This window comes from Acidibrevibacterium sp. (genome assembly GCF_049965395.1).
GTDB lineage: Bacteria > Pseudomonadota > Alphaproteobacteria > Acetobacterales > Acetobacteraceae > Acidibrevibacterium > Acidibrevibacterium fodinaquatile.
This window is the reverse complement of the sequence record NZ_JBMFWJ010000006.1, coordinates 1-56,683: the sequence shown is the minus strand read 5'-3', so window position 1 is coordinate 56,683 and position 56,683 is coordinate 1. Positions and strand designations below refer to the sequence as shown.

General features: G+C 65.4%; 51 protein-coding genes (1 of these 51 cut by a window edge). 26 read left to right on the top strand and 25 right to left on the bottom strand.

Going from position 1 to position 56,683, the window contains the following annotated elements; genetic code table 11:
• A protein-coding gene (locus ACP5M5_RS03525) for a MarR family winged helix-turn-helix transcriptional regulator (RefSeq protein WP_427935583.1) crosses the window boundary here: on the top strand, window positions 1-325 show its 3' portion. 206 nt of this gene lie to the left of the window's left edge; the window shows 325 of its 531 coding nt (coding positions 207-531); its start codon lies off the left edge, out of view; its stop codon occupies window positions 323-325.
• Here the strand turns inward: ACP5M5_RS03525 and ACP5M5_RS03520 are convergent.
• The 6 genes from ACP5M5_RS03520 to ACP5M5_RS03495 all read right to left on the bottom strand — a co-directional run bounded on the left by ACP5M5_RS03520 (window position 282) and on the right by ACP5M5_RS03495 (window position 7,218).
• A complete protein-coding gene (locus ACP5M5_RS03520; RefSeq protein WP_427935582.1) occupies window positions 282-707 on the bottom strand; it encodes an acyl-CoA thioesterase in 426 nt (141 codons plus the stop codon). The two genes, ACP5M5_RS03525 and ACP5M5_RS03520, sit on opposite strands and share 44 nt — an antisense overlap.
• Window positions 708-713: 6 nt before the next feature.
• A complete protein-coding gene (locus tag ACP5M5_RS03515) occupies window positions 714-1,937 on the bottom strand; it encodes a thiolase family protein (RefSeq protein ID WP_427935581.1) in 1,224 nt (407 codons plus the stop codon).
• Window positions 1,934-3,745: a feruloyl-CoA synthase gene (locus ACP5M5_RS03510; protein WP_427935580.1), complete on the bottom strand. Its 1,812-nt coding sequence runs from the start codon at window positions 3,743-3,745 to the stop codon at window positions 1,934-1,936. The genes ACP5M5_RS03515 and ACP5M5_RS03510 overlap by 4 nt, the downstream gene beginning before the upstream one ends.
• A 69-nt stretch (window positions 3,746-3,814) precedes the next feature.
• On the bottom strand, window positions 3,815-4,606 hold the full coding sequence (locus ACP5M5_RS03505; protein ID WP_427935579.1) for a crotonase/enoyl-CoA hydratase family protein: 792 nt from the start codon (window positions 4,604-4,606) through the stop codon (window positions 3,815-3,817).
• Window positions 4,607-4,696: 90 nt separating this feature from the next.
• On the bottom strand, window positions 4,697-5,935 hold the full coding sequence (locus ACP5M5_RS03500; protein ID WP_427935578.1) for an ATP-binding protein: 1,239 nt from the start codon (window positions 5,933-5,935) through the stop codon (window positions 4,697-4,699).
• Window positions 5,936-5,961: 26 nt separating this feature from the next.
• Window positions 5,962-7,218, bottom strand: coding sequence for a penicillin-binding protein activator (locus ACP5M5_RS03495; RefSeq protein WP_427935577.1), 1,257 nt, complete (start codon window positions 7,216-7,218; stop codon window positions 5,962-5,964).
• Between ACP5M5_RS03495 and rsmI the strand changes: the two genes are divergently transcribed.
• Window positions 7,203-8,111 carry a 16S rRNA (cytidine(1402)-2'-O)-methyltransferase gene (gene rsmI, locus ACP5M5_RS03490; protein ID WP_427935576.1) on the top strand — a complete coding sequence of 303 codons (909 nt, stop codon included), beginning with the start codon at window positions 7,203-7,205 and terminating at the stop codon, window positions 8,109-8,111. The genes ACP5M5_RS03495 and rsmI overlap by 16 nt on opposite strands.
• The gene (locus ACP5M5_RS03485) at window positions 8,108-8,944 is read left to right on the top strand and encodes an N-acyl homoserine lactonase family protein (RefSeq protein ID WP_427935575.1); all 837 of its coding nucleotides are present in this window, start codon (window positions 8,108-8,110) and stop codon (window positions 8,942-8,944) included. The genes rsmI and ACP5M5_RS03485 overlap by 4 nt, the downstream gene beginning before the upstream one ends.
• A gap of 41 nt (window positions 8,945-8,985) precedes the next feature.
• Here the strand turns inward: ACP5M5_RS03485 and ACP5M5_RS03480 are convergent, their stop codons facing one another.
• The 3 genes from ACP5M5_RS03480 to ACP5M5_RS03470 are packed head-to-tail and all read right to left on the bottom strand — an operon-like array spanning window position 8,986 to window position 13,567.
• On the bottom strand, window positions 8,986-12,195 hold the full coding sequence (locus tag ACP5M5_RS03480) for an efflux RND transporter permease subunit (RefSeq protein WP_427935574.1): 3,210 nt from the start codon (window positions 12,193-12,195) through the stop codon (window positions 8,986-8,988).
• On the bottom strand, window positions 12,192-13,181 hold the full coding sequence (locus tag ACP5M5_RS03475; RefSeq protein ID WP_427935573.1) for an efflux RND transporter periplasmic adaptor subunit: 990 nt from the start codon (window positions 13,179-13,181) through the stop codon (window positions 12,192-12,194). Before ACP5M5_RS03475 ends, ACP5M5_RS03480 begins: the two co-directional genes overlap by 4 nt.
• Window positions 13,182-13,219: 38 nt before the next feature.
• Window positions 13,220-13,567 carry an ArsR/SmtB family transcription factor gene (locus tag ACP5M5_RS03470; RefSeq protein ID WP_427935572.1) on the bottom strand — a complete coding sequence of 116 codons (348 nt, stop codon included), beginning with the start codon at window positions 13,565-13,567 and terminating at the stop codon, window positions 13,220-13,222.
• Window positions 13,568-13,662: 95 nt separating this feature from the next.
• On the opposite strand from ACP5M5_RS03470, the gene ACP5M5_RS03465 reads away from it, so the two are divergent.
• The 19 genes from ACP5M5_RS03465 to ACP5M5_RS03375 all read left to right on the top strand — a co-directional run bounded on the left by ACP5M5_RS03465 (window position 13,663) and on the right by ACP5M5_RS03375 (window position 34,356).
• The gene (locus ACP5M5_RS03465) at window positions 13,663-14,940 is read left to right on the top strand and encodes an NAD(P)/FAD-dependent oxidoreductase (protein ID WP_427935571.1); all 1,278 of its coding nucleotides are present in this window, start codon (window positions 13,663-13,665) and stop codon (window positions 14,938-14,940) included.
• A 28-nt stretch (window positions 14,941-14,968) separates the two neighbouring features.
• On the top strand, window positions 14,969-15,172 hold the full coding sequence (locus ACP5M5_RS03460; RefSeq protein ID WP_427935570.1) for a YgaP family membrane protein: 204 nt from the start codon (window positions 14,969-14,971) through the stop codon (window positions 15,170-15,172).
• Window positions 15,173-15,279: 107 nt separating this feature from the next.
• The gene (locus ACP5M5_RS03455) at window positions 15,280-15,990 is read left to right on the top strand and encodes a pentapeptide repeat-containing protein (RefSeq protein WP_427935568.1); all 711 of its coding nucleotides are present in this window, start codon (window positions 15,280-15,282) and stop codon (window positions 15,988-15,990) included.
• Between the two features lie 125 nt (window positions 15,991-16,115).
• Window positions 16,116-18,050 carry a phospholipase C gene (locus ACP5M5_RS03450; RefSeq protein WP_427935567.1) on the top strand — a complete coding sequence of 645 codons (1,935 nt, stop codon included), beginning with the start codon at window positions 16,116-16,118 and terminating at the stop codon, window positions 18,048-18,050.
• 28 nt (window positions 18,051-18,078) lie between these two features.
• Window positions 18,079-18,756 (top strand): SDR family oxidoreductase, encoded by a 678-nt coding sequence (locus tag ACP5M5_RS03445; RefSeq protein ID WP_427935566.1) that lies wholly within the window; start codon window positions 18,079-18,081, stop codon window positions 18,754-18,756.
• 20 nt (window positions 18,757-18,776) lie between these two features.
• Window positions 18,777-20,321 carry a sensor histidine kinase gene (locus ACP5M5_RS03440; RefSeq protein ID WP_427935564.1) on the top strand — a complete coding sequence of 515 codons (1,545 nt, stop codon included), beginning with the start codon at window positions 18,777-18,779 and terminating at the stop codon, window positions 20,319-20,321.
• Window positions 20,306-21,685 carry a sigma-54-dependent transcriptional regulator gene (locus ACP5M5_RS03435; RefSeq protein ID WP_427935563.1) on the top strand — a complete coding sequence of 460 codons (1,380 nt, stop codon included), beginning with the start codon at window positions 20,306-20,308 and terminating at the stop codon, window positions 21,683-21,685. The genes ACP5M5_RS03440 and ACP5M5_RS03435 overlap by 16 nt, the downstream gene beginning before the upstream one ends.
• 131 nt (window positions 21,686-21,816) lie before the next feature.
• Window positions 21,817-22,464: a hypothetical protein gene (locus ACP5M5_RS03430; protein ID WP_427935562.1), complete on the top strand. Its 648-nt coding sequence runs from the start codon at window positions 21,817-21,819 to the stop codon at window positions 22,462-22,464.
• On the top strand, window positions 22,461-23,753 hold the full coding sequence (locus tag ACP5M5_RS03425; RefSeq protein WP_427935561.1) for an MFS transporter: 1,293 nt from the start codon (window positions 22,461-22,463) through the stop codon (window positions 23,751-23,753). Before ACP5M5_RS03430 ends, ACP5M5_RS03425 begins: the two co-directional genes overlap by 4 nt.
• A gap of 42 nt (window positions 23,754-23,795) precedes the next feature.
• Window positions 23,796-25,115 carry an MFS transporter gene (locus ACP5M5_RS03420; RefSeq protein ID WP_427935559.1) on the top strand — a complete coding sequence of 440 codons (1,320 nt, stop codon included), beginning with the start codon at window positions 23,796-23,798 and terminating at the stop codon, window positions 25,113-25,115.
• Window positions 25,112-25,600, top strand: a complete 489-nt coding sequence (locus tag ACP5M5_RS03415) for a cupin domain-containing protein (RefSeq protein WP_427935558.1) — start codon at window positions 25,112-25,114, stop codon at window positions 25,598-25,600. The genes ACP5M5_RS03420 and ACP5M5_RS03415 overlap by 4 nt, the downstream gene beginning before the upstream one ends.
• A 70-nt stretch (window positions 25,601-25,670) precedes the next feature.
• Window positions 25,671-26,912, top strand: a complete 1,242-nt coding sequence (locus ACP5M5_RS03410) for a cytochrome P450 (RefSeq protein ID WP_427935556.1) — start codon at window positions 25,671-25,673, stop codon at window positions 26,910-26,912.
• The gene (locus ACP5M5_RS03405; RefSeq protein ID WP_427935555.1) at window positions 26,909-28,111 is read left to right on the top strand and encodes an ABC transporter substrate-binding protein; all 1,203 of its coding nucleotides are present in this window, start codon (window positions 26,909-26,911) and stop codon (window positions 28,109-28,111) included. Before ACP5M5_RS03410 ends, ACP5M5_RS03405 begins: the two co-directional genes overlap by 4 nt.
• Before the next feature lie 16 nt (window positions 28,112-28,127).
• Entirely contained in the window at window positions 28,128-29,327 is a 1,200-nt protein-coding gene (locus ACP5M5_RS03400) for a substrate-binding domain-containing protein (protein ID WP_427935553.1), read from the top strand.
• 1 nt (window position 29,328) lies between these two features.
• Window positions 29,329-30,099, top strand: a complete 771-nt coding sequence (locus ACP5M5_RS03395; protein ID WP_427935552.1) for an ABC transporter ATP-binding protein — start codon at window positions 29,329-29,331, stop codon at window positions 30,097-30,099.
• Window positions 30,100-30,102: 3 nt separating this feature from the next.
• Entirely contained in the window at window positions 30,103-30,834 is a 732-nt protein-coding gene (locus ACP5M5_RS03390) for an ABC transporter ATP-binding protein (protein ID WP_427935550.1), read from the top strand.
• Window positions 30,831-31,814, top strand: coding sequence for a branched-chain amino acid ABC transporter permease (locus ACP5M5_RS03385; protein ID WP_427935549.1), 984 nt, complete (start codon window positions 30,831-30,833; stop codon window positions 31,812-31,814). The genes ACP5M5_RS03390 and ACP5M5_RS03385 overlap by 4 nt, the downstream gene beginning before the upstream one ends.
• Window positions 31,814-32,890: a branched-chain amino acid ABC transporter permease gene (locus tag ACP5M5_RS03380; protein WP_427935548.1), complete on the top strand. Its 1,077-nt coding sequence runs from the start codon at window positions 31,814-31,816 to the stop codon at window positions 32,888-32,890. Before ACP5M5_RS03385 ends, ACP5M5_RS03380 begins: the two co-directional genes overlap by 1 nt.
• 29 nt (window positions 32,891-32,919) lie before the next feature.
• The gene (locus ACP5M5_RS03375; protein ID WP_427935547.1) at window positions 32,920-34,356 is read left to right on the top strand and encodes an NAD-dependent succinate-semialdehyde dehydrogenase; all 1,437 of its coding nucleotides are present in this window, start codon (window positions 32,920-32,922) and stop codon (window positions 34,354-34,356) included.
• A gap of 226 nt (window positions 34,357-34,582) precedes the next feature.
• On the opposite strand, the gene ACP5M5_RS03370 is transcribed toward ACP5M5_RS03375, so the two are convergent.
• From ACP5M5_RS03370 to bchF, 16 genes are all read right to left on the bottom strand, one after another.
• Entirely contained in the window at window positions 34,583-34,852 is a 270-nt protein-coding gene (locus ACP5M5_RS03370; RefSeq protein WP_427935546.1) for a hypothetical protein, read from the bottom strand.
• Between the two features lie 70 nt (window positions 34,853-34,922).
• Window positions 34,923-35,957, bottom strand: coding sequence for a hydroxymethylbilane synthase (hemC, locus tag ACP5M5_RS03365; protein ID WP_427935545.1), 1,035 nt, complete (start codon window positions 35,955-35,957; stop codon window positions 34,923-34,925).
• Between the two features lie 14 nt (window positions 35,958-35,971).
• Window positions 35,972-37,183, bottom strand: a complete 1,212-nt coding sequence (gene hemA / locus ACP5M5_RS03360) for a 5-aminolevulinate synthase (protein WP_427935543.1) — start codon at window positions 37,181-37,183, stop codon at window positions 35,972-35,974.
• A gap of 17 nt (window positions 37,184-37,200) precedes the next feature.
• Complete coding sequence (gene puhE / locus ACP5M5_RS03355) at window positions 37,201-38,511, bottom strand: putative photosynthetic complex assembly protein PuhE (protein ID WP_427935541.1); 1,311 nt, start codon at window positions 38,509-38,511, stop codon at window positions 37,201-37,203.
• Window positions 38,512-38,524: 13 nt separating this feature from the next.
• Window positions 38,525-39,592, bottom strand: a complete 1,068-nt coding sequence (gene acsF, locus ACP5M5_RS03350) for a magnesium-protoporphyrin IX monomethyl ester (oxidative) cyclase (RefSeq protein WP_427935540.1) — start codon at window positions 39,590-39,592, stop codon at window positions 38,525-38,527.
• Entirely contained in the window at window positions 39,589-39,876 is a 288-nt protein-coding gene (locus ACP5M5_RS03345) for a hypothetical protein (RefSeq protein WP_427935539.1), read from the bottom strand. The genes acsF and ACP5M5_RS03345 overlap by 4 nt, the downstream gene beginning before the upstream one ends.
• Window positions 39,876-40,322: a photosynthetic complex assembly protein PuhC gene (gene puhC, locus ACP5M5_RS03340; protein ID WP_427935538.1), complete on the bottom strand. Its 447-nt coding sequence runs from the start codon at window positions 40,320-40,322 to the stop codon at window positions 39,876-39,878. Before puhC ends, ACP5M5_RS03345 begins: the two co-directional genes overlap by 1 nt.
• Window positions 40,323-40,324: 2 nt before the next feature.
• A complete protein-coding gene (gene puhB / locus ACP5M5_RS03335; protein ID WP_427935537.1) occupies window positions 40,325-40,993 on the bottom strand; it encodes a photosynthetic complex putative assembly protein PuhB in 669 nt (222 codons plus the stop codon).
• Entirely contained in the window at window positions 40,990-41,796 is an 807-nt protein-coding gene (gene puhA, locus ACP5M5_RS03330; RefSeq protein WP_427935535.1) for a photosynthetic reaction center subunit H, read from the bottom strand. Before puhA ends, puhB begins: the two co-directional genes overlap by 4 nt.
• Before the next feature lie 4 nt (window positions 41,797-41,800).
• On the bottom strand, window positions 41,801-43,222 hold the full coding sequence (locus tag ACP5M5_RS03325; protein ID WP_427935534.1) for an MFS transporter: 1,422 nt from the start codon (window positions 43,220-43,222) through the stop codon (window positions 41,801-41,803).
• Complete coding sequence (gene bchM, locus ACP5M5_RS03320) at window positions 43,219-43,932, bottom strand: magnesium protoporphyrin IX methyltransferase (protein ID WP_427935533.1); 714 nt, start codon at window positions 43,930-43,932, stop codon at window positions 43,219-43,221. Before bchM ends, ACP5M5_RS03325 begins: the two co-directional genes overlap by 4 nt.
• A complete protein-coding gene (gene bchL, locus ACP5M5_RS03315) occupies window positions 43,932-44,768 on the bottom strand; it encodes a ferredoxin:protochlorophyllide reductase (ATP-dependent) iron-sulfur ATP-binding protein (RefSeq protein ID WP_427935531.1) in 837 nt (278 codons plus the stop codon). The genes bchM and bchL overlap by 1 nt, the downstream gene beginning before the upstream one ends.
• 77 nt (window positions 44,769-44,845) lie before the next feature.
• On the bottom strand, window positions 44,846-48,454 hold the full coding sequence (locus ACP5M5_RS03310) for a magnesium chelatase subunit H (RefSeq protein ID WP_427935529.1): 3,609 nt from the start codon (window positions 48,452-48,454) through the stop codon (window positions 44,846-44,848).
• Window positions 48,429-49,985: a ferredoxin:protochlorophyllide reductase (ATP-dependent) subunit B gene (gene bchB / locus ACP5M5_RS03305; protein WP_427935528.1), complete on the bottom strand. Its 1,557-nt coding sequence runs from the start codon at window positions 49,983-49,985 to the stop codon at window positions 48,429-48,431. The genes ACP5M5_RS03310 and bchB overlap by 26 nt, the downstream gene beginning before the upstream one ends.
• 4 nt (window positions 49,986-49,989) lie before the next feature.
• A complete protein-coding gene (locus ACP5M5_RS03300; protein WP_427935527.1) occupies window positions 49,990-51,216 on the bottom strand; it encodes a ferredoxin:protochlorophyllide reductase (ATP-dependent) subunit N in 1,227 nt (408 codons plus the stop codon).
• Window positions 51,217-51,299: 83 nt separating this feature from the next.
• Window positions 51,300-51,899: a 2-vinyl bacteriochlorophyllide hydratase gene (bchF, locus tag ACP5M5_RS03295; RefSeq protein WP_427935526.1), complete on the bottom strand. Its 600-nt coding sequence runs from the start codon at window positions 51,897-51,899 to the stop codon at window positions 51,300-51,302.
• A gap of 383 nt (window positions 51,900-52,282) precedes the next feature.
• Between bchF and ACP5M5_RS03290 the strand changes: the two genes are divergently transcribed.
• The 4 genes from ACP5M5_RS03290 to ACP5M5_RS03275 form a co-directional block, all read left to right on the top strand.
• Window positions 52,283-53,116, top strand: coding sequence for a cobalamin-dependent protein (locus ACP5M5_RS03290; RefSeq protein ID WP_427935524.1), 834 nt, complete (start codon window positions 52,283-52,285; stop codon window positions 53,114-53,116).
• 138 nt (window positions 53,117-53,254) lie between these two features.
• On the top strand, window positions 53,255-54,712 hold the full coding sequence (gene ppsR, locus ACP5M5_RS03285) for a transcriptional regulator PpsR (RefSeq protein ID WP_427935523.1): 1,458 nt from the start codon (window positions 53,255-53,257) through the stop codon (window positions 54,710-54,712).
• A complete protein-coding gene (gene chlG, locus ACP5M5_RS03280) occupies window positions 54,712-55,614 on the top strand; it encodes a chlorophyll synthase ChlG (RefSeq protein ID WP_427935522.1) in 903 nt (300 codons plus the stop codon). Before ppsR ends, chlG begins: the two co-directional genes overlap by 1 nt.
• Window positions 55,615-55,619: 5 nt before the next feature.
• A partial coding sequence (locus tag ACP5M5_RS03275) for a geranylgeranyl diphosphate reductase (protein WP_427935521.1) occupies window positions 55,620-56,683 on the top strand: 1,064 nt, incomplete at its 3' end.

The window sequence follows — 56,683 nt, the reverse complement described above, 5'->3', positions numbered from 1 at the left end:
GATGCTGCGGGAAAATCCCGGCATCCGCGCGAGCCAGGTGGCCGAGGCGCTCGGGATCAAGCGCACCAATTTCGTCCCCCTGCTCGACGGGCTGGAAGCGCGCGGCCTCGTCACCCGCGACCGGATGGAGAGCGATCGGCGCGCCTTCGCCCTCTTCCTGACCGCAAACGGCACGACCCTGCTCGCGCGCGCCGAGGCGGCGATCGCGCACCACGAACAGCGGCTTGCCCTCGCGCTCGGCGAGGCCGGCAAGCCGACCCTGCTCGCGCTTCTGGCGCAGCTCACCGCGACCGCGCGAGGCACGCCCTCACCTCATCAGGAATAGGCGCGGCCCGGAGGGGCTTCGGTCCCGCGGGATCGCGTCGGGTCCAGACCCGCGTCTCCTCGCCTTCGACGGCACACGTCTCCCCATCGAACAGCGCGTGCCGAATGCCGAAACTCGAGCGGCCGAGGGCGGTGACGGACGATTCGATACGAACGGTGGCGCCGAAACTAAGTGCGGTAAGAAACCGCGCGCGCGTGTCGACCATCGGGAAACCAGCGATGCCAAAGCGCGCCAGCATCGCCGCCTTGTCGATCCCTAGCGCCGCCTGAAACAACAAGGCGGTCGCGGTATCGAACATCGCGAAATAGCGCGGGTAGAACACGATGCCGGCCGGGTCGCAATCGCCCCATTCGATGAGACGGGTCATGGTATTGACGAACATGCCGTCTCAAACCTCGATATTTTCGACCAAAAGGGCGATGCCTTGGCCGCCGCCGATGCAGGCCGAGGCGATGCCGAAGCGCACCCCCGCGCGCTGCATTTCGCGCGCCAGCGTCAGCGTCAGGCGCAGCCCGGTCGCGGCCAGCGGATGGCCGATCGCGATCGCGCCACCATTGACGTTGAGCCGCGCTTCATCGAGTTCGAGCGCGCGGGCGCAAGCGAGCACCTGCGCGCCGAACGCCTCATTGATCTCAACGCGGCCGATCGCATCGAGCGAAAGCCCCGTGCGCGCAAGCAGCGTCTCGATCGCCGGCACCGGGCCGATCCCCATGATCTCGGGCGCACAGCCGATCGCAACCCCGGCGACCAGGCGCGCAAGCGGCCGTCGCACGGCGAGCGATTTCCGCCCGATCACCGCTGCCGCTGCGCCATCGACGATCGCCGAACTATTGCCGCCGGTCTGCACACCCCCGAACGCCGGCGGCAATTTTTCGAGCACGGCAAGTGGCGATGGTCGCACATGGGTGTCGAGGCTCACCTCGGCAACCCCACGCGCGAGCCGGATGCCACGATCATGAAGACCGTCGCGGGCAAAACTCTCGCTCATCACGGGAACGATCTCGCCGGCGCGAAATTCCGCAGCCGCGATCGCGCGTTCAAAACTTTGCGCGGCGAACCGATCAACCTCGGCACGCGGAATGTCATAGCGCCGCGCCAGGGCCTCGGCGGTTTCACCCATGGTCTTGCCCGGCGCCGGATCGAGCAGTGCCTCCCAAAGAAAATCCTTGAATTCGACTTGCCCCATGCGAAACCCGCCACGATGGGTATAGGCGGCAATGGGGTTGCGGCTCATGCTTTCAGAGCCGACGCAAAGCGCCGCATCCAGGCCGCGATGGGTGATGGCGTCCGCCCCTTGTATCAGCGCCTCGATCCCGGTGCCGCAGACACGCTGGACGAGATGCGCCGGGGTTGCCTGCGGCAAGCCGGCATAGAGCCCGATATGACGGGGCAGCATATAGGCATCGAAACTCGCCTGCGCGACCGAACCCGCGACCACGCTGCCGATCGCCTCTGGCGCAATCCCGGCGCGCGCGATCGCCTCGCGCGCCACCTTGATCCCGAGATCGGTCGGTGAGACCAAAGCGAGCGCGCCATTGTAATCGACGAAGGGCGTGCGCACGCCATCGAACAGCCAGACATCCGGCCAGGATGCGAAAAGACCTTGGCTCATTGGGCGAACTCCGCAACAGTGATGATGTCCGGGGCCGGGGGCTCGGCATAGAGGCGATCGATCAGCGCCAGGCGGTTGCGCAGGATCGCGCGCTGATTGAGCGAGCCTTTGTCGGTGATCTCGCCGAGATCGACGGAGAGCGGATCAGTGAGAAACGCAAGCCGCGCGACCCGCATCGAGCTTCCCGGATAGTCGCGCGCAAACGCCGCAAGCCGACGCGCGATCTCGGCGCGGATGGCCGCGTCGTCTGCGTATTCGGCGCGTTCGGGAAGTGCGAGCACCGCGATCGCATCACGATCGGGGGCGGCGATCACGACATCGCGGACATGCGGCGCGAGACGTTCGAGCAACAGCGCCCTGAGCCGCCCGACATGCACCCAGGTGCCGCTCGAGAGCTTGAAATCCTCGGCGATCCGGCCATCGAAACGAAACCCGTACGCGGGCGTTTCGGGATCGATCCAGTCGAGCGCATCGCCGGTGCGATAAAATCCCTCCTCATCGAACGCCGCTCGGGTTTTCGCCGCATCCCGCCAATAGCCCGGCGCGATGCTCGGCCCGCGCAGGCGCGCTTCCCATTTTCCTTCGACCTTGGCGAGCTTCAATTCGACACCCGGCGCCGGCACGCCGACCATCCCCGAGCGTGCGTGCGAGGGATGACAGCACAGCGCGAAGGGCGCGGTTTCGGTCGCGCCAAGCCCGGTCAGCATGGTGACACGCCGGCCAATCGTCGCGATCGCAAGATCGTCGAGCAAATCCCAGACATGCTGCGCGAGTGACGCCCCGGCATAGAAAAACAACGCTGCCCGGCTGAAGAATCGCGCCCGCAGCGCCGCATCGTCGCGGCAGGCGAGCGCGATTTCCTCCCAGCCCTTGGGGACGTTGAAATAAACGCTGGGGGCGATCTCACGGAGATTGCGCAACGTCGCGGCGATCCCGCCGGCCACCGGCCGCCCGTCATCGATGTAAAGCGAGCCGCCATTATAAAGCGCGATCCCGAAATTATGGTTGCCGCCGAAGGTGTGGTTCCACGGCAGCCAGTCGAGCAGCACCGGCGGTTCATCGCCCAGAAAGCGCATCACCGAGAGGATCATCGCCTGATTGCTGCATAGCATGCGCTGGGTGTTGATGACCCCTTTGGGAAGATCGGTCGAGCCCGAGGTGAACAGGAATTTCGCGATCGTCTCGGGCCCGACGCGTTCGGCCGCCGCCGCGACCGCGGCGCCGGGGCGGGTTGCGAGGAGATTGGCAAAGAGCGAAATCGCCCGCCCGGACGGCGGGTTGCGCGAGACGACGATCTCGCTGCCCGCCGCCGCGAGCGCCAAGGCTGGGGCAAAGCGGGCGCCGTCCTCAGCAAACACGAGCCCCGGGGTGAGCAGCGCGAGGATGTGGCGAAGCCGGGCGAAATCCCCACCAGAGGTCGAATAGGCAACCGAAATCGGCGCGTACGGCACGCCGACATGCTGCGCTGCAAGGCCAAGAAGCGCGTGATCGATGCCGTTGCCAGAAAGAATGGCGATCGGGCGATCGGGCGAGAGATCGCGATCGAGCAGCGCCTGGCCGAGCGCCGTGACCGCCGCCAGTGTCTCGGCATAGGTGATGCGCCGCCAGCCGGCGCCGTCTTGTGTGCGCTCGGCAAGAAAGACGCGATCAGGCGCGAGCCCCGCCCAGTGTTCGAGCCGCCCCGTCAGCCGCGCCGGATAAGCGCCGAGCGGCGTTTTCGCCCGCGCCCGGATGGTGCCATCGGCGTCCCGCGTGATCGCCATCTCAGGCACCGCGAGCCGGACCGGGACCACCTCATCTGTCGTCATGTTCCCTCCTCGCCCCGGCGTGTCGCCGCGGGGATATTGCCCCTTGCGGCCGCGACCGCCGGCGTTTGCCTAAGGCGCGATCTTCGCCGCCCGTCCCTCAAGAAACGCGCGCAAGCGCGCTTTGGCCTCCTGATCGGCGACCGAGATCCCCGCCATCAGGGTCTCGGCGAGGAAGCCGCCTTCGCGGTCGGCTTCGGCGATGCGCGGCAGCGCGTGCAGCACCGCGAAATTGGTGAGCGGCGCGTTCGCCGCCACCTTCGCCGCGAGATCGAGGGCGAGCGCGAGCCCTGCGCCGTTATCGACGAGATAATTGCTAAGGCCGATCGCCTGGCCTTCCTCCGCGCTGAACACGCGGCCGGTCAGCATCATGTCGGTCATGCGGGAGAGCCCGATCAGACGCGGCAGCCGCACCGAGCCGCCGCCACCGACGAAAATCCCTCTCTGCCCCTCAGGCAGCGCGTAATAGGCAGAGCGTTCGGCGACCCGCACATGGCAGGCGCTGGCGAGTTCGAGCCCGCCGCCGATCACTGCGCCATGCAGCACCGCGATGGCGGGGATTTTGCCCTCGGCGATGTGACGGAAAGCCTGATGCCAGAGGCGGCTGTGGAACATCCCGGCGGTCGCATCCTTTTCCGTGACGTCGGCGAGATCGAGCCCGGCGGAGAAATGCGCGCCGCGCCCGGCCACAATCGCGACACGCACGCCCTCGGGCGGTGAGGCGAAGAAGGCGCCGAGCGCGGTGATGAGCGCATCATTGAGGGCGTTCCGTTTTTCCGGCCGCGCGAGATGGAGCAGCGCAACGGCGCCGCGCCGTTCGACGCTGAGGAGAGCGGATGACGATGTTTCGGCCTCTGGCGGCATCGGGCTGCCCCTGACTTCCGGGTTCTTGATCGGTGGCTTGGACGTTCTTCGCGGGTTTAGCCGGGGCGGCGAACAGCGTCAACGAAATAGTTATTTTTTATCACCATCTGGCGATCCCGGCTCGCCGGCCGGCAGCCAGACGGTGAAGCGGGCGAAGTGGCCCTCCTCGCTCTCGATGGTCAGCTGGCCGCGATGGCGGTTGACCACGTGCTTGACGATGGCAAGACCGAGCCCGGTGCCGCCGGCGGCGCGTGAGCGGCCCTTGTCGACGCGGTAAAAGCGCTCGGTGAGGCGCGGCAGATGGTCGCGCGGTATTCCCGGCCCGTCATCCTCGACGATGATCGCGACACCGGGGCGACCCGGCGCCCCTGTCGCCTGCGCGGCCAGCCGCACGATGCCGCCGTCGCGGCCATATTTGAGGGCGTTGTCGAGCAAATTCTGCCCGACCTGGACGATCTGGTCGTGATCACCAGGGATCTCGGGCAGCGTCTCCGCAAGCGCGAGATCGAGCCGCATGCCTCGTTCGGCGAGCCGCACCTCGAAGGCGGCGGCGAGGCGCAGCAGCAACGCGCGGAGATCGACCCGGCTGGTTGGCGGCAAATGCTCATCGACCTCGATCCGCGAGAGGCGCAGGAGATCGTCGATTAGCCGGTTCATCCGCGCCGCCTGCTCGGCCATGATGCCGAGGAAGCGGGCCTGTGCCGCCGGGTCATCGGCGGCAGGCCCGCGCAGGGTGTCGATGAAGCCGATCAGGCTCGCGAGCGGGGTGCGCAGTTCGTGGCTGGCATTGGCGACGAAATCGGCCCGCATCCGCTCCACCGCCTGCTCGCGCGAACGGTCGGCGAGCACCACGATCGCCGCACCACCATCGGGCAGTTCCTGCAGCAGATGCACGACGCTCGCGCGGACCTCGCGCTGCACCGGCACCGGCAGCGAGAAAGCGACCGACTGCGTCGCGCGCTCGGTATAGGCACGATCGATCGCGGCGCGCAGCGTCGGATGGCGCAAGACCGCGGCGATATCCTCGCCAAACGCCGCGCGCGCCGCGCCATTGGCCTGGCGGACGCTGCGATCGGCGCCGAGTACGATCAACGGGTCGGGCAGACGCTCGACGATCAACGCCCCGGCTTGGGCAAGACGCGCCCGGGTTGCCGCTTGTTCGCTCCGCCCACGGGCCAGGCGCTCGATGTCATCGGCGAGGCGGCGAAACCAGGGCCACCATGGCCACGGCGGCCGCTCGCCTTCGCCCAACGCCGCGCCGAGCGCCGCTTCGAGCCGCTTGACATCACGCCAGAGCGATAGCCAGACGAGCCCGAAAAGGCCCGCCAAGGCCAGCAGCAGGGCGCTGACCGGTGTCAGCTGCCAGCCTCGCCGACACGGGTCGGTGCCGGCGCGACGATCTTGCCGTCGAGGCTGAACACGGCGAGGCCACGGCGCACCCGGCCATCGGGTTGCAAGACCAAAAGCCCGTCCGCGCCGAAAAATCCCGAGCTGGCGGTGAGCGCGCCGCCGCGTGCCCCGCCCTCATGGGCGACGACCCGGGCGAGGGAAGCGGCATCGTAGGCGAGATCGGCGAGCGGCGGCGGCGCGTTGCCATATTTCGCGCTATATGCGGCGACGAAGGCGGCGCGCGCGGCGGGATCGGGCGCGGCATACCAGGCGCCCTTGAGAGCGGCGCCGGCCCGCGCCGCCGGCTGCGCCCAGAGGGCGGGGCCGAGCAGGCGGACGGCGGGCGCATCGACATCATAATAAGGCAGCAGAGAGGAGAGTTCCGCGAGTTGTTCCCCGGTATCGGCGAGCAGCACGGCATCGAAGGGCGGTGGCGGGATCGGCTGCTTTGCGAGGTCGTTTGCGGTTTTGCGATCGCCCTTGGCGCGGGCCTCGCGGATCTGTTTCTCGATCGGGCCGCGGCGATTGGCGTAATCGGAGACCTCGCGCACCAGGGCGTTCATCGAGGCCATGCTGGTGCCGTGGAAATAGATCCCCGGCGTCGCAAGACCGGCCTCAGCGCAGGCCCGCTCCAGCGCCTGCGCCATGAGATGGCCATAGCCGCTTTCGGGCAAGAGGGCGACGAAGCGTGACCGCCCCTCGGCGCGGGCAGCGGCGACGAGGCGGCGTACCTGCGCCTCCGGGGTCAGGCCAAGCGTCCAGACGCCGGGTTGCGCCGCCTTGGGATCGGAGGTGAAAGCGAGCACCGGCACCCGGGCGGCGCGCGCCGGCGTTGCGACCGCGAGGGTTTCGCCGGCGGTGAGCGGGCCGAGGATCATGGCATCGCCGGCGGCGATCGCCTGCGCCGCCGCGCGCGCCGCGTCCGCCGGGGCGCCGGCGGTGTCGCGGACGTCGAGTTCGGGGGAGCCTGCCGGGGCCAGTGCGAGGGCCGCGGCATCGCGCATCGCGCCGCCAAGCCCAGCATCGGCGCCGCTCAGCGGCAAAAGCAGAGCGACCGTGCCGGCCCTGCCGCCGGCGCCACCCGCCGCCGGCGCGCTGCCCGCCAACACCTGGGGCTTGCCTCCGCCCAGGGCAGAGGAATATCCCCCATTGGCGCAGCCCGCCAGGCCCAGGCTCACGGTCACCAGACCGCTGATCAGGAGAGCGAATGTCTGAAGCCGCATGCGACCCATCTCCCCGCGACAACGCGCCGGCCTTATCCCCGGCGCCGGAGGGATTAGTGCTGGTTTCCACGCCACTCGGCAACCTTGGCGATATCAGCGCCCGCGCGCTTGCGGTCTTGCGCGCCGCCGACCTCATTTTATGCGAGGATACCAGGGTCACCGCCGGGCTCTGCCGCGCCTTCGCGATCCATCGACCGCTGTCGCCGCTGCACGAACATAACGAAGAGGCGCGCGTGCCGGAACTGCTCGCTCGCCTCGGCCGGGGGGAGCGAATCGCCCTGGTCGCGGATGCCGGCACGCCCTTGGTCTCCGATCCCGGCTACCGGCTGGTGCGCGCAGCGATCGCGGCGGGGCTGCCGGTTGCGGCGATTCCCGGCGCGAATGCGGCGCTGCTCGCGCTCATCCTCTCGGGCCTGCCGCCGCAGCCCTTTCTTTTCCTCGGCTTTCCGCCACCCCGCGCAACCGCTCGGAAACGCGCCTTCGCGACCTTGCGCGGCGCCGAACATGCCGGGCTGCGGGCGACGCTGATCTGGCATGAAGCGCCGCATCGCCTGGCCGCGACCCTGGCCGACCTCGCCGACGTTTTCGGCCCGCGCGCGGCGGCGGTCGGGCGCGAATTGACCAAGCATTTCGAGGAAATGCAACGCGGCCCGCTCCCGGCGCTCGCCGCGCATTACGCCGCTCATCCGGCACGTGGTGAAATCACCCTCGTCGTCGCCCCGGCCGAGGACGCGCCGCCATCTGACGCCGCCGCCCTCGATGCGATTCTGCGAGCAGCCCTGGCGGAAGGCACGCTTAAGGCGGCGGTGGCGCGGGCGAGCGCGCTGACCGGCCGGCCGCGCGGCGAGGTCTATGCGCGGGCACTCGCCTTGCAGGCGGAGGAGAGAGCATGATCCGCGTGCATGCTTTGCGCACTGGCTCGGTCTTCGTGCGCCCAAGCCAGATCATCGGGCGCGCGCCGTTCCGCCGCCTACGTCCATTCCTCGAACGCGGCTGGAGCGCGGCGTTGCCGATCCTCGCTTTTCTGATCGAGCATCCGGAAGGGCTGTTCCTGGTCGATAGCGGCGAGAGCCCGCGCGCCATGACGCGCAGCTATTTCCCGCCCTGGCACCCTTATTTCCGCCTTGCCGTGCGTTTCGCGATCGCGGACGAGCAGGCGATCGATGTCCAACTTCGAACCCTCGGCGTCGCGCCGTCCGATCTTCGTGCGGTTGTGCTCACGCATTTCCACACCGATCACGCCGGCGGCCTTGCGCATCTGCCGCCGCTCCGCACACTCGTCACCCGCATCGAATGGCAACTCGCGCAGGGCACCGCGGGGCAAGTGCGTGGCTATTTCCTCGACCATTTGCCCCAAGGCTTCCGCCCCGAATTCATCCGCTTCGATGCCGACCCGCCCGCGCCCTTCCCGCGCGCGATGTCGCTGACGTCGGATGGCGCGGTGATGATCGTGCCGACCCCAGGCCATACCTCGGGCCATGTTTCGGTTCTGGTGACGACACCGGCGCAGCGCTTTCTGATCGCCGGCGATGTCTCCTACACCGAAGCGGCGCTGGCTGCGCGCGCCATCGACGGCGTCAGCCCCAACCCGCGCTCGGCGCGCAAAACCCTTGCCACCATCGCCGCTTTCGCCGAGGCGTCAGCCGCCGCGGCGCGCCCCTTCATTTATCTGCCCACGCACGATCCCGACAGCGAAGCCCGCCTCGACGCCGCCATCTCAAGATAAACGTTTTTTGGTTCTTTTTTCCAAAAAAGAACGGCTTTCTTTTACCGCCCGAGCGGATCGCGCAGCACGACATAGATCGCCGGAATCACGAGGACGGTAAGGAGCGTCGAGGAGGCGAGGCCGAACAAGAGCGAGATCGCGAGTCCCTGGAAGATCGGGTCGGGGAGGATGGTCGCAGCGCCGATCATCGCCGAAAGCGCGGTAAGCAGGATCGGCTTGAAGCGAATGGCGCCGGCATCGACCAAGACCTCGTGCAGCGGCTTTTCACCGCGACCATGGCGAATGAAATCGACGAGCAGGATGGAATTGCGCACGATGATGCCGGCGAGCGCGATGAAGCCGATCATCGAGGTCGCGGTGAAGGGCGCCGCGAGCAGCCAGTGGCCGAGCATGATGCCGATCAAGGTCAGCGGGATCGGCGTTAGGATCATCAGCGGTATCTTGAAGCTCTGGAACTGCGCGACGACGAGGATGTAGATCCCGAGGATCGCAACCATGAAAGCGGCACCCATGTCACGGAACGTGACATAGGTGATCTCCCACTCGCCATCCCAGAGCAGGGTCGGCGTTGCCTCGTTTTGCGGCTGGCCGCGAAAGCTCACGGTCGGTTTCGGAATTTTTCCCCAATCATGCGCCGCGATCAGCTTATCGACCGCGAGCATGCCGTAGATCGGCGCCTCGAAACTGCCGGCGAGTTCGCCGGTCACCATATCGGCGGCGTGCCCGTCGCGGCGGAAAATCGTTCGCGAGCCGCGTTCGCGCGTCACGCTCACCAATTGGCCGAGTTCGACGACGCCGCGCGCGCCAGGCAGGGTGTTGGCGGGCACCGGCGTTGCGGCCAGCCGCTCATTCCAACTCAAGTCGCGTTTGGGCAGCCCGATCGCGATCTCGATCGGCAGACGCTCGGCGCCGCGATAGGAATAGCCCACCGGAAGGCCACCGAACAACGCCTGGATCGTATCGTAAACATCGCTCTGGTTGACGCGGAAATAATCGATTTCCGGCTGATTTATGGCGATGTGCAGGCGCGGCGCGCGATGGCCATAGGAATCATCGACGTCGACGATGAACGGCACCGATTTGAAAATCTTTTTGACCTCTTCGGCGACATCGCGGCGCGTCGCGGCGTCGGGGCCGTAGATTTCAGCGAGCAGGGTCGCGAGCACCGGCGGCCCGGGTGGCATTTCGACCACTTTCAAGACCGCGCCTGGCGGCAACGCTAATTGCGCGAGCCGGCGCCGCAGATCGAGCGCGATGGTATGGCTCGGTCGCTTGCGGTCGGCTTTCGGCGCGAGAACGATGTGCAAATCACCGAGCCACGGTGTCTCACGCGCATAATAGTGGCGGACAAGACCATTGAAATCGAACGGCTCCGGCGTTCCGGCGTAGAGCTGGATCGAGCGCACTTCCGGCAGGGTCTCGACGATACGAGCGGCGGCGGACAGGCGCTGCTCGGTCTCTTCGAGGCTCGCGCCAGCGGGAAGATCGAGCAGCACCGAAAGCTCGGATTTATTGTCGAACGGCAAAAGTTTTACCGTCACGTTCTCCGTGTAAAAAAGAACGCAGACCGCGAGCGTCGCGACGCCGACCAGCACCAGAAAGACGAGTGAAAGCCGGCGCGAGCGGATCAGCGGCCCGGCAACGCGGCGATAGAGTCTGCCGAGCCGGTCCTGGCCATGCCCGTGGGTCTCATGGCCCGTGGCCTTCCGCCCTTTGCGCTCCGGCGACAGCTTGAGCATCAGCCACGGCGCGATCACCATGGCGATGAAGAAGGAGAACAGCATCGCCGCCGACGCATTGGCCGGGATCGGCGCCATGTAGGGCCCCATCAGGCCAGAGACGAACAGCATCGGCAACAAGGCGGTGATCACCGTCAAGGTCGCGACGATGGTCGGGTTGCCAACCTCGGCGACGCCTTCGATCGCCGCCTGGATACGTGGCCGGCCATCGTCCATCGCCCAATGGCGAGCAATGTTTTCGACCACGACGATGGCATCATCGACGAGAATGCCGATCGAGAAAATCAGCGCGAACAGCGAGACGCGATTGATCGTGTAGCCCATCATCTCGGCAGCGAACAAGGTCAGCAAAATTGTCGTCGGAATGACAACGAGCGTCACCACCCCTTCGCGCCAGCCGATCGCGAAGGCGATCAGGACCACGATCGAAACCGTCGCGAGGCCAAGATGAAACAAAAGCTCATTGGCCTTTTCATTTGCAGTGTCGCCGTAATTGCGTGTCACCTCGACCTTGATGTCGGACGGGATGAGTTGCCCTTCGAGGGATTTGACGCGCGCGACGATGGCGTTTGCCACGACAACGGCATTGGCGCCGGAGCGCTTGGCGAGCGCGAGACTGACCGCCGGCGTCTCGCGCCAGCCCTCATGCGCGACAGGGGCGAGGTTGAAAACATGATTTTCGACCACTGCGCCGCCAACCACGATCCGCGCGAGATCGCGCACATAGACAGGGCGACCGTCGCGCGTGGTGATGAGCAGAAGGCCGATATCGGGGACGCCAAACAATGTCTGCCCGGCCGTCACGGTATTCATTTGGCCACCCTCGCGCACTATCCCCGCGACGAACGAACGGTTGGCATCGCGCACCTTCGCCAGAAGCTGCTGCAAGGTCACGCCATAAAGCGAGAGTTTCTCGGGATCGGGCTCGACGCGGATTTCCTCGGGATCGCTGCCGGCGATGTAGCTGAGTCCGATATCATCGACCTTGATCAGCTCTGATTGCAGTTTGCTCGCGAGCTGCGACAGATCGGCTTGCGACCAGCGCGCGGCGGCTTGCGGCGTTGGCGAGAGCGTCAAGACGACGATGCCGACATCGTTGATCCCGCGTCCGACGATCATCGGCTGCGGAATGCCGATCGGAATCCGATCGAGATTGGCGCGGATCTTGTCATTGACCCGGAGCACCGCGTCATCCTCACCCGTGCCGACGACGAAGCGCGCCGTCACCACGGCGCGATCATCAAGACTCTGGCTATAGACATGCTCGACCCCGGGAATCGCCTTGACGATGGTCTCGAGCGGCTTGGTCACCAATTCGACGACATCGGCGGCAGCCAGGCCGTTGGCGGTGACCATGATATCGACCATCGGCACATGGATTTGCGGATCCTCCTCGCGCGGGATGGTAAGCAGCGCGATCAGCCCGGCGGCAAGGGCCGCGAGAAGAAAGAGCGGGGTCAGCGGCGAGCGGATCGTCGCCTGCGCGAGTCGCCCGGAAAGACCGAGACTCATGGTCTCACCAGCACGTCTCCGGCGCTAAGGCCGGAAAGAACCTCGATCCCATCGGGCATGTCGGGTGTCGGAAAATCGCGCCCGCGCTGAATGGGAATGGCGTCGATCGTGCCATCGGACGCGCGACGACGGACGTAATCGATCCCAAAACGGGTTTCGATCAGGTGGCTCGGGATGACGAAGCTGTCGCGTTCGCCGGCTGGGATCCAAACCTCGATACGCTGGCCGACGAAATAATCGCCAAGCCCCTTGATATCGGCATCGGCGACGACGTTGCCATCATCGATGCGCGGGTAGACCAGGGTGACGGTGCCGAATTTCGCGCCCTCGACGCCGAGATCACGGCCATCGACCCGCACCGTCTCGCCGGCCTTGAGAAAGCCGGTGGCGCGCTCGGGCACGCGCAGTCGCAAGACATAATTCTTAGCGGCAACGGTCGCGACGGCATCGCCCGGCATCACCACCGAGCCGATGGTGAGCGGCACCGCGAGCACGCGGCCACTGGTCGGGGCCTGGATCTGCCCTTCATCAAGCTGCTGCTCGGCGAGCGCGCGTTCGGCCTGACGCGCCTTCAGCGAGCTTGCCGCGACCTGCGCCGCGGTCGCCGCCTGATCGAGAGTCTGACGTGATACCGCACCACCCTTGGCGAGCGCCTGGGCGCGCCCGAGATCGACCTCGGCCTGGGCGAGCTGGGATTTGAGACCATTGATCTCGGCATCGAGCGCCTGGATGCGCAAGCCGAGTTTCTGGTCGGCGACAACGCCGATCACCTGGCCCTCATGCACTTCGTCGCCCTCACGCACGGTCAGCGTCGCGATGGTGCCGCCGATGCGCGTCCTCGCCGGCACCACGTCGCGGCTTTCGACGGTCGCGAACACCGCTTTCTCATCGGTCAGGTTCGTGGATTGAACGGTGAAGCTCTCTGCCGCCAGAACCGGCGTGATGAGCCCAGGAAGTCCTATGGCGAGCAGGAAAGGGATGCGCATGGCAGTGCCTTCGGGTTCACGAAAAACAGGGAAACAAGTCAATAGCGTGTTTGCAGCGCCTTGGCGCGCGGCTTTGGCGTCGCATCGCGGGGACAGTAAATCGCAAACAAGGTGTTGAGAACGTCGCGCGCCGGGCCGCTCGCGAGCGAGTACCAGACCGTCTGCCCGTCACGCTCGGCAGCGACGAGACCGTCGCGGCGCAGCAAGGCGAGGTGCTGCGAGACGGTCGAGTCCCGGAGATCGAGCGCGCTCGCGAGCTCGCCGACCGAACATTTGCTTTCCGCGAGATGGCAGAGAATGAGCAGGCGATGGCGGCTCGCCAGGGCTTTCAACAGCTCGCTCGCTTGGTCCGCCGCCCGGTGCATGGCTTCTAGGCTCGCCGTCATCGCGTGTTTTTTCCGTCACCACATATTTTCGCTCTTGCGTATATACGATGATGCGAATATATTGTCAAATCATCGATTGGAAAAAGGGGAACGTCATGGCGGAGATCGTGGTTCTGGGTGCGGGGCTCGGCGGGACCTTGATGGCCTTCGAATTGCTGGCGCAGATGCGCAAGGAAGACCGCCTTACCCTGATCGGGCAAGGGCGGAACTACCATTTCGTGCCCTCCAACCCTTGGGTCGCGGTCGGCTGGCGCGGGCGGCGCGACATCGAAATCGACCTCGCGCCGGTCATGGCACGCAAAAAAATCCGCTTGCTCGAGCAAGGGGCTAAGCGCGTCGATCCGGCAGAAAACCGGATAGAACTCTCTGACGGCAGCAGCGTCTCCTACGATTATCTGGTGATCGCAACCGGCCCCGATCTCGCCTTCGATGAAATTCCCGGCTTCGGCCCCGAAGGGTTCACGCAATCGATCTGCCATGTCGATCATGCCGAGCGCGCGCATACCGCCTTCGAGGCGTTTTGTAAAAACCCCGGGCCGATCGTGGTCGGCGCGGTGCAAGGGGCGTCCTGCTACGGCCCGGCCTATGAATTCGCGCTTATCCTCGACACCGAACTCCGCAAACGCAAGATCCGCGATCGGGTGCCGATGACCTATGTCACCGCCGAGCCTTATGTCGGTCATCTCGGGCTCGATGGGGTCGGCGATACCAAGGGACTTTTGGAAAGCGAATTCCGCGACCGGCACATCAAATGGATCACCAACGCCAAACTCAATGCGGCGGAGGCGGGGATCTTGCATGTCGAGGAATTGGCCGATGATGGCAGTCTCAAAAAGACCCATGATTTGCCCTATAAATATGCCATGATGCTGCCGGCGTTCCGCGGTGTGGCGGCGTTGCGCGGCGTCGAAAAGCTGGTCAATCCGCGCGGCTTCGTGCTGATCGACGAGCATCAACGCAATCCCCATTTCCGCAATGTTTTCGGCATCGGCGTCTGTGTCGCGATTCCGCCAACCGGGCCGACGCCGGTGGCGGTGGGCGTGCCGAAAACCGGGTTCATGATCGAATCGATGGTGACGGCGACGGCAGAAAATATCGGCGCCCTGCTGCGTGGGCGTGAGCCGACGGCGCGTGCGACGTGGAATGCGATTTGTCTCGCCGATTTCGGTGATGGCGGTGTCGCCTTCGTTGCCAAACCGCAGATTCCGCCGCGCAACACCAACTGGGCGGCCAAGGGGGTTTGGGTGCATCTCGCCAAAGTCGGGTTCGAAAAATACTTCCTGCGCAAGATACGCGGCGGCACCAGCGAACCGTTCTATGAGCGCTTCCTCATGAAGCAGCTCGATCTTCACAAGCTGAAAGAGACTGTCTGAAGTTTTCGCGTTATAAGGAGAGGGTATCATGTCGATCGATCAAGCCGTGTTCCGCTTTGCGGGCATCATGGTTCTGCTCAGTGTTGCGCTGACCTATTACGTCAGCCAGTATTTCTTGCTGTTTACGGCCTTCATCGGCCTCAATCTGCTGCAATCGAGCTTCACGGGTTTCTGCCCGGCGGCGATGTTTTTTCGCCTGCTCGGGGTCAAGGCGGGGTGTGCCTTCAAATGATTGAACGCGCGTTCGGGCGCGGCGCCATAACGAAAGCGCCGCGCCTGGGCGCGGCCTTGATTTTGATCCTACTTGCCGCGCCGGCGGTCTCTGGGGCGGAGACACATATGGCGACCGCCGACGTCAAGGCGATCGTTGCCAGCGGGCGGGCGGCTGGCAAAATCCTGCTCGCCGGGCGAGACATGACGGGCGATGATCTCACCGGCCTTGATCTCTCGGGTGCTGACTTGCAAGGCGCTAAGCTCGCGCGCGCCAATCTGCATGGGGTCAAGCTGGTCGGCGCTGATCTCACAGGGGCGGATCTCGCGGGGGCCGATCTCACGTTCGCTTGGATCATCCGCGCCAATTTTTCGCGCGCCACTCTGCGCAATGCAACGCTGCAAACCATGGTCACCTCGACGGCGATGGACAACAGCCCGGCGGAGGCGGCGAATTTTACCGGCGCCGATCTCTCGGGTGCTGCGATGACGGTGCATTTCAGCTTCGATAAAATGGCGGGGGCGAATTTCAGCCATGCGATGATGAGCGCCGACATGCGCAACCAATCCATGGGCCTTTTGCGTACCGAATTCGCCAGCGCCGATTTGCGCGGCGCGAATTTCGCCGGCGCCGGGCTCGCGCATGTCCTGTTCCGTTTCGCCCATCTCGAAGGCGCGTCCTTCGCCGGCGCCGATCTCACCGATGCCGATTTTTCCGGAGCCTATCTCGCCGGCGCTGACTTCACCGGCGCTCATCTCGACGGCGCTAAGTTCGACAGCGCCGATCTGCGCGGCGTCAAAGGGATCACGCCATCGCCCGCGCCGGCCGCGGCAAAATGAGCCCGGTCGCCCCCTGTTTCGTCCTCTGAGGGCGTGTTGGCTGACACGAAATCGTCACATGCCGCAGGCGTTGGCGGCTGGCATAACGGTGTTGCTTGCGGGCCATCGAGACGAGGAGTGGTGGGATGCGTCGGGCAATCCTGGCTGGGCTGGTCATCCATTCGCTGTTGCGCACGGCTGCCGTCGCGGCGGGCGGCGAGGCGCTTACCCCCCAACCCGACCCGGCGCCCGCGATCATCCCCTATCTCACCCATACGCCGCCCGGCGAGCCGGCGGCGATGTGGGCGGCGCTCCGCCAGCGGGTGAAATATGTCTTTATTCTCTATCAGGAAAACCGCTCCTTCGATTCCTATTTCGGCAGTTTTCCCGGCGCCAACGGGCTCTATAGCCAAGCACCATCGGCAACCCCCGGGTTTTATCAGCCGATCATCAATACTGACGGGACCACGACACGCATCCACCCCTTCCGCATCGGCCCGCGCGATTTCGCCGCCGATCTCGACGACATGGATCACAGCCACAGCATTCTCTTGCAAAAGCTCCATATCACCGGCGGCGCGGCGGCGATGGACCGTTTCGCGCTGGCCGAGGAGATGAAATATGTCAAAGCGGGGGAAAAACCCTCGCGACGCGCCCGCCAGCACGGGCTTTTGCCGATGGCCCATGTCGATTGCGACACGATCCCCTTCCTCTGGACCTATGCCGCCCGCTTCGTGCTGTTCGACGCCTTTTTCCAGCATAGCCTAACCCCCTCCGCTCCCAACGCGATCGCCTTGATCGCCGGGCAAAGCGGCGAAACCCAATGGGTGAAGCATCCGGAGGAAGCCTCCCATGGCGGCGGCTATGCGAGCCCCGGCGTGCCGATGACCGGCAATCCACCGCCATTCTGGGGGTCGGCTGCGGATCATCAGAGCGGAACGCCCGGCAACCCGCGCTATAAAACCGGACCCGGGATCAATCAGACCTACGCGACGCTGCCGCTCACCTTCGCCGGCCACGATATTGCGACGATCGTGCGCGCCGATCGTGACGCGGCGCACGATCTCGCCGATCTCGGCGGCGATATCCCGGCGATCGCGGCGCGCGGCCAGCCGCGGCTCGCCTGGGGTTGGTATCAGGAGGGCTACGGCCGCGAAGTGACCGATGCCGCCGATGCGCCGCCGGGCGGTAGCCATCTTTCCTATGTCTGGCACCATAATGGGCCGCAATATTTCGGCTATATCGCGAATAATCCCCAAATGGCGGTGCATTTGCATGGGCTCGGCGATTTCTTCGGCGATGTCGCGGCAAAGCGCCTGCCCCGCGCCGGCGGCGTTTTTTATATCCGCGGTGGTTTCCTCAACATCGCCGGCCTGGCGCCGGCCGATCCTGATCCCATGGTGCAAAAAAAATTCCGCGGTGATGATGATCATCCCGGTTACGCCGATTCGGAAATCAGCGACGCGCTGCTGGCGCGCGAAGTCAACGCCATCGCCGCCAGCCCCTATTGGAGCGAGAGCGTGATCGTCATTACGTTCGATGAAGGCGGCGGCGCCTATGACCATGTGCCGCCGCGGTTTCTCGAGAACGGACCGGATGGCGCGCCGCTCGCGCGCGGGCCGCGGGTGCCGCTGGTGCTGATCTCGCCTTACGCCCGCGCTCATGTCGTCTCGCATGAGACCGGCGATCACAATGCCGTGATCAAATTTCTCGACCATCTTTTCGGCTTGCCACCGCTGGCAACCCTCCCCGAGGAGGCGGCAGCGCGGCAGGCGGGGGCGGAAAAACTCGGCCAGCCCTGGCTTGGCCCGAAGGATGACGGCGTGCCCGAGGAGGGCGACCTGCTTTCGGCCTTCGATCCCGGCCGTCTCAAGGGTAACGTTCCGCCGCTGCCGGCGGAGTATGCCACCATCGCACCCGCGCGTTTCGCGTCCCTCCCTCTCGATGGCGGCGCCGGCTGCCGCGCGAGCGGCATCGTTCCGGTTGATCTCCAACCCGGCTTTGCCGCCAGCGGCATCGACATTGCGCCGCCTTTGGATTTCAATCCCCGGCCGGAGACCGATCCAAGCCCGGTTCGGTGATGAGACGGGAATGGCATAGGGATTGATCATGAAAGCCTTGATCTTGGGGGCCTCGCGCGGGCTCGGCCTCGGCCTCACGCGGCAATGGCTCGCGCGCGGCTTTGATGTCGTTGCCACGAGACGTGGCGAAGCGGCGGGGCTCGAGGAGGTCCACCGCTCCTATCCGCAGGCGCTGCGGCTGGAAAAAGTCGATATCGATCACCCGGCCGAGGTGACCGCGCTGGCCGAAAGGCTCGCCGGCGAGGCCTTTGATCTCCTCCTCGTCAATGCCGGCGTGGCGAGCCCGCCGGAGGTGCCGCTCGCCAAGGTCGCCGACGCGGAGATCAGCCGCGTCCTGTTCACCAACGCGATCAGCCCGATCCGCGCCGCCGAGGCGCTTTCCGGGCTTGTCGCGCCGACCGGGACGATCGCATTCATGACCTCGATCCTCGGCAGCATCGCGCGCTGCACCGGCGGCTATGAGCTCTACCGGGTGAGCAAGGCGGCGCTGAACATGGCCGCGGTCTGTTTTGCCGCCCACGACGCCAATAAGGCGCGGACGGTGCTTTTGCTCCATCCCGGCTGGGTGCGGACCGATATGGGCGGGCCGCGCGCGCCGCTCGATGTCGAAACCGCGACCAAGGGCCTCGCCGCGACCATCAACGGCCATCATGGCAAGGGCGGAGTCGCCTATCTCGATTATCAGGGCGAGACGCTTCCCTGGTAGGCGGCACCGCGCCGGCACGCATGACGATCACACGCGGCTTGCGTTCGCTTGGCTCGCGTTCGCTTGGGGCGCGGTTGACGCTGCTGTGGCTGCTCTCGCTGGCGGCGGCGGCGGCGATCGCAGGGCTGATCTTCGCCCTCGAACGCGCCTCCACCGCCGCCCACATCGCGCAAGCCGAGGTGACACTGGCGCGCGCTGCCGAGCGTCTCGCCGGCGCCTATGATTTTTATGCCGCCGGTCTCGCGCGCCCGCCCGATGACGCGTCTTTCGTGCAAGGTCTCCCGGCTGTCGTGCGCGCGGCGCTGGCCAGTGCCGAGGGTGTCGAGGGCGGGATTTGGCAGGAGGGGCGCGGCTCGCTTGCCTATGCCTTCCCGACCTATGAAGGCAGCGGCGTCAAAACCGATCTGCCGGCGGCCGAAAGCGCGACCATCGCCGCGGTCAACGCCGCGGCGCGGCAGGAGCGGGCCTCGGTCGCGCGCGAGCAGCGCGGGCGGCGGCAGACAGTTTTGCTCTATGCCCGCCCGTTGAGCGGCCCGGCCGCCATCCCGGGAGCGAGCGTCTGGGTGATGACGCGGGTCGATGCGATCCCGGCGGTGGCCCATCTGCAAGCGGGCCTTGCCGCGTTGCTCGCGTTGGTTCTGCTGCTCTCGCTTTGGCTCTGGCGGCTGGCGCGCGGCTGGGGGCGGCATATCGGCGCGATCGAGGCGGCGCTCGGCGCCCATGACATCGCCGACCTCCCGACGCTCGCCGCCACTGGCGAGCGCGATCTCGACCGCATCCTCGCCGCCCTCAATGAGGCCGGCGCCCGGCTTGCGCGCGCCCGCCGCGAGGCCGAAACCCTCTCCCGCAAAGCTGCCGAGGCCGAGCGCCTGGCCGCACTCGGGCGGGTCGCCGCCGGCATCGCCCATGAAATCCGCAATCCCTTGGCGGCGATGCGTCTCAAGGCGGAAAACGCGCTCGCCGCCATGGCCGCCAGCGAAAATGAGCGCGGGTCTGGTCGGGCGCGGCCGGCGCTCGCCGCGATTATCGGCCAGATCGCCCGCCTCGATCATCTCGTCGGCGAAATCCTGAGCCTCACCCAGCGGCCCGAGCCCTGCCCCGAGCCGGTCGATGTGCCGCATCTGCTCGCCGCGCTGGTCGCCGAGCATCGCGAACTCGCCAGCCGCGTCGGGGTGCGCCTTGCGCACCAGGGCCCGGCTTTGACCGCGATCCTTGATCCGCGGCTGACACGGCGCGCCTTGGTGGCGCTGATCGACAATGCCCTCCGCCACACCCCTTCGGGCGGTGCGGTCAGTCTGCGCGTCGATCGCGAGGGTGAAAAACTGGTCATCCGCGTCGCCGATACCGGCCCCGGCATCGCCGCACCCCTGCGCGCGCGGCTTTTCGAGCCCTTCGTCACCGGTCGCGCCGACGGCACCGGCCTTGGTCTTGCCATCGCTCGCGAAATGGCGGCAGCGCAAGGCGGATCGGTCGAGCTTCTCGATCCCGGCGGCGAAGGCCGCGGCGGCGCGGTGTTCGCGCTCGTCCTCCTCTGGCAGGATCGCGGATCATGGCGCGGATCCTGATTGTCGACGATGATGCCGGCTTGCGCGAGAGCCTCGCCGAAACCATGCGTGATCTCGGCCATGAAGCGGCGCTCGCCGAAAATGGCGAGGCAGCGCTGGCGGTCTTGACGCGGCAGCGCTGTGACGCGGTGCTGCTCGATCTCCGCATGCCCGGGATGGACGGGATCGAGGTGCTGCGCCGCATCCGCGCGCGGCCGACGCCGCCGCCGGTTGCCGTGCTCACCGCCGTCCCGACCAGCGCCAACACGATCGAGGCGATGCGGCTCGGCGCCGTTGACCATCTCGCCAAGCCCATCGGGCGCGCCGATCTCGCCGCCCTGCTCGAACGGATGCTGGCCAGCGCCGCCCCACTCCCCCGCCAGCCGCCGCCGGGCGAGACGTTCATTGGCGCGAGTGCGGCGATGCGCGAGGTGCAGAAGACCATCGGCCGGCTCGCCGATCAGGAGACCACGGTGCTGATCACCGGCGAGACCGGTTCCGGCAAAGAAGTCGTCGCGCGCGCGATCCACCGTTACGGCAAACGCGCCGAGGGGGCGTTTCTTGCCATCAACTGCGCGGCGATCCCGGCCGATCTGCTGGAGAGCGAGCTGTTCGGCCATGTCCGCGGCGCCTTCACGGGCGCCCATGCCGACCGCGCGGGCGCCTTCCGGGCCGCCCATGGCGGCACCCTCCTGCTCGATGAAATCGGTGACATGGCGCCGCTGTTGCAGGCCAAGCTGCTGCGCGTGCTCGAGACCCGCGAGATCACCCCGCTCGGCGGGCGGCCGGTGCCGATCGATGTCCGCATTCTCGCCGCGACCCATCGCGATCTCCGTGCCGAAATCGCGCGCGGGCGGTTTCGTGAAGATCTCTACTACCGGATCGGCGTCGTGCCGCTCGCCGTGCCGCCGCTCCGCGAACGGCTCGCCGATATCGTGCCGCTGGCCGAGCATTTCCTCGGCCTTGCCGGCGGCAAACGGCTGGCGGCAGCGGCGGCGGCAAGACTGCTCGCCTATCCCTGGCCAGGCAATGTCCGCGAATTGCGCAACGCCATGGAGCGGGCGGCGGTGCTGACGCCGGAGCCGGTGATTGCCGCCAGCGCCTTCGATTTTCTCACGATGGGGCAGGACGAGGCCACGGACGACGGGATCGCCAGCCGCCTTGCGGCCCGTATCGCTGCTGGCAGCGATCTTCCCGGCGCCGTCGCCTGGCTCGAGGCGGTGCTCATCCAAAACGCCCTGGCGGCGACCCGCCAGAACCGCGTCGAGGCGGCGCGGCGGCTCGGCATTCACCGCCAGCTCCTCTATGCCAAGCTGCGCCGCTATGGCCTCGGCGAGGCCAGCGGCGACGATGGCGTGTCAGAAAAGCGGACAAAGGATGACTGATAGGCGGACAGCGTGCCGCCGCCGTCGCAGAAAAACTCTTTGTTTTTCAATAAAAAACTTTGGCCTGCGGCTTGCCTAAGCCTTTCTTGCCGGTCTGGCATCGCCAGATCCGCCATGAGAGGAGACATGACATGCGACAATCCCAGCTTGCTCTTTCCCTCATCGCCGGCGTGGCGCTCAGCCTCGGCAGCGCCGGCGCCCAGCCGCCGCCTGCGCCGCCGATCGCCGCGGCGCCGGGGGCGGCGCCCGATCAATGGCCGCTGCTCTCGGGTCAGGTCATCGCCTTTGGCCTTACCCCACGCGGCGATGTCGATGGCGTTATCCTCGCCGATGGCACCGAGGCACATCTGCCGCCGCATCTCGGCCCGGCGCTGCTGCGCGCGGTGCGGGTCGGCGATCAGGTTGCCATCCGGGGACTGCGCGCCTACGCGGTTCCGGTCGTGCAAGCGGTTTCGATCACCGATAGCGCCACCGGCCAAACCGTCATCGATACTGGCCCGCCCGGCCCCGGCATGGCGCCGTTTCCACCATTTCCCGGCCCGACGGCGCCGATGACGGCGGCGGGGCGGGTGCGGTTTGCGCTTTATGGCCCGCGCGGCGATCTCAACGGCGCGATGCTGGAGGATGGCACGCAGATCCATCTCCCGCCACCCGAGGCCGCCGCCGAGGCCGCCATGCTCGCCCCGGGGGCGATGGTCTCGGCGAGCGGATTTGGGCTCGCCACCCCTTACGGCCGGGTGATCGAAGCGCAACAGCTCCTCCCCGCGCCGCGACCATGACGCCGGCCGCGAGCGACATCACGCCTGCGCTCGACGCGGCGGGGGCGTCAGCCGAGGCCGGGGTGGCGCCGCGCGTTCTCCGTGCCCTCGACTGGCTCGCTTTCCTGATGGCGGATATGCGCGACGGGATCGGCCCCTATCTCGCGGTGTTTCTCAAAGGCGCGGCGCATTGGCAGCCTTCGATGATCGGGACGGCGCTGGCGGTGAACAATATCGCAACGGCGCTTGCCCTGATCCCGGCGGGGCTTCTCGTCGATGCGCTCCGCTGCAAGCGTTTGCTGCTGGCGGGGGCCGGCCTCATCATTGGCTTCGGGACGCTGCTCGTCGTCCTCGCGCCGCGCCCGGAGGCGGTTTTGCCGGTCCAGGTGATTTTGGGCGCCGCCGCCGCTTTTCTCGGCCCGGGGATGATCGGTCTCAGCCTGGGCCTGGTCGGGCCGCAACGCTTGCCGGCGCGCATTGCCCGCAACGAGGGGTTCAATCACGCCGGCAATCTCTGCGGCGCGCTCGTCATCATCGCGGTGACGCATGTCACCGGGCTCGCCTGGATTTTCTATCTTGCCTGTGGCTACGCGCTGGCGAGTGCCGCGGTGGTAGCGCTGATCCCGCAAGCGGCGATCGATCACGATGTTGCGCGCGGTCGCCGTGAACACGGCGCGCCAGCGCTTTCGCTCGGAGAGACCTTGCGGCGACCGGGATTTGCCATGTTCTTGCTCGCCGTCACGCTGTTTCATCTCGGCAATGCCGCGATGCTGCCGCTCGCCGGGCAGGTGCTGGCGATCACCCATCCCGGCAGCGACGCGGCGGCGATGAGCGCCTGCATCATCGTCGCGCAAGCGGTGATGGTCGGCGTGGCCTTCGTCGTCGGGCGGGCGAGTGCTGCGGGCTTCGGGCGAAAGCCGATTTTTCTGGTTGGGCTCGCAGTCTTGCCGCTGCGCGGCGTGTTATTCGCGTTCGTGACCAGCCCGCTCGGGATCGTCTTCGTGCAGATGCTCGATGGCATCGGCGCCGGCATCTTCGGCGTGATCGCGACCTTGATCGCCGCCGATCTGATGCGGGGCAGCGGGCGGATCAACTTTGCGCAAGGTCTGGTCGCGCTGGCGACCGGCCTGGGTGGCGCCGCATCTAACCTCGGCGCTGGCGTGATCGTCCAGATTTTTGGCTATCGCGCTGGTTTTCTTACGCTTTCCGCCGCCGCGCTGGCTGCCCTCGCGCTGTTTTCGGCAGCCGTTCCCGAGACCCGGCCGGAGATCGTGGCAAGACCAGCCAAAATGCGGCGAGAATGGGGCTAAACCGGTCATAGTGTCGCCATCGCCGCTGACCAGGGTCTGGCCATGACAACGACACGCACCCCGCTCGCCGCGCCGACACCGGCGGCGCCCATCCCATCAGCGCGCAGCCATCTCGGCCTCGACTTGATGCTGTTCTTTCTCGCTGATGTCCGCGACGGGTTGAGCCCGTTTTTCGCGATGTTCCTTGGGAGCGTCCGCCATTGGTCGCCGGGCGCGGTCGGGCTCGCCTTCGCGCTCAGCAATATCGCGAGCGCGGTGAGCCAGGTTCCGGCCGGCGTGCTGGTTGACCGAACGACGCGCAAGCGCCTGATGTTCGCGATCTCGGGCGCGATGGTGGCGCTTGGCGTTCTGCTGATCGCGCTCGTTCCGGGCAAGGCCGCGGTGTTCACCGCCTCCGTCATTCTCGGCATCGCCCTTGCCGTGTTTCATCCCATCACCATCGGCTTGAGTCTCGGCATCGTTGGCCGGCGCGGTTTGGCTGCGCGCGTCAGCCGCAACGAGACATTCAATCATGCCGGTAATTTCCTGGCCGCCCTCTTGATCGGCGGCACTGGCTGGCTCTTGGGTCTGACCTGGATTTTCATCCTCGCGAGCGTTTTCGCGCTCGCCAGCGCGGCGATGGCGGCGGTGATCCCGGCGCATGAGATTGACCACCGGGCGGCGCGCGGCGATGCCTTGCCGGGCGCGAGCGCGACGCCGCTCGCAGCCCTTCTCCGCCGGCGCGATTTGATCGCCTTTCTCGCCGTCTGCCTGCTTTTCTATCTCGGCAACGGCGCCATGCTGCCGCTGGCGAGCGAGGCTTTGGCCGCGCATCATGCGAGCGGCCTGTTCGCCGCGAGCGGCTGCATCATGGCGGCGCAATTGGTGATGACGTTGGCGTCGGCCGCGGTCGGCCGTGCGGTCGTCGCCGGGGTTGGGCGAAAGACGATATTTCTCGTCGCGCTCGCCGTGCTGCCGCTGCGCGGCCTCTTGCTGATGATTTTCCATGACCCGCTCGCGGTGGTCGCGGTGCAGGCCCTCGATGGCATCGGCTCCGGGATCTTCGGGGTCGCGAGCGCCCTGATCGCCGCCGATCTCATGCAGGGCACCGGCCGCGTCAACCTCGTCCAGGGCGCGGTCGCGCTCGCCGTCAGCCTCGGCGCCAGCGCCTCCAATCTCGCCGGCGGCCTGATCGCGCAATATTGCGGCTATGATCTCGCGTTTCTCGCGCTCAGTGGCGCGGGCCTTGCCGCGGTGATCGGGTGCGCCGTCCTGGTGCCCGAAACCGGCCCGCGGCCGCGCCGCGATCGGGGCTGGATAGACGCCCTGTTTGGCGCCAAAATGGCGCTCACCAATGCAGTGGGGAGCGTCGTCAAATCATGAGCCATGCCGAAGGCCCGCAGGGGTATCACCACACGCCGGATTGGAAAACCGAGGGCGTGCGGGTCATCCCCGGCCACAGCCTCGACCCCAATACCGCGCAGACGCCGGGGATGGATCGCAGGGCGGCGATCAATTTCGCCCGCGTCGGGGCGCAAAAAATCTGGGCCGGCACGGTCAGCATCCACCCCAACGCCAAAACCGGCGCCCATCACCACGGCGCGCTGGAAAGCGTGATCTATGTCATCAAGGGCCGCGCACGGATGCGCTGGGGCGAGCATCTCGAATTCACCGCCGAGGCCGGACCCGGCGATTTCATCTTCGTTCCCCCCTATGTGCCGCATCAGGAGATCAACGCCAGCAGCGACGAAACCCTGGAATGCGTCCTGGTGCGAAGCGATAACGAAGCGGTCGTCGTCAATCTCGATATCGAACCGGTCGAGACGCCCGAAACCGTCCCCTGGATCGATCCCATCCACCGCGCCTGATGCGCCCGCGGCGTCCTGATTGACGCGGTGATACCCCGCTTGTAGCGTGCGTCGCGAGGGAGAGGAAAACGTGGACGAAACGGTGGCGGCCGCTCACGCGGGAGATAGGCATTGGCTCGCCACGTTCGACCTTCGCGCCCTGCCGCCGGCATTTTACGAAAACCCTTATCCTTTCTACCATGCCTTGCGCCAGCATGATCCGGTCCGGCGCATGCCCGATCACAGCTATTTTCTCACGCGGCACGCCGACGTGGTTGCCGTCTATCGTGACGCGCGGCGGTTTTCCTCTGACAAGAAAGAGGAATTTCGCCCGAAATTCGGCACAAGCCCGCTTTACGAACACCACACCACAAGCCTCGTCTTCAACGATCCGCCGCTCCATACCAATGTGCGCCGCCTGATCGCCGGCGCCCTTTCTGCGCGTGTCATCACCGAGATGGAGCCCGGAATCGAGCATCTCGTCGCCGCCCTCCTCGATCGCGCCGCAGAGCGCGGAAACATCGATTTGATCGAGGATTTCGCCGCCCTCATTCCCGTCGAGGTGATCGGCAATTTGCTTGCCGTCCCGCACGAGGAACGCGGCCCGTTGCGCGGCTGGTCGCTCGCTATTCTCGGCGCGTTGGAGCCGGCGCCGGATGCGGCGATGCTGGCGCGCGGCAATCGCGCGATCGAGGAGTTTCTCGCCTATCTCCGTGATCTCATTGCGGCGCGTCGGCGGCTTCCCGGCGATCCGGCGCGCGACATCCTGACCCGGCTGATCGCGGGTGAGGCCGACGGCTCCCGTCTCACCGAGAAAGAGCTTCTTCATAACTGCATTTTTCTCCTCAATGCCGGGCATGAGACGACGACCAATCTCATCGGCAACGCGCTCCACGCCCTCATCACATTTCCGGCCGAGCGCGCCCGTCTCCTCGCCGATCCCACCCTCATGGCGAGCGCGATCGAGGAATTTCTCCGCTTCGAGAGTTCGAACCAGCTCGGCAATCGTCGCGCCCTCGCCGCCTGCGAGATTGGCGGGATCAATATCCCCGAAGGCGCGCTGATCACGCTTGGCATCGGCGCCGCCAATCGCGATCCGGCGCAATTTCCCGACCCCGACCGCCTTGATCTCGCGCGCACGCCCAATCGTCATGTCGCGTTCGGTTTCGGCATTCATCAATGCGCCGGGCTCACTGTCGCGCGGCTCGAAGCCCGCATCGCGATTGGCCGCTTTCTCGAACGCTTCCCGCGCTATGATCTCGCAGCACCGCCGGTCCGTGGCGGGCGGGCACGATTTCGCGGCTTTCTCTCGCTCCCGGTGACGCTGACATGATGCCATCGCCCCTAACCCGCCGTTCGTTCGCGGCACTCGCGGCGTTGCCGCTGCTCGGCGGTCGTGCCCGCGCCGAGGAAACACCGCTTCGCATCGGCGTCCTCACCGATGAGACCGGCCCCTATGCCGATAGCGGCGGGCCAGGTTCGGTGTTCGCCGCGCAGATGGCGGCAGCCGATTTCGGTGGCCACATGCTCGGCCGTCCGATCGAGATCGTGCATGCCGATCACCAGAACAAACCCGACATCGCCGCCGCCATCGCCAGACGCTGGTATGACGAGAACGGGGTCGAGGCGATCATCGATCTGCCGGTGACGGCAATCGCGCTCGCGGTGCAGGAAGTGGCAAAGCAGCGGCGCAAAACGGTGATGATTACCGCTGCCGCGACCGCTGACCTCACCGCAAAATCCTGCTCGCCCGTCAGCACCCATTGGGCCGATGACACCCATGCCCTGACCGCCGGCACCGCCAAGGCAGTGCTCGATGGCGGCGCCAAAAGCTGGTTTTTCATCACCGTCGATCACGCCTTCGGCCGCGCCATGCAGCGCGACGCGAGCGCGGTGATCGAGGCGAATGGCGGGCACGTGCTGGGCGCTGCGCGCCACGCGATCGGCGCCAGTGATTTCGCGCCGTTCCTGCTCCAGGCACGAAGTTCCGGCGCACAGGCGATCGGCCTTGCCTCCGTCGGCGGCGATCTCATCAATCTCATCAAACAAGCGCGCGAATTCGGCCTGCTGCAAGCCGGCGGGCCGGTAATCGTCGGCTTCCTCACCTATATCACCGATATCAACGCGCTCGGCCTCGACATGACCGAGGGGCTGACATTTTCCGCGGGATTCTACTGGGATCAGAGCGAACGCGCGCGCCAGTTCGGCGCGCGTTTCAAAGCGGCGCGGGGTGCGATGCCAACCAAGAACCAAGCCGCGATCTACACCGCGACGACGCATTATCTCCGCGCGTGCGACAGCGCCAAAACCAGCGAGGCGCTCGCTGTCAATCGCGCCATGCGGGCGCAGCCGCTCGATTATTTCGGCCATCCGGCGCGCGTGCGCGAAGACGGGCGGGTGATTTATGATCTGACCCTTTATCGCGTCAAAACGCCGAAAGAAAGCCGCGCCCCCTGGGATTACTATCAGGCACTCGCGACTATCCCCGGCGATAGCGCGTTTCTGCCGGCCAATCCTGCCTGCGCGGGATGATTTTTCGGAGGATATCATGATGAGACGGGTTTTGCTCGGCCTGGCCCTGTCGCTTTGCGCAAGCCAGGTTTTTGTCGCGGCCCGCGCCGAGGACAAGCCGCTTCGCATCGCGCTGATCGAGGACCGCACCGGCCCTCTCGAAGCCTATGCCAAGCAATCGGAAACTGGGTTTGAACTCGGCCTCGAATATGCAACCCACGGCACCATGATGGTCGCCGGGCGCAGGATCGAGCTGATCAAAAAAGATAGCCAAACCAAGGCCGATGTCGCGCGCAACCTGCTTGCCGAGGCCTATGGCGATGACGATGTCGATCTCGCGGTCGGCGGCACCAGTTCGGCGGTCGCGCTCGCGATGCTGCCGGTTGCGCAGGATTACAAGAAAATTCTGATCATTGAGCCCGCTGTCGCCGACAGCATCACCGGCGCGAAATGGAACCGCTATATTTTCCGCACCGGCCGCAACTCCTCGCAAGACGCGATCGCCAATGCGCTCGCGATCGGCAAGCCGGGGGTGATCGTCGCGACGCTCGCGCAGGATTACGCCTTCGGCCATGATGGGGTTGCGGCGTTCCGCACCGCCCTCGCCGCGACGGGGGCGCATCTCGTGCATGAGGAATACGCGCCCCCCACCACCACCGATTTCACCGCGCCCTTGCAGCGGATTTTCGACAGTCTCGCCAACGAAAAAGGCGACAAGGTGATCTGGGTGATCTGGGCCGGCGGCGGCGATCCGCTGAGCGCGATCAAGGCGATGGACCCGGCGCGGCTCGGCATCAGGGTCGCGACCGGCGGCAACATTCTCCCCGCCCTCGTCGCCTACAAGGCGTTTCCGGGGCTCGAAGGTGCCACCTATTATTATTACGACATTCCAAAAAATCCCGAAAATGACTGGCTTGTTGCCGAACATGAAAAGCGCTTCCATCAGCCGCCGGATTTCTTCACCTGCGGCGGGATGGCGGCGGCGATGGCGGTGATCACCGCCGTCGAGAAAACCCACGGCAAGACCGATAGCGAAACCCTGATCGCGGCGATGGAGGGTCTCGCCTTCGCGACGCCTAAGGGAAAAATGATCTTCCGGCCACAGGATCACCAGGCGCTGCAATCGATGTATGGCTTCCGCATCGCGGTCGAACCCGATGTCGCCTGGGCGGTGCCGAAGCTCACCCATGAATTCACCATCGAGGAGATGTCGGTGCCGATCCAGAACGGCCGCTGAGATGGCGAACGCCGTGGCACTTCTCCGCACCGAGGCGCTCTCGGTGCGCTTCGGCGGCGAGGTCGCGGTCGATGGCGTCTCGGCGGCGTTTTATCCCGGCACGCTGACCGCGATCGTCGGCCCGAACGGTGCCGGCAAGACGACATTCTTCAACCTGATCTCGGGCCAGATCCGGGCGAGCGCCGGCGAGGTCTGGCTCAAAGGTGAGCGCATCACCCGCCTCTCGGTCCCGCAGCGTGCGCGGCGCGGTCTCGGCCGCGCATTTCAGCTCACCAACCTCTTCCCGGGGTTATCGGTTTTCGAGAATGTCCGCCTTGCGGTGCAGGCCGAGGCACGGCGTGATTTCCGCCTTCTCAGCCTCGCCTCCGAACATCGCGATCTCAACGCGCGAAGCGCCGACCTGCTCGAAACCGTGGGCCTCCGCGCGCGCGCCGGCGCCCCGGCGAGCGCCCTCAGCCACGGCGATCAGCGCAAGCTCGAGGTCGCACTTTTGCTCGCGGGGCGGCCGGACGTCTTCATGTTCGACGAGCCGACGGCGGGAATGAGCGTTGATGAAGTGCCGCCGGTGCTCGACCTCATCGCCGCCATCAAACGCGATCGCGAGAAGGCGATCTTGCTCGTCGAGCACAAGATGGATGTCATCCGCGCGCTCGCCGATCGGGTGATCGTTTTGCATCAGGGGCGCCTGGTCGCCGATGGCGTGCCAGAGGCGGTGATGGCGCTTGCGGTCGTGCAAGAGGCTTATCTCGGCAGCACGGGCAGCGAGGGCTGAGCGATGGCCGCGCCCGTGCCGCTTCTCGAACTTGCCGGCATGCACACGCATATCGGCCGCTATCATATTCTGCATGGCGTCGATCTCGCGGTTCCCGAGGGCTATGTCAGCGTGTTGCTGGGGCGAAACGGCGCCGGCAAAACCACGGCTCTGCGCACCATCATGGGGCTGTGGCGGGCCTCGCGAGGCGCGATCCGTTTTGCCGGGCGCGAGATCGCGACGCTGCCGACGCCCGCCATCGCGCGCCTCGGCATCGCCTATGTGCCAGAGAGCATGGGCGTGTTCACGGCGCTCACGGTCGCCGAAAATTTTCGCCTCGCGGATTGGCGCGGCGATCCGGCTCCGGCGCGGCTCGAGGCGGTGATGACGGCGTTTCCGGTGCTCGCCGAGAAATGGCGAGCGCGGGCCGGAACCTTGTCCGGGGGACAAAAGCAGATGCTCGCGATCGGGCGCGCGATGGCCGCCGAACACCGTTTGCTGATCATCGACGAACCGAGCAAGGGCCTCGCGCCGGTGATGGTTGCGCAACTCACCGAAGCGCTCGCCCGGCTCAAGGAAGGTCACACCACCATCCTGCTGGTCGAGCAGAATTTCGCCATGGCGCGCGCGCTCGGCGATCATGTCGCGGTGATGGAGGATGGGCGCATCGTCCATCGCGGCGAGATGGCGACGCTGGCCGCCGATATTGCCTTGCAGACCCGGCTTCTCGGCCTCAGCCTCGCGAGCCATCAATGACTCGGATTGCCCTCGCCGCGCGCGATCCTTTGCCCTATCTCGTGCTGCCACTGCTTGTCCTCGTGGCGCTTTTGGGGATGAGTTTCTCCACCTGGCTCACCCTCACCGTCGCCGGCCTCGCCATGGGGTGCCTGCTGTTTCTCGCCGCCATTGGCCTCACCTTGATTTTCGGCCTGATGGATGTGCTCAATTTCGCCCATGGCGGGTTCGTGACCCTTGGCGCCTTCATCGTTGTTGCCGTTCTCGGCAGTGGATCGTTGGCGGGCTTGGGTATCGCGGCAGCGCTCGGCGTGGTCGCGCTGGCGATCGCGCTGGCCGCAGGCGCGGGGGCCGGGGTGGGGCTGGTGTTCGAGCGCCTTCTCATTCGCCGCGTCGCCGGCGCCCCGCTCCGTCAAATTCTGATTACCGTCGGCGGCGGCATCATTTTGCAGCAACTCCTGATCATCGTGTTTGGCGCTGAGCCTTTGCCTTTGCCGCGACCGCTGGCGTTGCGCGGCAGTGTCATCATCGCCGGCGCCCCGCTCGAACGCTATCGGCTCATGGTCTCTCTGCTCGGCCTCGTCATTTATGCCGCAATTCAGCTTGCGCTCAACCGCACGCGGCTCGGATTGCTGATCCGGGCAGCGGTGGAGAACCGCGAGATGGTGGAGGCGCTCGGGTTTCGCGCGAGCGCCCTGTTTCGCCTGGTGTTTGCCGCCGGCACCGCGCTCGCCGCCGTGGGCGGCGTGGTCTTCGCCCTCTATGCCGGGATGGTGACCGCCGATCTCGGCGGAGAAATCATCATCCTCGTTTTCATCGTCGTCATCATCGGCGGTCTCGGCTCGGTCAATGGCTGTTTTCTTGCCTCTCTCCTGCTTGGGCTCGCCAATAATTATGTCGGATTTCTTGCCCCCAAGCTCGCGCTCGGCACCGATATCGCGCTGATGCTGATCGTTCTGTTGTGGCGGCCGCGCGGTTTGCTGCCGATGGATGGCGCGTGATGCGGCTTCTCTCTGAGGATCGCCCCGGCCATTGGCTGCTTGCAGCCCTCCTCGTAGCACTCCTGCTCGTGCTCGCCTTCGCGCCGTTTGTGCTTCCCGGCACCAAGGCGCTCGCGGTCGCGGCGCGGATTCTGATCTTCATCGTGCTGGCTGCGAGCTATGATCTCCTGCTCGGCTATACAGGCATCGTCTCCTTCGCACAGACGACGTTTTTTGGCCTCGGCGCCTATGGCGTCGCGATCGCCTTGAGCGGCGGCGGCGGCTGGCTTGCGCTCATTCTCGGGGCGGCGGCGGGGATTGCGGTTTCGATCGGCTTGGCGCTGGCGATGGCGCTGCTCTCGCTCCGCGTGCGGGCGATTTTCTTCTCGATGATCACGCTCGCGCTGGCCCGCTTCGCGCAGGTGCTGGCGAGCGAGTGGCGCGGCCTCACCGGCGGCGAAGACGGCCTCACCTTCTCCGTCCCGCGCCTGATCGCGCCGGGGTTTCACCCTTTCGCTTCCCCCATCCTTGGCTTGCGCATCAGCGGCACAGTGATCGCCTATTATTTTATTTTCGCTGTCACGCTGGTCTCTTTTCTCGTTCTGCTTCGCATCGTCAATTCGCCGTTCGGGCGGGTTTTGCAGGCGATCAGGGAAAACCCGTTCCGCGCCGAGGCGCTCGGTTATCGGACGATTTTCCATCGCGCGCTGGCGAGCGCGCTCGCCGCCGGGTTCGCAGCCCTGGCCGGGGCGATGCTGGCGATGCAGCTTCGTTATACCAATCCAGATACGACGCTTTCCTTTTCGCTGATGATTGATATTCTGCTGATGGTGGTGATCGGCGGCATGGGGACGCTCTATGGCGCGGCGATAGGGGCGACGGTGATGGTGCTCGCGCAATATTATCTGCAGCCGGGGCTGTCGCTGCTCGCGGCGGCGGCGCGGGGGATCCCGCTCGCGCCGGCGCTGTTCGATCCCGAGCGCTGGCTGCTTTGGCTCGGGCTGATCTTCGTGCTGGTGGTTACGTTCTTTCCCGCCGGCATCGTGGGCAGCCTGCGCGCCCGAGCAAACGCCGCAGCGCGCCCGCCGATCGCCTGACATCGCGACATGATCCGAAGGAGACGACAATGTATCCGCAGCTGACCGAGCTTTTTATTGCCGGCGAATGGCGCGCGAGCGCCGATGGCCGACGCATCGCCGTTCTCAACCCGGCCACCGCCGAGCCGATCGGCGAGGTCGCCCATGCCGGGCGCGCCGATCTCGACGCGGCGCTGACCGCCGCCGAACAGGGTTTTGCCGTCTGGCGTCGCAAGAGCCCTTATGATCGCGCGAATGTTATGCGCAAGGCCGCCGCCTTGATGCGCGAACGCGCCGACACCATCGCCCCGATCATGACCATGGAGCAGGGCAAGCCGCTCGCCGAGGCGCGCGGTGAGACGCTCCTCGCCGGCGATCTCATCGAATGGTTCGCCGAACAGGGAAGGCGGAGCTTCGGGCAGGTCATCCCCGGCCGCGCCGAGGGGGTCCATCAGCTCACCTTCAAGGAGCCGGTGGGGCCGGTGGCCGCCTTCACGCCGTGGAACTTCCCGATCAATCAGGCGGTGCGGAAGATCTCGCTCGCGCTCGCCGCCGGCTGCTCGATCATCGTCAAGGGGCCGGAGGAAACCCCCGCGTCCTGCGCCGCGCTGATCCGCGCTTTCGCCGATGCTGGGGTGCCGGCGGGCGTCGTCAACCTGGTCTTCGGGGTGCCGGCGGAGATTTCCGAATATCTCATCCCGCATCCGGTGATCCGCAAAGTCTCCTTCACCGGCTCGACCGCGGTCGGCAAGCAGCTTGCGGCACTCGCCGGCCAGCACATGAAGCGGATCACCATGGAACTAGGCGGGCATGCCCCGGCGATCGTGTTCGAAGACGCCGATCTCGACCGCGCGGTCTCGATCCTGAGCGCCAATAAATTCCGCAATGCCGGCCAGGTCTGCGTCTCCCCGACGCGGTTCCTGATCCAGGAAAAGGTCTATGACCGTTTCGTCGAGGGCTTCGTCGCCGCGGCCAGGGCGCTCAAGCTCGGTGACGGGCTCGAGAAGGACACCCGCATGGGCCCGCTCGCGCACGCTCGCCGCGTGCAGGCGATGGAAGGCTTCGTTCAGGACGCGGCGCAGAAAGGGGCAAACATCGTGACGGGCGGCGAGCGCGTCGGGAACAAAGGGTATTTCTTTGCGCCGACCATCCTCACCGACGTGCCGATGGAAGCACGCATCATGAACGAGGAACCCTTTGGCCCGGTTGCCATCATCCGCCCGTTCCGTGACGCCGAGGAGGCAGTCGCCGAAGCGAACCGGCTGCCCTATGGGCTTGCCTCCTACGCCTATACCAGCTCGGCGCGAACCGCGGCGATGATCGGCGAACGCGTGGAAGCGGGCATGATGTCGATCAACCATCACGGTCTCGCCCTTCCCGAAGTTCCGTTCGGCGGCATCAAGGATTCGGGCTTCGGCTCAGAAGGCGGCACCGACGCGATCGAGGCCTATTTCAACACCAAGTTTGTGACGCACGCGACCCGTTGACCTCTAGCTTAGGGCCAAACCGATGACAATGCGCGATGATACAGCGTGGCCCATTGATGGTGAGCGCCTGACCTGAAACTCGTTTGATCGGCCTCGTGGCCTATGATCCCCTGGATTCGCGACCAGTTTGGCGGGATTTGTGCGGCCGAGGCACGAGGCCGATCGGGCGAGCGATGAGGCCATCCGGGCGCGCCGTCGTCTCAAATCATTCGACAACGGACAGATATCATGTCGCCTTTGGCGCGAATAAGCCACAATAGCCGTTGGGACTGATCTCGCCTTTGACTTGCTGGCAGGCATTCGGCGCCACGAAATAGGTGCATTGGCTGCAATGCTTGCCGTCCTTGGGTTGATCTTGGTACTGTACATCTTTTTTCTCGAGCATCGGCTCAGCGCGCGCCGTCTGGCTCCGCACACCGATGCCCGCTGCAACCATCGCGAGACCGGTTCCCAAAACCGTGCGGCGTGATGTGTGAGGGTAATTTTCCTTGGCCACCTTATCCGCTCCCTTCGCCTGTCAAACATCCTTCCGAAATCGCCCCGAAACGCGGTCTGTCAATCCCTCCTTACAAGAAAATGTCGCCCGGTGAATCCCGCCTGAGGCCCTCGCCCAAGGCTTGGCCAAGACGCGTCGCATCGGCCCAACCGCCTTCGAGAGAGCGTTTGAGCAAAAACGAACCGTCCTCACGAGCCACGAGACCGGTAAGGCGGAGTCTGCCCTCCGGCAGCACCACCGCATAGCCCCCGATCGGCGTGCGGCAAGAGCCATCGAGAGTGGCGAGCAGCGCACGTTCGGCCGTCGCCACCGCCTTTGCCTCGATGTCCTCAATCGCTGCCAGAAGTTCGCGCAATTCTTCCTCGTCCTCCCGAACCGTGATCCCTATGATCCCCTGGCCGGCGGCCGGCACCATCACCTCGGGATCGATCGCGATCATCCGCCGTGGGGTAGCCGCGAGCCGTCTGAGCCCAGCGAAAGCGAGCAGAGTTGCGTCATAGCTGCCGGTTTCGAGACGATCGAGCCGCGTCTGGACATTCCCCCGCATCATCACGACGCGAAGATCAGGGCGTCTGTGCAACAATTGCGCCTGTCGCCGTACCGAGGCGCTGCCAATGACCGCGCCCTGGCCGAGACCAGCAAACGGATCGCCCCCCACCCGCGCATCAAGCCCGTCGCTGCGGTCGGCAAGCACCAACGCATCGCGCGCATCCTCGCGCTTTAAGGTACAGGCGAGGACGATGCCCGGCGGCAAAGTGGTTTCGAGATCCTTGAGACTGTGGACCGCGAAATCGATGCGACCATCCGCCAACGCCTCATGGATCTCCTTGGCGAATAAGCCCTTGCCACCGATGTCGGCGAGCCGCGCGCCACAGGCTTGCGAGGCATCGCCGGTGGTACGGATCGGATGTTGCTCGAACACGCCGGCGTTGCGCAGTGGCGGGCAGAAATTCGCGAGTTCGTCGAGAAAGAGGCGGGTCTGTGTTAGCGCGAGCGGCGAAGCGCGCGTGCCAACGCGAAGCGGCAGCGCGCGCCCATGCACACGCACCTGCACCCGGGGGCTGAATTGTTTGAGATCGGCGATGGGTGGACGGGCGAGATCCATGATGCGCTCGCTCTCTAGGCTGCGCGATCGAGTCGGAGATCCGACCAGATGGTCGTCAGGGCAGCAATCATATGGTCGATATCGGCGTCGGTGTGCAGCGGCGAGGGCGTGATGCGCAGGCGTTCGGCGCCGCGCGGCACCGTCGGGAAATTGATCGGCTCGATATAGATCGCAAAGTGCTCGAGCAAACGATCGCTAATCTGCTTGCAGAGCACGGCATCGCCGACCATCACCGGGACGATGTGGCTCGGGTTCGAAAGATGCGGCACACCCGCCGCGCTAAGACGACGGCGGACCGTCGCGACGCGCTCGTGCAGCTGCGCTCGCTCGGTATTGCTCTGTTTGAGATGGCGAATGCTGGCCAGCGCCCCGGCCGCGACCGCTGGCGGCAGCGCCGTAGTGAAAATAAATCCGGAGGCGAAGCAGCGCACGAAATCACACAATGCCGCCGATCCCGCGATATAGCCACCGATGACGCCAAAAGCCTTGGCGAGCGTGCCTTCAATGACGGTAAGCCGTGACGTCAACCCTTCACGCTCGGCAATGCCGCCGCCGCGCAGCCCATAAAGCCCGACCGCATGCACTTCATCGAGATAGGTCATCGCCCCGTAGGCATCGGCAATATCGCAGAATGCTGCGATCGGCGCGATATCGCCATCCATCGAATAGACCGATTCGAAGGCGATCAGCTTCGGCCGGTCAGGATCAAGTCCCGCCAGCTTGCGTTCAAGATCCGCGGGATCATTATGCGCAAAAGTGATTTTCTCCGCACGGCTGTGGCGAATCCCCTCGATCATCGAAGCATGATTGAGCGCATCCGAGAGCACGACGCAGCCAGGCAGGCGAGAGGCAAGCGTGCTCAGCGTCGCCCAATTCGACATGTAGCCGGAATTGAAGATCAGCGCTGCCTCTTTGCCATGCAGGTCGGCGAGTTCCTGTTCCAGAAGAACATGCAGATGATTGGTGCCGGCGATATTGCGTGTGCCACCAGCGCCGGCGCCATGGCGATCAATCGCCGCGTGCATGGCCGCGAGCACCGCCGGATGCTGGCCCATGCCGAGATAATCATTGGCACACCAGACGGTTACCTTCCGCCGCCCACCGGCGACATGCTGCGTCGCGCTGGGAAACTTACCCGCATGGCGCTCGAGATCGGCAAATACGCGATAGCGGCCCTCGCGGTGAAGGGTTGCGATCTGCTGGCGAAATCTGTCGTCGTGGTTCATGAGCCCTCTTCCTCCCATTAGGCGCCAGACAGCGCCGCGCAGGCCTCAAACGCATGCTCAAGGCCCGGTTCATCGACCTCGCGGCCAATCGCAACGACTCGCGCCACTTCGCCTTCCGCCGGTGCAAAGGCAGCCATACTTGGCCGGCCGCCAGCGACATCGAAATGCACCCAGCCGTCGCCAGCGCGAGCGATACCCTTTACGCGCTCGATATGCCCATAGGCACCCTCGGCAACCTTGATCAGAACCGCCTCGAGCGCACCCGCATCACAAGCAAAGCCGAGGGGATGGCTCCATGCCGAGAAGCCGAACGCCGCCTCCCCGTGGTGATGCTCGCCATGATGAGAGTGAGCATGATGATGGTCGGCATGATGGTGATCGGCGTGGTCTTCCGTTCCGGATCTGTCGCGCAGATCACGATGGTTATGCGCAGCGTCGGCGACATGCGGCAGCAGGACAAAAAGCTCTCGGCTCAGCTCGCCGGCTTGCTCGATCCCAAAGATCGCTGGAACGATCGCGACTTCAGGATTGAGACGTTGCAGCGTCGTCGCGATCACGCGCAGTTCGGCGGGCGAGACGAGATCACACCAGCTCCACAGCTTCGCTGCCGGCAAAGGCAGCACCAAAAACCAGTGCTCGAGAATGGCGAGCGTCATCATCGTGCCGAGAAAAATGTAGGCAAGGCGATCAAAGGGCGTTGCCGCGGGCGAGAGTGCGTCCGCAATCAACACGGTCGCAATCACCGTTGAGACCGTGATCGAGACGGGAAACAGCAGGTTCATCGGCCGCTTGGTGAGGAAGCTTTTTAGAAAGTTTAGATGCTCCGGTAAGAATTCCTCATTCAGATTACGCACACCGAGAAAAACGTTAAGCTTGGCGCTCTGATGCATCCACCAGAGGATCATGAAAGTAAAGGTCCCGACCTGATTGGGCTCTCCCCACGTGAGGGCGATGACGGCAGCAGCAGCGGCGATGATGGCAAGCTCGTGATAGAGACTGGTCTCCACCGCATGCACAAAGTGCCGCCAGCCGTGACACCCCTCCTCACACGGAGCCCGGCGCGGACCGGTGACGAAACCCATGTAAAAGCTGATCTCCTGCCATCCCCAAGCGATCACCCCAGCGGTGAACGCCCAATAGGCGCCGGCGAGGGTCGCTGATCGACTGCTCACCGCAAGGCCATAAAGCGCGGCAACGAAAAGCGCACTCGCCCCGAGCATGCTCCAGCGAAATGTATGTCGCGGTAGTCCATCAAGATAGATGATGAGGCCGGTGCTGAACCACCACACGAACAAGGCAAAGCCGATGGGCAACGCGTATGAGAGCATCACTGGCTTTCCTTTACCAAGCCGGGGAGAGGCGCACCTCGGGCGGCGCTTTGTTCTCGTGCGGCGGGATCAGAAACAGGCGGAGCAAGGTTGCCGCGGCGCCCGTTGCTGCCACGATCCGCCCGAGCCGCCCGCGCCAGCCGCCACGCTGCTTGGCTCCCGCCGCCGAAACAGCCAGCCGCGCGAGCCGCGCAAGGCCAGCCTTGAAAGCGGGATGGTCGAGATCGAGCGCGATAGGAAAGACCTGGCGCGAAATTTCGCTAGTGATACGAAATACCTGAAAATCATACTCGGTCGGATCGAGACCGAGCGCGCGATGGAAAACCGGACGACCGTGATCTCGGACATACATCGTCGCGAAGACCGCAAGCAGGAAGAAGCGGATCCAAAATCGGTTGCGCCCGTGCAGAACATCGGGATTGGCGCGCATCAGCAGGGCGAAGGCCTCGCCGTGACGGAACTCGTCATTGCACCACTCTTTGAACCATTTGAAAATAGGATGGATGCGCAGTTCGGGGTGTCGCTCGAGCTGCCGATAGATCGAGATATAGCGTGCATAGCCGATCTTTTCCGAAAGATAGGTCGCGTAAAAAATGAACTTTGGCTGAAAAAAATGATATTTCTTGGCCTTGGTGAGGAAGCTCAGATCGACTCCGACCCCGAAATCCTTCAGCGTGTCGTTGATGAAACCCGCGTGCCGGGCTTCATCGCGGCTCATGAAGGCGAACAATTCCTTGATGTCGGGATTGGTGATCCGGGTCTTGATTTCGGCATAGAGAACACAGCCGGAAAATTCCGCGGTCACGGAACTGATCAGGAAATCGAGGAATTCCGCGCGTAGCGCGGGCGGCATCGCCGAGACGTCGGCATCGAATTCGGGCGTGCGGATAAAATGATGCTTGTTTTTATCAAGCCGGAACTCGGCCATCAGCGTATCCCACTCGGCCCGCACCGGGGTGACATCGAGCCGATCCATCGCCTTGAAATCAGTCGTATAAAATCTCGGGCTTAGGATCGTGTCGTGGCGCGCGGCGGCCGTCGATGCTTCTGACAGACGCTCGCGCCGAATGTCGCTGGTCATGGCAACTCCTTTGGCTGAAAGCCGACTTCATAGAGTTCGGTAAGCGCGAAGAACGCGCTCATTTCGGTCCACGCGCGAACGATCGGCCCGGCGCGGAGCACGGTTGCCCGACAGACGAGCGAGATCCGCTCGCCAAAGGCTATGTCGCTCGGGGCGCCATGCACGATCACCCGATCCCCGGGGCGAAGATCGATGCCATCGGGAATCGCATGCGCGTGCAGGCTCGCCGGTGTCTTCTCGATCTCAACGCGACATGAGACTTCGATCCGTCGCCGAGTTCGCATCACGATGTCCTCCCATCGCCGAGCAGCGGCACGAAAGCCGCCGCATTGGTGGCGCCGAACGCTTCGAGATCGATATGCCAGCCAGTTGCCGGATCTTCGAGCGTGAAGCGGCCGCTTCGCCACATCGTCAGGCGGAACGGTAGATCAGGGCCGAGATGCGAAAGAGCGCGCCCATAGGCGAGAGAATGGATCGTCGCGCGCAGAAAATCGTTGCTGCGCGGCGCGATCATCGCGATCACATGGCCATCGGACGCGGCGGAGACGGCGATTGCGCCATCTGGCTGGTCAGCGAAGCGAATGAGCGCGCTTCGTTCGATCGGCTCGCCCGGCGGCGGGGCCGCAAACCCGTGAAGCCGGCCAATCACCGCGAACACAATGGTTGCGGCGAGAACGATGCCAACCCCTGCGAGCGGAATAGGCGGAAAGAGCGGCTTTGTCGCCTGCATTGTCAGGCCCTCACCCCGGCGGCGGAGGCGATCGGCGGCGGCGGCACGATTGATACCGGCATCGCCGGGACGCGCTGCGCCGCATCCGCGGCCATTGCCCGCGCGAGCACGCGCGCGGCACGTGCGGCATCGGGGAGAGCGCGCAGCGCCGGTTCCGTCGGCCCAAACCAACGCGCGCGGACATGCGGCCAAAGAATGAGAGCGGATATCCGTTCGTCCTCGCCGAGCGTAAGCGCGATATCGCCGCTGCCCTGGCGGTGGATCTTCACCGCCGCCGCCTCGATGCAGCGGAACGGCAGGTTGATGCTGGCGGAGAGGGCCATGCCAAAATGCATCACCACTCTGCGGCTGGTGATCGTATAGCAGGTGGTGCGAGCGATTAGCCACGCGATCCCGGCCATGAGGCAAAAAGCCATCGTCGCCAAGAGAACGATCCAGCCAAATGCGGCAGCCATTGCCATTGCCGTGCCGCCACCCGAGGCGATGACCGCAAGGCGCCAAACCAGGAGAGCGGCAAAATAGAGGGCAATCACGGGGAGATGAAGAACATAGCGCGCGACCGCGATGACAGAGGGTTCCCCCTGCCAAAGCAAATCCTCCCCCGCCGGCAGCGGGCCGGGAAGACCCGCTTTGCGAAGTCTGCCCGCGGGAAGCTCGCGAGAGGCGCTCATAGCAGCGGCCCCAAACGATCGGGGGTGGCAAACAGCGTGCCGGCGGCAAAATAGGCGGCGATTCGATCCTCCTCGCGCTGCGTCACGCGGTTGGGATCGGCGAGCGGCGGCACCTCCGCGAATTGCGCGGCGGTGATCGCGTTCACCCGCACCTCGCGGCGCGCACCGCTGATGCGGCTGGCGAAGGTGATCGGCAGCAGAACCCGCCGCGCCTCCCGATCCCCTGCCGCCTCATCCCCCACTGTTTCACGTCGCGTGACTTCGACTTCGAGATAGCGGATATCAGGCTCCGTCCGGTCCACCCAGATGTCATAGACGATGCCGGCGCGGCCGCCATCAGCGCCGATGACGATCATGCCGCGCGGGTCGGGATCCTCGGGATCGACGGCAAAATCGGTCGCGATCCGCAATGGCGCGACCCGCGGTGTGCCCTCGAAGGTGAGTTCGGGAGTATCCGCCCGCTCGGCATAGGCGCCCGGGCCAACCCCAGCCAAAAGCGGATTGCCGATCGGCTCATAGGGCGTTCCCTCCCAGGGCATGAGCGGGGTCGCGTTGACATTTTGAGCGGCGTCGGCGCGGGGCGCCATCACGGTGCCGCCATGCGGGAGATGAAAAATTTTTGGCCGCGGCGTCGGCGGAAAACCCTCGATGATGGCGCGGCCCTTGCCATCGCTGACCAGCGGATAGCCCTCGCGCTTGTCTTCGCGGTGAAGATAGAAGATCAGCCCGGCGAAAAAGATCCAAAACGCGTAGAGAACGAGCTGGGCGACGTCTATATAGCCGGTGATGGCGCCTCGGAGCATGGCTTCACCTCGTCTGCAGGGTCGATGTTGCGGGCAGCCCGGCAACGCCGAGCCGTAGGGGGGCGGCATCACCGGGACGGGCAATCCGCACCAGCGGGCCGATCGCAATCAGGGTCGCAAACAAAAGTGCGATTTCGATATGATAGACGACGACATAACCGCTTGTAGCGTCCGCATAGAGCGAGACGGCATCACGGATCAGGCCACCGAGCGCCACCGCCGCCCCCGCCGCAGACGCTTGCACCGCGCCCCAGATTCCGAGCGCGAGACCGATCCCACCGCCGGTCATGCTCATCGCAACCGTCAACGTACAATGGGCAAACAGGCCGCCACCAAACCCGATCGCCAACACGCCCGCGGCAAACAAAAGTGGCGCCGCAAGCGGGGCCGCGAAAATCACCGCGGCGAAGGCTGCGAGCCCGATGAGGGCACCGATCGCCGAGAGCCGATAGGGATCGGCGCCGCGGCCGAGTTTGCGGGCAGCCAACCCGAACCCGGCAAGACCGCCGCTGGCAAGGGCTGCCGTCAACGCTGTCGTCTCGGCGACGGTCAAATGCAGGATCTGCCCGCCATAAGGTTCGAGCAGAATATCCTGCATGCTGAACGCGACGGTGCCGAGGCCGAGCGCCACCAGCCGGCGGGTCGCCCGCGTCTGCTCACGAAAGGCGCTGAACGCCTCGTGAAAGCGCGGCTGCGGGCGATCGGACATGGTGCGCGCGGGATCACGCGTCTCCTGCTTCCACATGGCGATGACATTGAGGCCGAGACTGACCAGCGCCGTGCCCTGGATGACCTTGATCAGTCGGACTTCGCTGAACGGCGCGAGAAGGACGCCGAACGCGAGTGCGCTGCCAATCATGCCGAACAACAACATCATCCACAGCACGGCAACGACACTCGGCTGCGATTTGGCCGGCGCGAGATCGGTCGCGAGTGCGAGACCAACGGTCTGGGTGGTGTGCAAGCCAGCGCCAATCATCAAAAACGCCAGCGCCGTCGCGATGTCGCCAACGATAACCGGTCCGCCCCTGACATCGCCCGAGAGCACGATCAACGCGAAGGGCATGATCGCAAGCCCACCGAATTGAAACATAGCGCCCAACCAGATATAGGGTATGCGGCGCCAGCCAAGTACTGAGCGGTGAACGTCGGAGCGAAACCCCACCAGGGCGCGAAACGGCGCGAAGATCAGCGGCAGCGACACCATTCCCGCGACCAGCCACGCCGGCACCGCGAATTCGACGATCATCACCCGGTTGAGCGTGCCGATCAACAGAACCGCCGTCATGCCAACCGAGACCTGAAACAGCGAGAGACGAAACAGCCGCGCAGGCGGAAGTTCGGGCGTCGCCGCATCGGAGAATGGCAGATAGCGTGGATCAATCCTGGTCCATGCCGCCACGAACCGGGGTCGCGAGAGGCTCATCGCACCACCATCTCCAACGCCTCCGAGATGTAAAACCCACGCGCGACACGCTGGCGTCGCGCGGGCATCGCTGCAAGCATCGGCTCGGCAGCAAGGCGCCGCCGAAGGGCCCGGGCAGCGACCGGAACAATGGCAGGCGCGCGGTTGTTGCGCGGGAAGAGGCGCCCTGCGGCGTGCATCGCACCAAGCGCGAACGTGAGCGGCGCAAACGTGACAAGAACCGAACGGCGAGCACTTCGGGTAAACATCGCGATCGCGGCGACCGCGTCAGCAGGCTGATAATGGATCAGCGAATCCATGGCAATCACGTGATCAAATCGATGATCTTCGTGTCCCAGCACGTCGCTGGCGAGCATGTCGCCGGCGAGGAAAGTAATGCGCGCGGCAAACGGCGTTGCGCTGGCGCGCTCACGCGCAAGCGCGATCAAGCCAGGAGAGAGATCGACCCCCACCACCTCGGCGCCACGCGCCGCCGCCGCCAGCGCTAAAAGCCCGGTGCCGCACCCCGCATCGAGGATGCGACGGCCAGAGAGATCGTCCGGCAGCCAGCCGAGCAACGTCTCCCGCATCGCCTCACGCCCGGCGCGTACCGTCGCGCGGATCGCAGAGAGCGGCGCGTCGGACGTCAGCCGTTTCCACGCTTCCCGCGCCGTGCCATCGAAATAGGCAAAAAGCTGCGCCCGCCGTTCCTGATAGGTCGTTCCCAACATCAGTCGAATCCCAACAGATCGAAAATGTCGCGGTCCTTGAGTGACGTCACCTCCAAAGGAGCGGAGCCCGCCCAGAGTAAGGCCGCAAGACGCAAATATTCCTCCCTAACGGCATCGAGTTCAGGCAGGCCTTCCATCTCAAACAGTGTCGATTTACGAAGGCGGCTCTTTCGGATCGCATCGAGATCAGGAAAGGTGGCAAGCGTTTTAAGCCCGACCGCGTCATTGAAACGATCGATTTGGTCGCACGAGGCGCTCCGGTTAGCGATGACGCCACCGAGCCGAACATCGTAATTGCGTGCCTTCGCGCGGATCGCAGCGATGATCCGGTTCATCGCGAAGATCGAGTCGAAATCATTGGCAGCGACCACCAAGGCGCGCTCGGCATGCTGCAACGGCGAGGCAAATCCGCCGCACACCACGTCACCAAGAACATCGAAGATGACAACATCGGTCTCTTCGAGGAGATGATGCTCTTTGAGCAGCTTTACCGTCTGCCCGACGACATAGCCGCCACACCCGGTGCCCGCCGGCGGCCCGCCAGCCTCGACACAGAGAACCCCGGCATAGCCGGGAAAGACGAAATCCTCCGGCCGCACTTCCTCAGCGTGAAAATCCACTTGCTCGAGAATGTCGATCACCGTCGGCACCAAGCGTTTGGTAAGCGTAAACGTCGAGTCATGCTTCGGATCACAGCCGATCTGCAGAACCCGCTTGCCAAGCTTGGCAAAGGCAACCGAGAGATTGGACGAAGTCGTGCTCTTGCCGATTCCGCCTTTTCCATAAACCGCAAAGACTTTTGCGGTATCGATGCGGGTTGCGGGATCAAGCGCCACCTGGACACTCCCCTCGCCATCGCCGCCTCGCAAAGCGGAGGTCGCAGGACGGAAACGCGACGTTATCGCTGATACTGTCATGAGATTTTTTCCACGCCGATGCCTTCGACCCGATCTTCCAACTCCTCGTGAGCGCGGCGCAGGGCCTCGAGGACATCGTCATCAGGAGACCAGTAATGACGCTCGTGCGCTTCCAGGAGGCGGCCGGCGATCCTTGCCGAGGCAATCGGGTTGAGGCTTGCTAGCCGCGCGCGCATGGTGGCATCGAGCACATAGGTTTCGCTGAGTTTCTGATAGACCCAGGGCGCGACGTCGCCCGTGGTCGCCGACCAGCCGAGGGTGTTGGTGATATGCCCCGCGATCTGATGCACGCCCTCATGGCCGTGGCTGAGCAAAGGCTCATACCACTTCGGATTGAGCATGCGGGTGTGGGTTTCGAGCGCGACCTGTTCGGCAAGGCTGCGCACGACACCTTCGCTGCGCGTCTGATCGCCGATATAGACCGAAGCCGGGTTGCCGCGCAGGCGGCGGACGGCCCCGCTGATGCCGCCGAGACTATCAAAATAATGATCGATGGTGGTAACACCCAGTTCGACCGAATCGAGATTTTGATAGGTTGCATCGACATGGCTCAGCACATGCGTGAGCACCTGGTCATGTCGCGCCGGCCGCCCATCGACGCCGTAGGCGAAGCCCTTGCGGCGCACGAATGCCTCGGCGAGTTCGTCCTCGTCGTGCCAGGCGCCATGATCAAGCATCAGATTGACATTGGCCCCGTAAGCGCCGTCGGCATTGCCGAACACGCGGAGGCTGGCCTCGGCAATCGTGCCACCATGCATCTTTTGGTAGGCGAGCGCGTGCTTGCGGACGAAATTCTCGGTCTCGGGCTCCTCGGCGCTCGCCGCCAGCAGCGCCGCTTCGGCAAGCAGGCGGGTCTGCATCGGCAAAAGATCGCGGAAAATCCCAGAAAGTGTCACAACGACGTCGATCCGCGGCCGCCCGAGCCGGCCGAGCGGCACCAATGCCGCCCCGCTAAGCCGACCGTAGCCATCATGCCGTGGCTCGGCCCCGAGCAGCCAGAGCGCTTGCGCGATCGCCCCGCCCTCGGTTTTGAGGTTGTCGGTGCCCCACAGCACAAGGGCGATGGTCTCCGGCAAACCGCCAGCATCGGCGACGTGACGCGCCAATAGCCGCTCGGCCTGCCGCGCGCCATCGCTCACCGCGAACCGACTAGGAATGCGAAACGGGTCAAAGCCGTGCAGATTGCGCCCCGTCGGCAAAACATCTGGATTACGCAGAAGATCACCGCCCGGCGCCGGCGGCACATATCCACCATCGAGGGCATGGAGGAGGGCCGGGATCTCGTGGTCAACCGCAAGCAAGGCATCGAGCGTTGCGCGTCGCGCGGGATCGGTGATGCCGGCGGCATCGAGCATTTCTGCGCGCGCCGATGCCTCCGGGGGTGCGCCAACCACGTGCAGGCCGTGCGGGATCAGGGTGTATTCGAGAGCGAGGAGCTTTTCGCCAAGATGCGGGATCTCGATAGCGGCGCTCGCCAGCGTCCATGGCGGGTGGGGTTGCGCGAGATTGACCGCGACCGCCTGCGCCTGGATCAGGGAGACGAGATCCTCGCGCGCTCCCGTGTCACTCTCATCGCCTGCGGTGCGCCAGCGATCGACCGAGACCTTGAGATCGGCAAGCCCGCGATAAAGCCCGGCATGGGTGACCGGGGGAGTGAGATAGCTGATCAGCGTCGCCCCGATGCGTCGCTTGGCAAGCGATCCCTCGGCGGGATTGTTCGAGGCGTAGAGATAGAAATTCGGGAGATCGCCAATCAGCCGATCGGGCCAGCAGGCGGCCGAGAGACCGGCCTGTTTGCCAGGCATGAATTCGAGCGCGCCATGAGTTCCGAAATGCAACACCGCATCCGCCGCAAAATCTTCACGAAGATATCTGTAGAACGCAGAAAACGCGTGTGTCGGCGCACACCCCTGCGACAGCAGAAGGCGCATCGGATCGCCCTCGTAGCCAAACGCCGGCTGCACGCCGACCACGACATTGCCGAATCTCTCACCATAGATGTGGATCGCGCTGCCATCGCTCTGGGCGCGGCCTGGCGCGGGGCCCCATTGGCGCTCGATCTCGTCGATCCAGCGTTCCTTGCGAAGATGGTCATTGGCTGAGATGCAGGCGAGCACATTGGCCGGGGCGCCGAAACGCGCGGCATTCCCCTCGATGATACGCGCGCGCAGAGCATCGACGCTTGGCGGGACCTCGACCTGCCAGCCAGCGCCGGCGAGGGCGCGGAGAATGTTGTGGAGCGAGGCAAAGACCGAAAGATAGGCCGCCGTGCCAACGGCCCCAGCATTGGGCGGAAAATTGAAGAGGACAATGGCCAGCCGCCGCTCACGCTTTCGCGCCGGATTGCGAAGGGCGATCAGCCGCGCAACGCGCGAGGCCAGCATCGCCGTGCGTTCGTCATGCGCTGTCATGTCGCGCCGCCGCCCCTCGCCTGCTGCCGACGAGCGGCCACCGAAGGTCATCGGCCAGATCGCGCCATCGAGTTCGGGCAGCGCGACCATCATCGTCGCCTCAACCGGTGTCAGGCCGCGCGGATCGGCCTGCCATTGCTCAAGCGTCTGGAATTCGATGGGATGGGCGGCGATGTAGGGGACATCGAGGGTGGCGAGCATCGCCTCGGCGGCGCGCGCATCGTTGTAGGCGGGACCGCCGACCAGAGAGAAGCCGGTAAGTGACAGCACGGCATCGACCGCGGGCCGGCCTTCGGCCATGAAATAGCGCTCGATCGCGGGGCGCTGGTCGAGCCCGCTCGCGAAGGCCGGCACCACATTGAGGTTTTTTGCCTCAAGAGCGGCGATCACACCATCGTAGTGTGTGGCATTGCCAGCGAGCACGTAAGACCGCATCATCAAGAGACCAACCGTGCCGGCGGGCGCATTGGCGTGCGGAAGTTCGCCAAGACGTTCGAAAATCGGCAGCCTGGCGCGCGGATGATAGAGCCCGACCTCGGGATAGGCGCGCGGCGGCGCAGCCGGCTTGCTTGCTCGCCGCCCATGCTGCGAACCGCCCGCGTAGCGATCGACCAACATGCGCAGAAGATTGGCAAGGTTTTCCTCGGACCCGGCGAGCCAGTATTGCAGTGCCATGAAATACGCACGGACGTCTTGGGCGGTGCCGGGAATGAAGCGCAGCAGCCGCGGCAATTGGCGCAGAAGACGCATATCAGCCCGGCCGCTCGCGGGCCCGCTGCGCTTGCTGCCACGCAGCCGCTTCAACAGCGCAAACGGTCCACTCGCCTCCTTCGCCATATCGAAGCTGCCAAGCTTCGTAAGCCGCACCACCTCCGCCGCCGACACGCACGCCAACATCGCCTGACATGTCTCACGCCGCGCCGCGAGCGCCGGCAGCACGAGGCGGATATGGTCGTCGAGAAACAACATGGCGACGAAGACGATATCGCCGGTCGCAATGTCGTCGTGGCAGCGAGCGAGGGCTCCGGGATCGCCTTCCCACTCATCGGCGGCGTGCAGCACCACCGAAATCCCCACCCGCTCCGCCGCGAGCGTGGCCGCCGCCCGTGTCAGCGCGCCAGCGAGGTGACTGTCCATCGTCACCACCACCACCCGCGCAGGGTGAGGGTCAGTGGCTGAAATGGGCTTTGGCATCGTAGAGCGCCTCTACGGTGATGTGTTCAAGCCCGCGCTCGGCGGCGAAGCGCTCGGTATTGCGCCGCGCCTTGCCGCGCACGAAAAACGGGATCCGGGCCAGCGCCTGCTCAGCCTCGGCAGTCCAGATAACCTGGCCGGCAACTCTCCCCGCGTCACCAGCGATGCCCAAGCTTTCGCCCGTACTCGCCCCGAGATGTGAGGGGCCGGCTTGCGGATGAAATTCGACATCCTCGCGGAACATTTTCAGCAGATGTTCCTCAAGTCCCATCATCAATGGATGCACCCAAGTGTCGAAGAGCACGTTCATGCCTTCGATCCCCATTTGCGGCGCGGTGCGCGCAGGATGATCCTCGACATGGGTCGGCGCCGAAATCACGGCGCAGGGAATGCGGTGGCGCTTGGCGATATGGCGCTCCATCTGCGTGCCCAGCACCAGATCGGGACCGAGTTCGGCAATCTTCGCTTCGACCTCGAGGTAATCGTCGCTGATCAGAGGTTCGACGCCATAGTCTGCGGCGGCGGCGCGAATCTCGCGGCCGAATTCACGGCTATAGCTGCCAAGCCCGACGACGGTGAAGCCGAGTTCGTCGCGGGCAACACGGGCAGCGGCGATCGCGTGCGTGGCATCGGCGAAAATGAACACTCGCCGGCCGGTGAGATAGGTCGCATCGACCGAACGCGAATACCATGCCGCCCGCGCGCTCGGGAGTGGCGGCCGGCGGGCCGGATCGAGTCCGGCGAGTGCCTCGACTTCAGCGATGAAATCGCGCGTCGCGCCGTCGCCGATCGGGATCGTCCGCGTCGCCGGTTGGGCGAAGCGGCGCCCCAGCCACGCCGCCGCCGTGGCAGCGATTTCCGGGTAGAGCACGACATTGAAATCGGCCTCGCCAAGGCGTGCGAGATCGCCTGGCGTCGCACCAAGCGGGGCGATGACCGCGACCTCAACGCCGAGCGCCGTAAGCAGGCCGGTGATCTCGTGCACATCGTCGCGATGGCGAAAGCCGAGTGCCGTCGGCCCGAGAATGTTGCAGCGTGGCCGAACATCGGCCGGTCGCGGCGCGCGGGCGGGAAGGACGGTGCCGGCCGGCGGCTCGCAACACGCCCGCACCAGACGATAAAAGGTCTCAGACGCGCCCCAATTTTCTTTCCGCTGATAGGCAGGCAACTCAAGCGGCACCACCGGCACCGGCACCCCAACCGCGCGGGCAAGCCCGCCCGGGTCATCCTGGAGCAACTCGGCAGTGCAGGAGGCGCCGACCAGCAGCAACTCCGGGCGAAACCGCTGATACGCCTCGCTCACCGCCGTCTTGAACAAGTCCGCCGTGTCGCCGCCGAGATCGCGCGCTTGAAATGTCGTGTAGGTCACCGGCGGGCGCGTTTTCGCGCGGTCGATCATGGTGAATAAAAGATCGGCGTAGGTATCACCCTGCGGCGCGTGGAGAATGTAATGCACTCCGCGCATCGCCGCCGCGATCCGCATCGCGCCGATATGGGGAGGCCCTTCATAGGTCCAGAGCGTCAGCTCCATTGCTCTACACCTTGAGCCGGGCGCGGCGATCGAATGGGCGGGCGAATAGGGCGGCGAGATCGGCCGCCTGATCGTGGCCATGGATCGGGGTGAATAACAGCTCAATCGACCATTTGGTGGTTAGCCCCTCGGCCTCCAGGGGGTTGGCGAGACCGAGGCCACAGACCACGAGATCGGGGCGGGCGGCACGGCAGCGATCGAGCGCGCGTTCGACATCCGCGCCTTCGCTGAGCACGGTTGCGGGCGGCAAGAGGGCGAGTTCGCTCGCCATATGGCGGCGATGGAGATAGGGCGTGCCGACTTCGATGATCTGCATGCCGAGTTCGCGCGCAAGAAAGCGGGCGAGCGGGATCTCGAGGGCCGAGTCGGGAAAAAAGAACACCCGCTTGCCGGCCAGCTCGGCGCGCCGTGCGGTCAGAGCCTGTCGTGCCCGCGCCTCGCCCGCCGCGGCAACCGCCGCGACCTTCCCGGGAGGGATCGAGAAGGCCGCGGCAGCGGCAGCAAGCCACAGCGTGCTGCCTTCGGCGCCGAGGGGAAACGGCGCGGCGATCCCGCTTGCGCCACGTTCCTCGAGCGCGCGCGCGGTCGCGGCGAGAAATGGCTGGGCGAGCAGGAATCGGGTTTGCCGCCCGACCGGCGGCAGGGCCTCGGCGCGGCGCGGCGGCAGGAAGTGCACGTGCTCGATGCCGATCGCCTGGAACTGGCGGCGCAGCTGATCCTCGACCATTTCCGCCAGCGCGCCGACGATGAGGAGGGAGGGCGCGTCGCTCGCCGCGGGCAGATCGGGCACCATCGCCGCAAGACACGCATCCTCACCTTCAGTGAAGGTGGTTTCGATGCCGCTGCCCGAATAGCTCAGCACTCGGACGGCAGGGGCAAGCCGGCGCGAAAGACGCTCGGCGGCGCGGGCGAGGTCGAGCTTGATGACTTCGGACGGACAGGAGCCGACCAAAAACAAAAGCCGGATTTCGGGCCGGCGGGCGATCAGGCGATCGACCACGCGATCGAGCTCGTCATTCGCATCAGCACTGCCGGCGAGGTCGCGCTCGCCGATGATCGCGGTGGCAAAGCGCGGCTCGGCGAAAATCATGACTCCAGCGGCGGATTGCAACAGATGCGCGCACGTGCGCGAGCCGACGACGAGAAAGAACGCGCCCTGGATCTTGCGATGCAGCCAAACGATGCCGGTGAGGCCGCAGAACACCTCGCGCTGGCCGCGCTCGCGACGCATCACCACCGCCTCCTTCCCGCCCGCGGCCGCAGCCAGAGGGGAACTACAGGGCGAGAGCGGCATTGCGAGCGACGCGCTACTCATCAGCGTGGCACCGAGCTGAACGCGGTCTCGCGTTGATTGCGCCGAGCGATCCCGAATTTGATCAGGAACTGCGTCGCGTTGACGACATACGCCGCATAGCCGGCAAGCGCCAGCAGCATTTGACCGATGGGATCGAGCGCGCCGGTGAGAAGAGCGACGACGTAGGCGGCATGAAGGGCGAGGACGAGCAGGCTCACCACATCCTCCCAGAAGAATGCCGGCGCGAACAGATAGCGGCCGAAAACGTCGTGCTCCCAGAGCGAGCCGGTAAACAGGATGGCAAACAGAATGCCGGTCTTGACGACGATGGAGGCGGTGGCGAGGCCATATCCCTGTCCGGTGCCGAGATAACGCAGCACCAGGCTGAGGCTTGCGAGAAAAACGACGAACTGCACCTGCGCGAGCACCCCCTGCACGATCGTCCAGGCAGAGGCGTCGCGGCGCTGACGCTGCTCGGGGGTGTAGAGCAGCCGGGGCGCGGGGCGGCGAACGGCGCTCTCGTGACGGGGGTGCTCTAGGGCGTAGCCACGGCCAGCGGTTGTCCCAAAAGGACAACAGTCAGCCGCGTCGAGCCAGCGCTGAAATGGATTATTTGTCATGTTCACTTGACAATCCTCCGACGCTGCGCTGGCATCCCTGTCACGATCTTCGAAGCGCGCGCCGATCTCCCACGATTCCACTTTATCGTGACGTTGAAGCAGGAGTTTAGGCCATGACCGCCCATCGTTTCCTCCCGTGCCGTTATCAGCACCAGAGCGAGCCTAGGGCTGGCCCGCGACGACTGTCAAGAAGAAAAGACGTAAATTTTGATTGACACTCGAGAGCGAAAAACGTCACTATGTGCACGAGGAAACGGCCGATGAACGATCTCTCGCAGCCCAACTCCGACGCATCGCAATGTTGGTCGTATGACCTGCCCGTGGTTCGCGGCCGCCCGTCCGCGCCGCGGACAAAACCCCCTCCCGGCTGCCAAACGCTCAGTGTGACACGCGGCGCCGTGTTGGCGCATGGCGCCAACGATGCCCGTGACCGCGCCGCAACACTCGCGCGGCTGGTCGCGCAAGAACTGATCCCGCGTCTGCGGCTCGCCCACCCGCCGCATCGCGACCGTTATGAGCCAACGGATCAGGAGATAGCGACGGGCGAGAGAGTGACGGGCGCGAGCGTCGCGGAGATGGTGGCCCTGGCGCTCGCCCATGACGCCGCCGGGATGATCGCCTGCGCCGATCGCATTCTCGCCTGCGGCATCTGCTTTGACTCGCTCCTGCTCAAGGTGCTGGCACCGGCGGCCGAACGGGTGGAAACGCTCTGCAACGCGCATGGCGAAGACTGGGTCGCGGCAATGCTTGCCGAATGGCATCTGAAGCGCTTGCTGCGTCATCTCCTGGCGCGGTTCGACACCCATACGGTAACGCCGGTGAGCGCGCCGCGGGCACTTCTTACCACCCTGCCCGGCGAGCAAGAGCGGCTGGAAATGCTGATCGCGGCGGCGTTCCTGCGGCGTCAAGGATGGCAAGTGAACGACGAGCCCGCCGCCACCCGGCTCGCCTTGACGCAACGCGTGCATGGGGAATGGTTCAGTATTGTCGGTCTGTCGATCGCATCCGAGGCGCGATTCGAGGCGATGGCACGCGGCATCCGCGCGGTCCGGCGCGCCTCACTGAATCCGGCCCTTGGCGTTTTGGTGCTCGGGCCGACATTCACCCAACATCCGGAGATGGTTCACCTGGTCGGCGCCGACGCCGCCGCTCTCGATGCCCGCGAAGCGGCGCGACAGGCACGCGATCTCTGCTCATGGCTGGTTTTCCGAACTTGACACTTACTCAGACTAAAATGATTGACAGCGGCGGGCGGATGAGGCTTCTCCCGGAGAGTCCTGAAAAAATAGGTTGTGTTCACCCTTGTGAAAGCGTTCATCTCTCCAGAGCGGTGGGTTGGTGGGCTCGATCCCGACATGGCGGCGACCCTGATTGCGGTGGCCGCTGACATGTCCCTGATTCTCGACCCCGATGGCGTGATCCGGGACATTGCCTTCGAGAGCGACGGGCTGGCGGATGCGCTCGATCCGGGCGGCTATTGGTCCGGGCGCCGTGTGACCGAGGTGATCGACAGTGAGAGCCGGACGGTCGTCGGTACCCTGCTCGCCGAGGCGTCAGAGCGCGATACCCCCCATTGGCGCCCGGTCAGGTTCCTGGCCCCAGACAAAACCACAATTCCCATCCTGCTCACGCTGGTGAGAGTGAGTAAAACGGGCCGCCTCGTCGGCTTCGGCCGCGATTTGCGAGGAATCACCGAGTTGCAGCAGCGTCTCGTCGACGCGCAGCAGATGATGGAAGAGGAATATGCGCGGCTCCTGCAGATGGAGACGCGTTACCGGATTCTGTTTCAGGTCTCGTCAGAGGCGGTCGTGGTCGCGGATGCGACGACGCTCAAAATCCGCGAGGCCAATCCTGCGGCGCGGGTGCTGTTCGACGATCGGGCACGGACCTTGCTTGGTCTTGTCGCCACCGACTTGTTTGACCCGGCGAGCGAGCCGGCGCTCCGCGCCGCCCTGAGCGGCGCCCGCGCCGCCGACGAGGCCGAGCCAATTCGCGCGCGCCTTGCCGATGGCGGGCGGGTGGTCTCGGTCTCGGCGCATCTCTTTCGCCAGGGCGGGCAAAAGCTTTGCCTCGTGCGCATCATTTCGCCGGAGCGCGAACGCCGACCGACGCTGCCACGGGCGGCGCAAACCCGGTTGCTGGCGCTGATCGAGCGCGCGCCCGACGGCTTCGTCGTCACCGATGCCGAGGGCCGCATCCTCGCCGCCAATGTGGCGTTTCTGACAATGGCCCAGATCGCGAGCGAACGCGACGCACGGGGATTGTCGCTCGACAACTGGCTCGGTCAGCCCGGGGTTGCGCTTCGTGTCCTGCTCGCCAATCTCCGCCAGCACGGCACCGTCAAGCTGTTTCCAACCACGCTTCGCGATCAGTTCGGCGCCGTCGCCGAGGTGGAGGTGTCCGCCGTCGTCCTTTCGGCCAGCGACGAAACGCCTGAGACGACCACCGGCGATACCAACGAGGATGGCTCGGGCGCGGGGGAAGGGCAGGACCAACGGCCCTGCCTTGGCTTTGCCATCCGCAATGTCGGCCGGCGATTAGGCGCCATCGCCCCCGCGAGCACGCCGCCAGGGCGCGCGGTCTTGCGTTCGGTCAACGAACTCACCGAGCTGATTGGCCGTGTTCCGCTTAAGGAGCTGGTGCGCGAGGCGACCGACATCGTCGAGCGCCTGTGCATCGAGGCGGCGCTCGAGATGACTGGCGACAATCGCGCTTCGGCCGCCGAGATTCTCGGCCTCAGCCGGCAGGGCCTTTATACCAAGCTCCGCCGCTATGGCCTCGGCGACCTCACGCCCGAACGCGGAGAGATGTGATGCCGAGTGACGTGCGCCTCGCCCGCCCTTCCCTGCCATCGGTCATTGAGCTTTTGAAGCCGATCACTTGGTTTGCCCCGGTATGGGCGTTCGGCTGCGGCCTGGTCTCTGCCGGCTGGCCATTGGCCGGGCGCTGGCCGGTGATCCTTGCCGGACTGCTGGTGGCCGGCCCCCTCGTGTGTGGCACCAGCCAAGCGGTGAACGACTGGTTTGACCGCGCGGTCGATGCCATCAACGAACCGGGACGGCCGATTCCCTCCGGCCGTGTGCCGCGTCGCTGGGGGCTTTACATCGCGATCGGCTGGACCGGTCTTTCCCTGCTGGTGGCGACCGCGCTCGGTCGCGTCGGCTTTGCCGCCTCGGCGATCGGGCTCGCCTTCGCCTGGGCCTATAGCGCTCCCCCGTTGCGGCTCAAACAAAACGGCTGGTGGGGTAACACCGCCGTCGCCCTCTGTTATGAGGGATTGCCCTGGGTCACCGGGGCCGCGGTGATGATGGGCGGGCTACCCGGCTGGCATATCGCCATCGCCGCCTTCCTCTATAGCGTCGGTGCCCATGGCATCATGACATTGAATGATTTCAAATCGGTCGCCGGCGATCGCGCCACCGGCATCGGCTCGCTGCCGGTCCGCCTCGGCGAGGAACGCGCGGCCCGTCTCGCCTGCGTGGTGATGGCGCTGCCGCAGCTGGTGATGGTGGCGCTGCTGTTCGCCTGGGACCGGCCACGCACCGCCGCGGCGATCGCGCTTCTCCTTGCCGGCCAGGTATTGCTCATGATCCGGCTTCTCGAACGTCCGCGTGATCGTGCTCCCTGGTACAACGCCACCGGCACCAGCCTTTACGTTCTCGGCATGCTGATCACGGCTCTCGCCCTGCCGGCGGGCGCGATCGTGGGACAATGACGCCGATGGCAGCACGGGCCTCTTTCGCTGATCCCATCTTCGATGTCGCCATCGTCGGAGGCGGCCCGGCCGGCGCCACCGCCGCGCATGATCTCGCCCAGCGTGGCCGCGCGGTGTTGCTCCTCGATCGCGGCGGCCGCATCAAACCGTGCGGCGGCGCGATCCCGCCACGTTTGCTGCGCGATTTCGCCATTCCCGATAACCTCCTCGTCGCTCGGGTGCATGGCGCACGCGTCATTTCACCGCAGGCGCGCGAGATCGCCATGCCGATCGCCGACGGCTTCGTCGGCATGGTCGATCGTGACGTGTTCGACGAATGGCTGCGCCAGCGCGCCGCGGCTGCCGGGGCAGTGCGTATCACCGGTCGTTTCGACCGCATCACCGAAGACGACGATGGACTCGCGCGCGTCCATTATCAGGCCGGGGCCGATGGTCATCCCGGCACGCCGGCCAATGCCCGCGCCCGGGTCGTGATCGGCGCCGATGGCGCGCTGTCGGCGGTGGCGCGGCAGACCATTGCCGCTTACGATCGCGCCTCTTTCGTCTTCGCCTATCACGAGGTCATCCGCGCGCCGAGGGCGGCCAGCCGCGGTTTCGATGGCGAAATCTGTGATATTTACTATCGCGGCACGTTATCGCCGGATTTCTACGCGTGGGTATTTCCGCATGGGCAGACGGTGAGCGTCGGCACCGGCTCGGCGTGTAAGGGGTTCTCCTTGCGCAAGGCGGTCGGCGCGGTTCGCGCCGAGGCCGGTCTCGACAGCGCTAAAACCCTGCGTTGCGAAGGCGCCCCGATTCCGCTCCGGCCGCTGCGGCGCTGGGACAATGGCCGCAACGTGGTGCTCGCTGGCGATGCCGCCGGGGTGGTCGCGCCGGCTTCGGGCGAGGGCATCTATTACGCGATGCTGGGCGGGCGGCTGGCCGGTGAGGCGGCGGATACGTTCTGCGCCAGCGGTGATCCGCGCGCCCTCGGCACCGCTCGCCGGCGTTTCATGCGCGAGCATCGCCACGTCTTTATGATCCTCGGCATGATGCAGAACTACTGGTACGCCAATGACCGCCGGCGTGA

What these genes read in the sequence shown, in the direction of transcription:
- bchB (WP_427935528.1), bottom strand. Translation starts at nt 49,985, where the DNA reads ATGGAGCTGACGCTCTGGACCTATGAAGGGCCTCCCCATATCGGCGCG.
- ACP5M5_RS03520 (WP_427935582.1), bottom strand. Translation starts at nt 707, where the DNA reads ATGTTCGTCAATACCATGACCCGTCTCATCGAATGGGGCGATTGCGAC.
- ACP5M5_RS03445 (WP_427935566.1), top strand. Translation starts at nt 18,079, where the DNA reads ATGAAAGCCTTGATCTTGGGGGCCTCGCGCGGGCTCGGCCTCGGCCTC.
- ACP5M5_RS03475 (WP_427935573.1), bottom strand. Translation starts at nt 13,181, where the DNA reads ATGCGCATCCCTTTCCTGCTCGCCATAGGACTTCCTGGGCTCATCACG.
- ACP5M5_RS03470 (WP_427935572.1), bottom strand. Translation starts at nt 13,567, where the DNA reads ATGACGGCGAGCCTAGAAGCCATGCACCGGGCGGCGGACCAAGCGAGC.
- ACP5M5_RS03400 (WP_427935553.1), top strand. Translation starts at nt 28,128, where the DNA reads ATGATGAGACGGGTTTTGCTCGGCCTGGCCCTGTCGCTTTGCGCAAGC.
- ACP5M5_RS03395 (WP_427935552.1), top strand. Translation starts at nt 29,329, where the DNA reads ATGGCGAACGCCGTGGCACTTCTCCGCACCGAGGCGCTCTCGGTGCGC.
- ACP5M5_RS03485 (WP_427935575.1), top strand. Translation starts at nt 8,108, where the DNA reads ATGATCCGCGTGCATGCTTTGCGCACTGGCTCGGTCTTCGTGCGCCCA.
- rsmI (WP_427935576.1), top strand. Translation starts at nt 7,203, where the DNA reads ATGTCTGAAGCCGCATGCGACCCATCTCCCCGCGACAACGCGCCGGCC.
- bchF (WP_427935526.1), bottom strand. Translation starts at nt 51,899, where the DNA reads ATGACAAATAATCCATTTCAGCGCTGGCTCGACGCGGCTGACTGTTGT.
- ACP5M5_RS03450 (WP_427935567.1), top strand. Translation starts at nt 16,116, where the DNA reads ATGCGTCGGGCAATCCTGGCTGGGCTGGTCATCCATTCGCTGTTGCGC.
- ACP5M5_RS03425 (WP_427935561.1), top strand. Translation starts at nt 22,461, where the DNA reads ATGACGCCGGCCGCGAGCGACATCACGCCTGCGCTCGACGCGGCGGGG.
- ACP5M5_RS03345 (WP_427935539.1), bottom strand. Translation starts at nt 39,876, where the DNA reads ATGCGAACTCGGCGACGGATCGAAGTCTCATGTCGCGTTGAGATCGAG.
- ACP5M5_RS03420 (WP_427935559.1), top strand. Translation starts at nt 23,796, where the DNA reads ATGACAACGACACGCACCCCGCTCGCCGCGCCGACACCGGCGGCGCCC.
- puhE (WP_427935541.1), bottom strand. Translation starts at nt 38,511, where the DNA reads ATGCTCTCATACGCGTTGCCCATCGGCTTTGCCTTGTTCGTGTGGTGG.
- ACP5M5_RS03405 (WP_427935555.1), top strand. Translation starts at nt 26,909, where the DNA reads ATGATGCCATCGCCCCTAACCCGCCGTTCGTTCGCGGCACTCGCGGCG.
- ACP5M5_RS03435 (WP_427935563.1), top strand. Translation starts at nt 20,306, where the DNA reads ATGGCGCGGATCCTGATTGTCGACGATGATGCCGGCTTGCGCGAGAGC.
- ACP5M5_RS03310 (WP_427935529.1), bottom strand. Translation starts at nt 48,454, where the DNA reads ATGCCAAAGCCCATTTCAGCCACTGACCCTCACCCTGCGCGGGTGGTG.
- ACP5M5_RS03430 (WP_427935562.1), top strand. Translation starts at nt 21,817, where the DNA reads ATGCGACAATCCCAGCTTGCTCTTTCCCTCATCGCCGGCGTGGCGCTC.
- ACP5M5_RS03375 (WP_427935547.1), top strand. Translation starts at nt 32,920, where the DNA reads ATGTATCCGCAGCTGACCGAGCTTTTTATTGCCGGCGAATGGCGCGCG.
- ACP5M5_RS03325 (WP_427935534.1), bottom strand. Translation starts at nt 43,222, where the DNA reads ATGAGCCTCTCGCGACCCCGGTTCGTGGCGGCATGGACCAGGATTGAT.
- puhA (WP_427935535.1), bottom strand. Translation starts at nt 41,796, where the DNA reads ATGCTCCGAGGCGCCATCACCGGCTATATAGACGTCGCCCAGCTCGTT.
- puhC (WP_427935538.1), bottom strand. Translation starts at nt 40,322, where the DNA reads ATGCAGGCGACAAAGCCGCTCTTTCCGCCTATTCCGCTCGCAGGGGTT.
- ACP5M5_RS03385 (WP_427935549.1), top strand. Translation starts at nt 30,831, where the DNA reads ATGACTCGGATTGCCCTCGCCGCGCGCGATCCTTTGCCCTATCTCGTG.
- ppsR (WP_427935523.1), top strand. Translation starts at nt 53,255, where the DNA reads ATGGCGGCGACCCTGATTGCGGTGGCCGCTGACATGTCCCTGATTCTC.
- ACP5M5_RS03515 (WP_427935581.1), bottom strand. Translation starts at nt 1,937, where the DNA reads ATGAGCCAAGGTCTTTTCGCATCCTGGCCGGATGTCTGGCTGTTCGAT.
- ACP5M5_RS03480 (WP_427935574.1), bottom strand. Translation starts at nt 12,195, where the DNA reads ATGAGTCTCGGTCTTTCCGGGCGACTCGCGCAGGCGACGATCCGCTCG.
- acsF (WP_427935540.1), bottom strand. Translation starts at nt 39,592, where the DNA reads ATGACCAGCGACATTCGGCGCGAGCGTCTGTCAGAAGCATCGACGGCC.
- ACP5M5_RS03510 (WP_427935580.1), bottom strand. Translation starts at nt 3,745, where the DNA reads ATGACGACAGATGAGGTGGTCCCGGTCCGGCTCGCGGTGCCTGAGATG.
- ACP5M5_RS03460 (WP_427935570.1), top strand. Translation starts at nt 14,969, where the DNA reads ATGTCGATCGATCAAGCCGTGTTCCGCTTTGCGGGCATCATGGTTCTG.
- ACP5M5_RS03495 (WP_427935577.1), bottom strand. Translation starts at nt 7,218, where the DNA reads ATGCGGCTTCAGACATTCGCTCTCCTGATCAGCGGTCTGGTGACCGTG.
- bchM (WP_427935533.1), bottom strand. Translation starts at nt 43,932, where the DNA reads ATGTTGGGAACGACCTATCAGGAACGGCGGGCGCAGCTTTTTGCCTAT.
- ACP5M5_RS03390 (WP_427935550.1), top strand. Translation starts at nt 30,103, where the DNA reads ATGGCCGCGCCCGTGCCGCTTCTCGAACTTGCCGGCATGCACACGCAT.
- puhB (WP_427935537.1), bottom strand. Translation starts at nt 40,993, where the DNA reads ATGAGCGCCTCTCGCGAGCTTCCCGCGGGCAGACTTCGCAAAGCGGGT.
- chlG (WP_427935522.1), top strand. Translation starts at nt 54,712, where the DNA reads ATGCCGAGTGACGTGCGCCTCGCCCGCCCTTCCCTGCCATCGGTCATT.
- ACP5M5_RS03440 (WP_427935564.1), top strand. Translation starts at nt 18,777, where the DNA reads ATGACGATCACACGCGGCTTGCGTTCGCTTGGCTCGCGTTCGCTTGGG.
- ACP5M5_RS03300 (WP_427935527.1), bottom strand. Translation starts at nt 51,216, where the DNA reads ATGCGTCGCGAGCGCGGCCAGCGCGAGGTGTTCTGCGGCCTCACCGGC.
- ACP5M5_RS03380 (WP_427935548.1), top strand. Translation starts at nt 31,814, where the DNA reads ATGCGGCTTCTCTCTGAGGATCGCCCCGGCCATTGGCTGCTTGCAGCC.
- ACP5M5_RS03455 (WP_427935568.1), top strand. Translation starts at nt 15,280, where the DNA reads ATGGCGACCGCCGACGTCAAGGCGATCGTTGCCAGCGGGCGGGCGGCT.
- ACP5M5_RS03415 (WP_427935558.1), top strand. Translation starts at nt 25,112, where the DNA reads ATGAGCCATGCCGAAGGCCCGCAGGGGTATCACCACACGCCGGATTGG.
- hemA (WP_427935543.1), bottom strand. Translation starts at nt 37,183, where the DNA reads ATGAACCACGACGACAGATTTCGCCAGCAGATCGCAACCCTTCACCGC.
- ACP5M5_RS03465 (WP_427935571.1), top strand. Translation starts at nt 13,663, where the DNA reads ATGGCGGAGATCGTGGTTCTGGGTGCGGGGCTCGGCGGGACCTTGATG.
- ACP5M5_RS03505 (WP_427935579.1), bottom strand. Translation starts at nt 4,606, where the DNA reads ATGCCGCCAGAGGCCGAAACATCGTCATCCGCTCTCCTCAGCGTCGAA.
- hemC (WP_427935545.1), bottom strand. Translation starts at nt 35,957, where the DNA reads ATGGATCTCGCCCGTCCACCCATCGCCGATCTCAAACAATTCAGCCCC.